The organism is Neisseria sp. HMSC056A03, from assembly GCF_001815685.1.
GTDB classification, from domain to species: domain Bacteria; phylum Pseudomonadota; class Gammaproteobacteria; order Burkholderiales; family Neisseriaceae; genus Neisseria; species Neisseria subflava.
On the sequence record NZ_KV821620.1, the window covers coordinates 1 to 57,671 of the forward strand.

At 47.8% G+C, this 57,671-nt stretch carries 49 protein-coding genes and 2 pseudogenes (1 of these 51 running past the window's edge); 29 read left to right on the forward strand and 22 right to left on the reverse strand.

Going from position 1 to position 57,671, the window contains the following annotated elements:
• Window positions 1-180 precede the first annotated feature (180 nt).
• Genes HMPREF3052_RS04120 through HMPREF3052_RS04130 form a run of 3 tightly spaced genes read right to left on the reverse strand, consistent with a single transcriptional unit; the run spans window position 181 to window position 3,106 of the window.
• The gene (locus tag HMPREF3052_RS04120; protein ID WP_070591292.1) at window positions 181-1,632 is read right to left on the reverse strand and encodes a LutB/LldF family L-lactate oxidation iron-sulfur protein; all 1,452 of its coding nucleotides are present in this window, start codon (window positions 1,630-1,632) and stop codon (window positions 181-183) included.
• Window positions 1,629-2,330 carry a LutC/YkgG family protein gene (locus HMPREF3052_RS04125; protein WP_003679224.1) on the reverse strand — a complete coding sequence of 234 codons (702 nt, stop codon included), beginning with the start codon at window positions 2,328-2,330 and terminating at the stop codon, window positions 1,629-1,631. The genes HMPREF3052_RS04120 and HMPREF3052_RS04125 overlap by 4 nt, the downstream gene beginning before the upstream one ends.
• Window positions 2,327-3,106 (reverse strand): (Fe-S)-binding protein, encoded by a 780-nt coding sequence (locus HMPREF3052_RS04130; RefSeq protein WP_070748712.1) that lies wholly within the window; start codon window positions 3,104-3,106, stop codon window positions 2,327-2,329. Before HMPREF3052_RS04130 ends, HMPREF3052_RS04125 begins: the two co-directional genes overlap by 4 nt.
• Window positions 3,107-3,774: 668 nt before the next feature.
• On the opposite strand from HMPREF3052_RS04130, the pseudogene HMPREF3052_RS04135 reads away from it, so the two are divergent.
• From HMPREF3052_RS04135 to clpP, 10 genes and pseudogenes are all read left to right on the forward strand, one after another.
• Window positions 3,775-5,683, forward strand: a pseudogene (locus HMPREF3052_RS04135) (alpha-amylase family protein).
• 153 nt (window positions 5,684-5,836) lie between these two features.
• Entirely contained in the window at window positions 5,837-6,661 is an 825-nt protein-coding gene (locus HMPREF3052_RS04140) for an amino acid ABC transporter substrate-binding protein (protein ID WP_070748714.1), read from the forward strand.
• The gene (locus HMPREF3052_RS04145; protein WP_083311721.1) at window positions 6,651-7,367 is read left to right on the forward strand and encodes an amino acid ABC transporter permease; all 717 of its coding nucleotides are present in this window, start codon (window positions 6,651-6,653) and stop codon (window positions 7,365-7,367) included. The genes HMPREF3052_RS04140 and HMPREF3052_RS04145 overlap by 11 nt, the downstream gene beginning before the upstream one ends.
• A gap of 9 nt (window positions 7,368-7,376) precedes the next feature.
• The gene (locus HMPREF3052_RS04150) at window positions 7,377-8,144 is read left to right on the forward strand and encodes an amino acid ABC transporter ATP-binding protein (RefSeq protein WP_070748715.1); all 768 of its coding nucleotides are present in this window, start codon (window positions 7,377-7,379) and stop codon (window positions 8,142-8,144) included.
• A 171-nt stretch (window positions 8,145-8,315) separates the two neighbouring features.
• Complete coding sequence (locus tag HMPREF3052_RS04155; protein WP_070748717.1) at window positions 8,316-10,235, forward strand: ATP-binding cassette domain-containing protein; 1,920 nt, start codon at window positions 8,316-8,318, stop codon at window positions 10,233-10,235.
• A gap of 47 nt (window positions 10,236-10,282) precedes the next feature.
• Window positions 10,283-10,636 (forward strand): nucleolar protein, encoded by a 354-nt coding sequence (locus tag HMPREF3052_RS04160; protein ID WP_070748719.1) that lies wholly within the window; start codon window positions 10,283-10,285, stop codon window positions 10,634-10,636.
• 36 nt (window positions 10,637-10,672) lie between these two features.
• A complete protein-coding gene (locus HMPREF3052_RS04165) occupies window positions 10,673-11,224 on the forward strand; it encodes a hypothetical protein (RefSeq protein ID WP_070748721.1) in 552 nt (183 codons plus the stop codon).
• A 188-nt stretch (window positions 11,225-11,412) separates the two neighbouring features.
• Window positions 11,413-13,857, forward strand: a complete 2,445-nt coding sequence (locus tag HMPREF3052_RS04170) for a DNA translocase FtsK (RefSeq protein WP_070748723.1) — start codon at window positions 11,413-11,415, stop codon at window positions 13,855-13,857.
• 192 nt (window positions 13,858-14,049) lie between these two features.
• Window positions 14,050-15,360: a trigger factor gene (tig, locus tag HMPREF3052_RS04175; protein ID WP_070748725.1), complete on the forward strand. Its 1,311-nt coding sequence runs from the start codon at window positions 14,050-14,052 to the stop codon at window positions 15,358-15,360.
• Between the two features lie 90 nt (window positions 15,361-15,450).
• The gene (gene clpP / locus HMPREF3052_RS04180) at window positions 15,451-16,071 is read left to right on the forward strand and encodes an ATP-dependent Clp endopeptidase proteolytic subunit ClpP (protein WP_070748727.1); all 621 of its coding nucleotides are present in this window, start codon (window positions 15,451-15,453) and stop codon (window positions 16,069-16,071) included.
• A 66-nt stretch (window positions 16,072-16,137) separates the two neighbouring features.
• Here clpP and HMPREF3052_RS04185 read toward each other — a convergent pair whose 3' ends face one another.
• Window positions 16,138-18,126 (reverse strand): site-specific recombinase, encoded by a 1,989-nt coding sequence (locus tag HMPREF3052_RS04185; protein WP_070748729.1) that lies wholly within the window; start codon window positions 18,124-18,126, stop codon window positions 16,138-16,140.
• Window positions 18,127-18,355: 229 nt separating this feature from the next.
• On the reverse strand, window positions 18,356-20,929 hold the full coding sequence (clpB, locus tag HMPREF3052_RS04190; protein ID WP_070748731.1) for an ATP-dependent chaperone ClpB: 2,574 nt from the start codon (window positions 20,927-20,929) through the stop codon (window positions 18,356-18,358).
• A 258-nt stretch (window positions 20,930-21,187) separates the two neighbouring features.
• On the opposite strand from clpB, the gene trpS reads away from it, so the two are divergent.
• The 3 genes from trpS to tpx all read left to right on the forward strand — a co-directional run bounded on the left by trpS (window position 21,188) and on the right by tpx (window position 23,356).
• A complete protein-coding gene (gene trpS / locus HMPREF3052_RS04195) occupies window positions 21,188-22,198 on the forward strand; it encodes a tryptophan--tRNA ligase (protein WP_070748733.1) in 1,011 nt (336 codons plus the stop codon).
• Window positions 22,199-22,278: 80 nt separating this feature from the next.
• Window positions 22,279-22,818, forward strand: a complete 540-nt coding sequence (locus HMPREF3052_RS04200; protein ID WP_003683439.1) for a hypothetical protein — start codon at window positions 22,279-22,281, stop codon at window positions 22,816-22,818.
• A 43-nt stretch (window positions 22,819-22,861) separates the two neighbouring features.
• On the forward strand, window positions 22,862-23,356 hold the full coding sequence (tpx, locus tag HMPREF3052_RS04205) for a thiol peroxidase (protein WP_070748735.1): 495 nt from the start codon (window positions 22,862-22,864) through the stop codon (window positions 23,354-23,356).
• 103 nt (window positions 23,357-23,459) lie between these two features.
• On the opposite strand, the gene ftsH is transcribed toward tpx, so the two are convergent.
• Together ftsH and HMPREF3052_RS04215 are read right to left on the reverse strand one after the other, a co-directional pair.
• Window positions 23,460-25,421 (reverse strand): ATP-dependent zinc metalloprotease FtsH, encoded by a 1,962-nt coding sequence (gene ftsH, locus HMPREF3052_RS04210; RefSeq protein ID WP_070748737.1) that lies wholly within the window; start codon window positions 25,419-25,421, stop codon window positions 23,460-23,462.
• Window positions 25,422-25,491: 70 nt separating this feature from the next.
• On the reverse strand, window positions 25,492-26,112 hold the full coding sequence (locus HMPREF3052_RS04215; RefSeq protein WP_004520613.1) for an RlmE family RNA methyltransferase: 621 nt from the start codon (window positions 26,110-26,112) through the stop codon (window positions 25,492-25,494).
• A 111-nt stretch (window positions 26,113-26,223) separates the two neighbouring features.
• On the opposite strand from HMPREF3052_RS04215, the gene yhbY reads away from it, so the two are divergent.
• The 8 genes from yhbY to HMPREF3052_RS04255 all read left to right on the forward strand — a co-directional run bounded on the left by yhbY (window position 26,224) and on the right by HMPREF3052_RS04255 (window position 37,835).
• Window positions 26,224-26,511, forward strand: coding sequence for a ribosome assembly RNA-binding protein YhbY (gene yhbY, locus HMPREF3052_RS04220; protein WP_070631077.1), 288 nt, complete (start codon window positions 26,224-26,226; stop codon window positions 26,509-26,511).
• A 224-nt stretch (window positions 26,512-26,735) separates the two neighbouring features.
• Entirely contained in the window at window positions 26,736-28,163 is a 1,428-nt protein-coding gene (locus HMPREF3052_RS04225; RefSeq protein WP_070748739.1) for a tetratricopeptide repeat protein, read from the forward strand.
• Between the two features lie 590 nt (window positions 28,164-28,753).
• Entirely contained in the window at window positions 28,754-31,417 is a 2,664-nt protein-coding gene (gene aceE / locus HMPREF3052_RS04230; RefSeq protein ID WP_070748740.1) for a pyruvate dehydrogenase (acetyl-transferring), homodimeric type, read from the forward strand.
• A gap of 144 nt (window positions 31,418-31,561) precedes the next feature.
• Window positions 31,562-33,172, forward strand: a complete 1,611-nt coding sequence (gene aceF, locus HMPREF3052_RS04235; RefSeq protein ID WP_070748742.1) for a dihydrolipoyllysine-residue acetyltransferase — start codon at window positions 31,562-31,564, stop codon at window positions 33,170-33,172.
• Between the two features lie 78 nt (window positions 33,173-33,250).
• Entirely contained in the window at window positions 33,251-35,032 is a 1,782-nt protein-coding gene (gene lpdA / locus HMPREF3052_RS04240; protein ID WP_070748743.1) for a dihydrolipoyl dehydrogenase, read from the forward strand.
• Window positions 35,033-35,121: 89 nt separating this feature from the next.
• Window positions 35,122-35,460 carry a P-II family nitrogen regulator gene (locus HMPREF3052_RS04245; RefSeq protein WP_070748745.1) on the forward strand — a complete coding sequence of 113 codons (339 nt, stop codon included), beginning with the start codon at window positions 35,122-35,124 and terminating at the stop codon, window positions 35,458-35,460.
• 468 nt (window positions 35,461-35,928) lie between these two features.
• Complete coding sequence (locus HMPREF3052_RS04250; protein WP_210399504.1) at window positions 35,929-36,642, forward strand: aldo/keto reductase; 714 nt, start codon at window positions 35,929-35,931, stop codon at window positions 36,640-36,642.
• 74 nt (window positions 36,643-36,716) lie between these two features.
• Window positions 36,717-37,835 (forward strand): low temperature requirement protein A, encoded by a 1,119-nt coding sequence (locus HMPREF3052_RS04255; RefSeq protein WP_070748748.1) that lies wholly within the window; start codon window positions 36,717-36,719, stop codon window positions 37,833-37,835.
• On the opposite strand, the gene HMPREF3052_RS12030 is transcribed toward HMPREF3052_RS04255, so the two are convergent.
• Both HMPREF3052_RS12030 and HMPREF3052_RS12035 read right to left on the reverse strand, forming a co-directional pair.
• Window positions 37,806-38,129 (reverse strand): BCCT family transporter, encoded by a 324-nt coding sequence (locus HMPREF3052_RS12030; RefSeq protein ID WP_049352299.1) that lies wholly within the window; start codon window positions 38,127-38,129, stop codon window positions 37,806-37,808. The two genes, HMPREF3052_RS04255 and HMPREF3052_RS12030, sit on opposite strands and share 30 nt — an antisense overlap.
• A gap of 58 nt (window positions 38,130-38,187) precedes the next feature.
• A pseudogene (locus HMPREF3052_RS12035) lies at window positions 38,188-38,307 on the reverse strand (hypothetical protein); the annotation flags it as partial.
• A 199-nt stretch (window positions 38,308-38,506) separates the two neighbouring features.
• Between HMPREF3052_RS12035 and mpl the strand changes: the two are divergent.
• On the forward strand, window positions 38,507-39,883 hold the full coding sequence (mpl, locus tag HMPREF3052_RS04270; protein WP_070748750.1) for a UDP-N-acetylmuramate:L-alanyl-gamma-D-glutamyl-meso-diaminopimelate ligase: 1,377 nt from the start codon (window positions 38,507-38,509) through the stop codon (window positions 39,881-39,883).
• A gap of 262 nt (window positions 39,884-40,145) precedes the next feature.
• Here the strand turns inward: mpl and HMPREF3052_RS04275 are convergent, their stop codons facing one another.
• From HMPREF3052_RS04275 to HMPREF3052_RS04285, 3 genes are read right to left on the reverse strand one after another with little or no spacing between them, the layout of a single operon-like run.
• A complete protein-coding gene (locus tag HMPREF3052_RS04275; protein ID WP_049352304.1) occupies window positions 40,146-40,586 on the reverse strand; it encodes a ubiquinone anaerobic biosynthesis accessory factor UbiT in 441 nt (146 codons plus the stop codon).
• The gene (locus HMPREF3052_RS04280; protein ID WP_070748752.1) at window positions 40,573-41,490 is read right to left on the reverse strand and encodes a U32 family peptidase; all 918 of its coding nucleotides are present in this window, start codon (window positions 41,488-41,490) and stop codon (window positions 40,573-40,575) included. The genes HMPREF3052_RS04275 and HMPREF3052_RS04280 overlap by 14 nt, the downstream gene beginning before the upstream one ends.
• A 13-nt stretch (window positions 41,491-41,503) precedes the next feature.
• The gene (locus tag HMPREF3052_RS04285; protein ID WP_070631052.1) at window positions 41,504-42,511 is read right to left on the reverse strand and encodes a ubiquinone anaerobic biosynthesis protein UbiU; all 1,008 of its coding nucleotides are present in this window, start codon (window positions 42,509-42,511) and stop codon (window positions 41,504-41,506) included.
• Between the two features lie 455 nt (window positions 42,512-42,966).
• Between HMPREF3052_RS04285 and HMPREF3052_RS04290 the strand changes: the two genes are divergently transcribed.
• Both HMPREF3052_RS04290 and HMPREF3052_RS12120 read left to right on the forward strand, forming a co-directional pair.
• Window positions 42,967-43,620, forward strand: a complete 654-nt coding sequence (locus HMPREF3052_RS04290; RefSeq protein WP_070748754.1) for a DUF1287 domain-containing protein — start codon at window positions 42,967-42,969, stop codon at window positions 43,618-43,620.
• A 522-nt stretch (window positions 43,621-44,142) separates the two neighbouring features.
• Window positions 44,143-44,451 (forward strand): phosphatase PAP2 family protein, encoded by a 309-nt coding sequence (locus HMPREF3052_RS12120; protein WP_346341559.1) that lies wholly within the window; start codon window positions 44,143-44,145, stop codon window positions 44,449-44,451.
• Between the two features lie 120 nt (window positions 44,452-44,571).
• On the opposite strand, the gene HMPREF3052_RS11295 is transcribed toward HMPREF3052_RS12120, so the two are convergent.
• From HMPREF3052_RS11295 to lon, 5 genes are all read right to left on the reverse strand, one after another.
• Complete coding sequence (locus HMPREF3052_RS11295; protein WP_003683546.1) at window positions 44,572-44,700, reverse strand: FeoB-associated Cys-rich membrane protein; 129 nt, start codon at window positions 44,698-44,700, stop codon at window positions 44,572-44,574.
• The gene (locus HMPREF3052_RS04300; RefSeq protein WP_070748756.1) at window positions 44,697-46,565 is read right to left on the reverse strand and encodes a ferrous iron transporter B; all 1,869 of its coding nucleotides are present in this window, start codon (window positions 46,563-46,565) and stop codon (window positions 44,697-44,699) included. Before HMPREF3052_RS04300 ends, HMPREF3052_RS11295 begins: the two co-directional genes overlap by 4 nt.
• Window positions 46,566-46,592: 27 nt before the next feature.
• Window positions 46,593-46,862 carry a FeoA family protein gene (locus tag HMPREF3052_RS04305; RefSeq protein WP_003683509.1) on the reverse strand — a complete coding sequence of 90 codons (270 nt, stop codon included), beginning with the start codon at window positions 46,860-46,862 and terminating at the stop codon, window positions 46,593-46,595.
• A gap of 346 nt (window positions 46,863-47,208) precedes the next feature.
• On the reverse strand, window positions 47,209-47,478 hold the full coding sequence (locus tag HMPREF3052_RS04310; RefSeq protein WP_003683413.1) for an HU family DNA-binding protein: 270 nt from the start codon (window positions 47,476-47,478) through the stop codon (window positions 47,209-47,211).
• A gap of 185 nt (window positions 47,479-47,663) precedes the next feature.
• The gene (gene lon, locus HMPREF3052_RS04315) at window positions 47,664-50,123 is read right to left on the reverse strand and encodes an endopeptidase La (protein WP_070748758.1); all 2,460 of its coding nucleotides are present in this window, start codon (window positions 50,121-50,123) and stop codon (window positions 47,664-47,666) included.
• A 216-nt stretch (window positions 50,124-50,339) separates the two neighbouring features.
• On the opposite strand from lon, the gene HMPREF3052_RS04320 reads away from it, so the two are divergent.
• The 3 genes from HMPREF3052_RS04320 to lipA all read left to right on the forward strand — a co-directional run bounded on the left by HMPREF3052_RS04320 (window position 50,340) and on the right by lipA (window position 52,330).
• Window positions 50,340-50,615 (forward strand): HP0495 family protein, encoded by a 276-nt coding sequence (locus tag HMPREF3052_RS04320; RefSeq protein WP_003679150.1) that lies wholly within the window; start codon window positions 50,340-50,342, stop codon window positions 50,613-50,615.
• Window positions 50,615-51,217: a lipoyl(octanoyl) transferase LipB gene (gene lipB, locus HMPREF3052_RS04325; RefSeq protein ID WP_049352317.1), complete on the forward strand. Its 603-nt coding sequence runs from the start codon at window positions 50,615-50,617 to the stop codon at window positions 51,215-51,217. The genes HMPREF3052_RS04320 and lipB overlap by 1 nt, the downstream gene beginning before the upstream one ends.
• 129 nt (window positions 51,218-51,346) lie before the next feature.
• The gene (gene lipA / locus HMPREF3052_RS04330; RefSeq protein ID WP_003683323.1) at window positions 51,347-52,330 is read left to right on the forward strand and encodes a lipoyl synthase; all 984 of its coding nucleotides are present in this window, start codon (window positions 51,347-51,349) and stop codon (window positions 52,328-52,330) included.
• A gap of 203 nt (window positions 52,331-52,533) precedes the next feature.
• Here the strand turns inward: lipA and hemB are convergent, their stop codons facing one another.
• The 5 genes from hemB to HMPREF3052_RS04355 form a co-directional block, all read right to left on the reverse strand.
• Window positions 52,534-53,535 carry a porphobilinogen synthase gene (hemB, locus tag HMPREF3052_RS04335; RefSeq protein ID WP_049329593.1) on the reverse strand — a complete coding sequence of 334 codons (1,002 nt, stop codon included), beginning with the start codon at window positions 53,533-53,535 and terminating at the stop codon, window positions 52,534-52,536.
• A 32-nt stretch (window positions 53,536-53,567) separates the two neighbouring features.
• Window positions 53,568-54,278, reverse strand: coding sequence for a DUF6973 domain-containing protein (locus tag HMPREF3052_RS04340; protein ID WP_049352320.1), 711 nt, complete (start codon window positions 54,276-54,278; stop codon window positions 53,568-53,570).
• 160 nt (window positions 54,279-54,438) lie between these two features.
• Window positions 54,439-55,311 (reverse strand): DMT family transporter, encoded by an 873-nt coding sequence (locus HMPREF3052_RS04345; RefSeq protein WP_049352322.1) that lies wholly within the window; start codon window positions 55,309-55,311, stop codon window positions 54,439-54,441.
• Between the two features lie 3 nt (window positions 55,312-55,314).
• Window positions 55,315-55,902: a DnaJ domain-containing protein gene (locus HMPREF3052_RS04350; RefSeq protein WP_049352325.1), complete on the reverse strand. Its 588-nt coding sequence runs from the start codon at window positions 55,900-55,902 to the stop codon at window positions 55,315-55,317.
• A 15-nt stretch (window positions 55,903-55,917) separates the two neighbouring features.
• A complete protein-coding gene (locus HMPREF3052_RS04355; protein WP_003683433.1) occupies window positions 55,918-56,403 on the reverse strand; it encodes an aminoacyl-tRNA deacylase in 486 nt (161 codons plus the stop codon).
• Between the two features lie 99 nt (window positions 56,404-56,502).
• Between HMPREF3052_RS04355 and HMPREF3052_RS04360 the strand changes: the two genes are divergently transcribed.
• Both HMPREF3052_RS04360 and ttcA read left to right on the forward strand, forming a co-directional pair.
• Window positions 56,503-56,856, forward strand: a complete 354-nt coding sequence (locus HMPREF3052_RS04360; protein WP_003683286.1) for a RidA family protein — start codon at window positions 56,503-56,505, stop codon at window positions 56,854-56,856.
• A 128-nt stretch (window positions 56,857-56,984) separates the two neighbouring features.
• Window positions 56,985-57,671: the 5' portion of a tRNA 2-thiocytidine(32) synthetase TtcA gene (gene ttcA / locus HMPREF3052_RS04365; RefSeq protein WP_049352328.1), read on the forward strand. The gene runs 273 nt beyond the window's last position; the window shows 687 of its 960 coding nt (coding positions 1-687); the start codon lies at window positions 56,985-56,987; its stop codon lies beyond the right edge, outside the window.

A 57,671-nucleotide genomic window follows, 5' to 3' on the forward strand; every position in this document is an offset into this window, starting at 1 on the left:
GTGGTGTAAACAACGCAACGTTTTCCTACAAATAAAGGCCGTCTGAAAATCTTTCAGACGGCCTTTTTATTCAAAAGAATCAAGATAAAATAATCATATAAATAATGATGCCACACCAGCAGCATTCAATAAAAAATAAAACCTGAGGCCTTTTATTCCTCAGGTTTTATTTATCAAGCCTTATGCTTTTTCTTTCTGGAGTTTCTCTGCCATCAGTTGATGCAGCGTTTTCTTAGCCGGTTTCATCGGAACACGGTTATCCGTCCAGCCCAGCTGCTTGCTAGGCGTCAATGCACGAAATTTAGTGGCTGTCCAACCGAATGCACGGTAAGCTTTACTGCCGCTGAAAATACCGTCAAACGTACGCCACGCCATTTGTTCGCCGAAAGTATGCGATGCGCCTTGACCACGGATAGGATGTGGAACGATTTCGGTTGGTGAACGTTGAGCTTCAACACGCAGACGTTGCATTTGCTCGGTAATCGGAATGCGTACCGGACAAACCTCAACACAGGCACCACACATGGTACACGCAGTCGGCAGATCGCGTGTCGCATCCAAGCCCAACAAGTGCGGAGAGATAATCTCGCCAATCGGGCCGGGATAAGTCGTACCGTAAGCCGCACCACCGATACGTGTATAAACCGGACAGTGGTTCATACATGCACCGCAACGGATACATTGCAAGGTACGGCGCATTTGATCTTCTGCATACGCTTGGCTACGGCCGTTATCAAGCAGTACCAAGTGCATTTCTTGAGGACCGTCCAACTCTTCGCTACGGCGAGGACCGGTAATCATATTGAAATAAGTGGTAATGTTCTGACCGATGGCGGAGCGTGGCAGCAGACTGTACAAAGGTGGAACATCCGACAGCTTCGCAACCACTTTTTCAATACCGGTAATGGCAATATGCACAGGCGGTACAGTGGTACTCAAGCGGCCGTTGCCTTCGTTTTCGACCAGACACAAAGTGCCCGTTTCAGCAACGGCAAAGTTCACACCGCTCAAACCGACATCGGCAGTACTATAAATATCGCGCAATGCTTTACGAGCAAATCCGGTCAACTGGTCTACATCGTCTGTTAATGGAGTACCGAGGTTTTGATGGAAAAGCTCACTCACCTGCTCTTTGGTCTTGTGAATGGCAGGCATCACGATATGAGTTGGTTTCTCGCCGGCCATTTGAACGATAAACTCACCCAAGTCACTCTCAACCGCTTTGATGCCTTGATCTTGCAGATAATGGTTCAGCTCAATCTCTTCACTGACCATAGATTTGCCTTTTACCATCAGCTTGCCGTTTTTATCGGTAATGATGTTGTGAATGATTTGGCAGGCTTCGGCAGGGGTTTCCGCCCAGTGAACTTTAACGCCTAACTTGGTCAGGTTTTCTTCCAGCTGTTCCAACAATGCAGGCAATTTGGACAACGAACGTTGACGGACATGCTCACACAAGTCACGCAGGCTTTGCAGCTCTTCTTCATCTGTCAAAACGGCTTTGCGCTTGGTCATCAGCATATCCATCGCTGTACGCAAGCTTTTACGCAGAGGCTTGTCTTGCAAAGAAATCGCAGCGTTTTGCTTGAACGTTTCCGGCTTCATATGGAATTTAATGGTTTGGGAACTCATGCTTTTTCCTCCAAATCGGCAGGGGAAATATGATCAGGCAGAACGGCCAAAACCACCAAATCGCGCGGGCCGTGTGCACCATAGGCCAAAGTCAATTGAATATCGGCAGTCTTAGACGGGCCGGAAATCAAAATAACGTTGGTAGGCATGCCTTTTTCTACCAGTTTTTCGCCTTCAACAGCATTATGAAATTCGTTGTACATTTTGCTGGTGTCAAACAGGCAGAAATGCACAGGCGGAACCAAACTCAGGCTGCGCGGCTCGACAGGGCTGGACTCCAGCATAATCGTACCGGTACGGGCAATACCGCATTTAGAGCCGCTAAAACCAGCCTCGATATCGGTAAAGAATTCGTTTTTCCAGTCGTCGATTTTTCGCTCAAAACCACGCGGTTCAATATTGGTATCGGCCAAAGCTGCACGGGCCAGCTGACCATGTTCTGTTTCCAATGGGAGCAGAATGTTTTTCAAGCCTTTACCTTCGGCTGCTTGACGGAATACTTGCGGCCAGTTGGATTTGGTAACCCAATAGATTTCAGTTTTGACGGCACGCATGGCAGCCGCCCAATGTTTTAAGCGCTCGACATCGTTTGCCCAAGAAACACCCATTTCACGGTAATAATCGAAAACCGGCGGTTCTTCCATCGGCAAGGCGTCGGCTTTTTTCAGTTTCGCTAAAATATTTTCGCGCGCGCTCATGCTTTACCTCCGGTACGTTCCAACAGGAAAGATGCAATATGTTTCGGACGTGGCATATTGGGTTCGTCTTTGGCAATTTTGCCGCCGATATTCATCATGCAACCGCAATCCGCGCTGATGATTTCAGTGGCGCCTGTTTCTTTTAAGGCTGCGACTTTGTCGGTTACCATCGCGCCGGAAATATCGGCTTGTTTCACAGAGAATGTACCGCCAAAACCGCAGCACTCGCTTTCATGGTCGTGAACGATACGTTCAACATTTTCCATGCCGTCAATCAGCTGCCAGCCTGACAAATGGACATTCATCTCACGACGCGCGGCGCAGGAAGTATGGACGGCCACTTTAATCGGCTCGCCTTTATCTTCAGGTTTGTAACCAATCGCCAGCAGGAAGTGGGTAAATTCAATGATACGGTTGGCACAATCAATCGCTTTTTGCTCGTACTCAGTACCTTTGAACAGAGTCGGCCAGTGGTGTTTCATCATGCCGCCGCAAGAACCGGAAGGCACGACAATCGGCCAATTTTCAGGGAATAAATCCAGTTGCGCTTTGGCAACATCAAAGGCTTCTTTAGGATGACCTGACGAATAGGCCGGTTGACCGCAGCAGCTTTGTTCCATCGGATAATGGATACGGATACCCTGCTGTTCAATTAAGGTAATGGCATCCATGCCTGCTTCCGGCATGAAAAGGTCAAGAACGCAAGTACCGAAGAAATAAGCATCGGTTGGCTTGCTGTCGAATACGGTGATTTGTGGTGGTTTGATTGCGCTCATTTTTTTGGAACGGGATAACCCATTTTCTTGTGTAAAAATAAGATGGATACTTTAAGTAATTGCTTGTAATGGGTCAAGTCTAATTTTAAAAAATAATATTAAAAAAGCATGACAAACCAGGCAGACACCTCTCCCTTATTGATTTGATAATCTACATAATAACCACTATCAATAAGAAATTTTATGGATTCATTTTTAAATAAATGAAATTCAACCATTCACTCTCTCTTCAAAACACAATAACTGCCTCTTTATAGAATCTTGATTTACATCAGAAGTCATGAACTTAATCTCTATGACACGTTTTTAAACAAAATAAGCAACCCGTTATGCTGCACATATGTTTCAGACGGCCATACTTAGCATAAAAAGATGTCTAATATAATAAAAATAAAAGTTTTTTTCACAAGACTCAGGCCGTCTGAAAGATAAGTTCGTCAAAAGGCCGCTTTCCATATGCTCAATCCTACTTTTAATCAAAATCAAACACTTGAAAAATCATCGTTCCCAACCTTGAAAACCCTATGCACACTCAAGCACTTCCAGTATTATTGTGACAGTTTCTTGACGCATAATTACAGTCTTAGCCGCCCACAATCGGCATGGATTTGCAAAAGAAGTGAAACCAAGCTTCAAAACAATTTCACCTTAACTTCGGAGTAGGCATTATGTTGACCCAGACTCAACAGGTTGATTTGACCTTGCATCACCTTAAAGAACGCACCCTATCGATTTATACCCCCGAACAGCGTGCAAGTATCGAGACATCTGAAGACTGGAAACAGTTTGACAGACGACTTGAGGAACGCTTCCCCAAACTGATGCATGAGCTGGACAATGTTTACAACAACAACGAAGCCGTCCTCCCCATGCTGGAGCAACTGATTGCCCAAGCATGGCAAAGCTATTCACAACGCAACTCATCCTTAAAAGATATTGATTGCGCGCGAAAACGATCCTGACTGGATTTTGTCCAACAAACAGGTTGGCGGCGTATGCTATGTCGATTTGTTCGCTGGCGATCTGCAAGGCTTAAAAGCCAAAATCCCTTATTTCCAAGAATTGGGGCTGACCTATCTGCACCTGATGCCCCTGTTTAAATTCCCTGAAGGCAAAAGCGACGGTGGCTATGCAGTCAGCAGCTATCGCGATGTCAATCCGGCTTTGGGTACGATAGACGACTTGCGCGATGTCATTGCCGCGCTGCACGAAGCTGGTATTTCCGCTGTTGTCGATTTCATCTTTAACCATACTTCCAACGAACACGAATGGGCAAAAGGCTGCGCCGCCGGTGATCCGCTCTACGACAACTTCTACTACATCTTCCCTGACCGCTGGATGCCCGACCAATACGACCGCAGCCTGCGTGAAATCTTCCCCGACCAACATCCGGGCGGCTTCTCCCAACTGGAAGACGGACGCTGGGTATGGACGACGTTCAACTCCTTCCAATGGGACTTGAATTACAGCAACCCATGGGTATTCCGTGCCATGGCAGGCGAAATGATGTTCCTTGCCAACTTGGGCGTTGATATTCTGCGCATGGACGCCGTTGCCTTTATTTGGAAACAAATGGGCACAAGCTGCGAAAACTTGCCTCAAGCACACGCTCTGATTCGCGCGTTTAACTCTGTAATGCGTATCGCAGCGCCAGCCGTGTTCTTCAAATCCGAAGCCATCGTCCATCCTGACCAAGTTGTGCAATACATCAGCCAAGACGAATGCCAAATCGGCTACAACCCCTTGCAAATGGCATTGTTGTGGAACACCCTCGCCACACGCGAAGTCAACCTGCTCCATCAAGCACTGACCTACCGCCACAACCTGCCCGACCACACAGCATGGGTCAACTACGTCCGCAGCCATGACGACATCGGCTGGACATTTGCCGATGAGGATGCATGGCAGTTCGGTATTCACGGCTACGACCACCGACAATTCCTCAACCGCTTCTTCGTCAACCATTTCGACGGCAGCTTCGCGCGCGGTGTACCGTTCCAATACAATCCAAGCACGGGCGACTGCCGTGTCAGCGGTACAGCCGCAGCATTGGTCGGCTTGGCTCAAAACGATCCGCATGCCGTTGACCGCATTAAACTCTTGTACAGCATTGCTTTGAGTACCGGCGGCCTGCCGCTGATTTACCTAGGCGACGAAGTGGGTACGCTCAATGACGACGACTGGTCGCAAGACAGCAATAAGAGCGACGACAGTCGCTGGGCACACCGTCCTCGGTATAATGAGGAGTTGTACAAGCAACGTCATGACAGCTCGACCACTACCGGTCAAATCTTCCAAGGTTTGCGCCATATGATCTCCATCCGCCAAAGCAATCCGCGCTTTAATGGCGGCAGACTGATCACCTTCAACACCAACAACAAACACATCATCGGCTATATGCGCAACAACGCGCTTTTGGCATTCGGCAACTTCAGCGAACATGCGCAAACCATCAGTGCGCACACCCTGCAGGCCATGCCGTTTAAAGCGCAGGATTTGATCAGCGGTCAAACCGTTTCTCTGAATCAGGACTTGGTACTGCAACCCTATCAAGTCATGTGGCTTGAAATTGCATAAGCTGAATTTTTTATGCATCATTCAAGGCCGTCTGAACAAATCAGCGTTCAGACGGCCTTTTAAGGCATAAGATGTATTTTGTATTTTGGGCAGTTTCGCTTAGAATGCACGCTTTAATACCAAATGACACACTTAAGTCAGGAGTAAAAATCCATGTTGAAAAAATTCGTACTCGGCACCATCGCTGCAGTAGTTTTGGCTGCTTGCGGCGGAGAAGGCAGCAACTCAGCTTCTTCTGCTCCGGCGCAATCCGGTGCGGCCTCCGGTTCACTGATTGAGCGTATCAACAACAAAGGTACCATCACTGTCGGTACGGAAGGTACTTACGCACCCTTCACCTACCACGACAAAGACGGCAAATTGACCGGCTACGATGTCGAAGTAACCCGCGCAGTTGCCGACAAACTGGGCATCAAAGTTGAATTTAAAGAAACACAATGGGACTCCATGATGGCAGGTTTGAAAGCCGGCCGTTTTGACGTGGTTGCCAACCAAGTCGGCCTGACCAGCCCTGAGCGTCAAGCGACTTTTGACAAATCCGAGCCTTACAGCTGGAGCGGTGCCGTATTGGTTGCCCGTAAAGACAGCAACATCAAATCCATCGACGACATCAAAGGCGTAAAAACCGCACAATCCCTGACCAGCAACTATGGCGAAAAAGCCAAAGCTGCGGGCGCAGAACTCGTACCGGTGGACGGTTTGGCACAATCGCTGACCCTGATTGAACAAAAACGCGCGGATGCGACTCTAAACGATGAATTGGCAGTTTTAGACTATATGAAGAAAAACCCGAATGCGGGCGTGAAAATCGTTTGGTCTGCGCCTGCCGATGAAAAAGTCGGTTCCGGCTTGATTGTCAATAAAGGCAATGACGAAGTCTTGGCGAAATTCAGCACGGCAATCAACGAACTGAAAGCCGACGGCACGCTGAAAAAACTGGGCGAACAATTCTTCGGAAAAGACATCAGTGTTAAATAATTTCCTTGCCTCTCTGCCGTTTATGACGGAAACACGCGCTGATATGCTCATCAGCGCGTTTTGGCCTATGGTCAAAGCCGGCTTCGCAGTATCTTTGCCTTTGGCGATCGCTTCTTTCGTTATCGGCATGATTATTGCCGTGGCCGTTGCTTTGGTGCGAATCATGCCCTCCGACAGCATTTTCCAAAAATGCTTGCTGAAGCTGGTTGAATTTTATATTTCCGTCATTCGCGGTACGCCGCTATTGGTGCAGTTGGTCATCGTATTCTACGGTTTGCCTTCCGTCGGCATCTATATCGATCCGATTCCTGCCGCCATCATCGGCTTTTCGCTCAATGTCGGCGCATACGCTTCCGAAACCATACGCGCGGCAATTTTGTCCGTACCTAAAGGACAATGGGAAGCAGGTTTCTCCATCGGTATGACCTATATGCAGACTTTCCGCCGCATTGTCGCACCGCAGGCATTCCGCGTTGCCGTGCCGCCTTTGAGCAATGAATTTATCGGTTTGTTCAAAAACACCTCGCTTGCCGCCGTGGTAACGGTAACCGAGCTTTTCCGTGTCGCCCAAGAGACAGCAAACCGTACTTATGACTTTTTGCCGGTTTATATCGAAGCTGCATTGGTTTATTGGTGTTTCTGCAAAGTACTGTTTCTGATTCAGGCGCGTTTGGAAAAACGTTTCGACCGCTATGTCGCCAAATAAGGAGTTGTCATGATTAAAATCCGCAATATCCATAAGACCTTTGGCGAAAATACCATTTTGCGCGGCATAGATTTGGATGTCGGCAAAGGACAAGTGGTTGTTATCTTAGGCCCTTCCGGCTCAGGCAAAACCACGTTTTTACGCTGTTTAAACGCTTTGGAAATGCCTGAACAAGGTCAGATCGAGTTTGACAATGCGCAGCCGTTAAGCATCGATTTTTCCAAAAAACCAAGCAAACACGATATTTTGGCACTGCGCCGCAAGTCCGGCATGGTGTTCCAACAATACAACCTCTTTCCGCACAAAACTGCGTTGGAAAACGTCATGGAAGGACCGATTGCCGTACAAGGCAAGCCTGTCGCCAAAGCGCGAGAAGAGGCTGTCAAATTGCTTGAAAAAGTCGGTTTGAGCGATAAAATTGACCTCTACCCCTACCAGCTTTCCGGCGGTCAACAGCAGCGTGTTGGTATTGCCCGCGCATTGGCGATTCAGCCTGAACTGATGCTGTTTGACGAACCGACTTCCGCGCTTGACCCTGAATTGGTACAAGATGTTTTGGATACCATGAAGGAATTGGCGCAAGAAGGCTGGACGATGGTTGTCGTTACGCATGAAATTAAATTTGCTTTGGAAGTGGCAACCACCGTCGTCGTGATGGACGGCGGCGTTATTGTCGAACAAGGCGGCCCGCAAGATTTGTTCAATCATCCCAAACATGAGCGGACACAAAAATTCCTGCGTCAAATCCGTGCAGACAATACCGATCTTCAAATTTAATTGAAACAACAGACAATTTGAAAGCATTTCCGACTGTCATTTCATAAAGGCCGTCTGAATAAGTGAAATAGAAATCGTTGATTTCGTTTTCATACTTGTTCGGACGGCCTTTTATATATCTTTTCAGGTAAAATAACGCCTTTCGTTTTACTCATCTCCTTGCCTGCCATCATGATAGAAATTAAAAAACTCACCCTGCAACGCGGTTTGAAAGTCCTGCTCGATAAAGCCGATGCCGTAATCAACCCCGGCCAACGCGTTGGTTTAATCGGTAAAAACGGTACGGGAAAATCCAGCCTGTTTGCGCTGATAAAAGGTGAAATCACACAAGATGGCGGCGAAATCCTTATTCCCAAAACATGGCGTCTGGCTTCCGTCTCTCAAGAAACGCCTGATTTAGATATTTCCGCTTTAGACTACGTTTTACAAGGCGATGCCGAATTGCAGGCTTTTCAGATGGCCTTGGCCCAAGCAGAAGCGCAAAACGACGGCATGAAGCAAGCCGAATATCACGCCAAACTTGAAGAAATCGATGCCTACACTGCTCCGGCACGCGCCGCCAAACTGCTTAACGGCTTGGGTTTTGCACAAGAAGAACATACCCACCCCGTCAAATCTTTTTCCGGCGGCTGGCGTATGCGCCTCAACCTTGCCCAAGCGCTGATTTGTCGTGCCGATTTGCTGCTTCTGGACGAACCGACCAACCATTTGGATTTGGAAACCGTACTGTGGCTGGAAAACCATCTCGCGTCCCTGCCCTGTACGCAAATCATCATCTCCCATGACCGCGACTTCTTGAATGCCACCACAACGCACACCATCGAGCTGTCGCAACAAAAACTGACCCAATACGGCGGCAATTACGATTTCTATCAAACCGAACGCGCCCAACGTCTGGCGCAACAACAAGCCGCCTACGTCAAACAGCAGGCACAAATCAAACATCTGCAATCCTTTATCGACCGTTTCAAAGCCAAAGCCACAAAAGCCGTGCAAGCCCAAAGCCGCATGAAGGCATTAGCCAAACTCGAGCGTATCGCCCCTGCGCATTTGGATAGCGAGTTTTCCTTTAAGTTTGCCAATCCGACCCACCTGCCCAATCCATTATTGAAACTCGACCATGCCGACTTGGGTTATGGCGACAATACCGTTTTGCACGATATTACCTTGTCTCTGGAAAGCGGCGCACGTTACGGCCTGTTGGGCGTTAACGGCAGCGGTAAATCCACATTTATCAAAGCATTGGCAGGAAAAATCGATTTACTTTCCGGCAGCATCGTTCGCTCCGAAAAGCTCAATATCGGCTATTTTGCTCAGCACCAACTGGACACATTGCGCGCCGACCAAAGTCCGGTTTGGCATATCCAACAGCTTTCGCCCGAAGTCCGCGAACAGGAAATCCGCAACTTTTTAGGCGGTTTCAACTTTGTTGGCGATATGGCGGTTCAAAAGACCGAGCCTTTTTCGGGCGGTGAAAAAGCTCGGCTTGCCCTTGCCATGATTATCTGGCAAAAACCTAATCTGCTCCTGCTTGACGAACCGACCAACCACCTAGACTTGGATATGCGCCACGCCCTGACACTTGCCCTGCAAAGTTTCCAAGGCGCATTGATTGTCGTTTCGCACGACCGCAGCCTGCTTGAAGCGACTACCGATAGTTTCCTCCTTATCGACAAAGGCCGTCTGAACAACTTCGACGGCGATTTAAACGACTACCGTCAATGGCGGTTGGCACAAGAAAACGCCGCAGTGGTCCCCGCTGCTTCTGCACAAAGCCAAAGCCGTAAGGACACCAAGCGCATAGAAGCACAAATCCGTCAGGAAAAAGCCAAACGCAGCAAACCGATTCAGCAGAAAATCGACAAAGCCGAAAAAGAAATCGTGCGATTGACTGATATTCAGACGGCCTGTGAAGCATTTTTGGCACAAGAATCTGCTTATTCAGAAGAAAATAAACCCAAATTGCAAGAGACACTCGCACAATTAACAGAAACTAAAGTAAAATTAACGCAACTGGAAGAAAACTGGCTGCAATGGCAGGAAGAGCTTGAGCAAATCCAAGTGGATGTCGAAGCCGAGTTTTCCCAATAAAAATAGAGCCATCAGGCCGTCTGAAATAAAACACAATACGGAAAAACATGACTTCAACCATCAAACAAGCCGGATACTTCCTCGTATCCTCTTTCGTCTTGGGCATTTCTCTTCGCGCAGCCGCCGCAGTTTATTCCTGCGGCAACGGCAGCTATACTTCCGAACCCAAATCCTCCTGCGCACAGGCCGAATTGCCTAAAATCAGCGGCCATCAAGGCAGCGGTTACCATCTCAACATCCGCAGTCTCAATGCCTCTGATGAACGCGCAAGTGCAAAGCCTAAGAAAAAGGCACGCACGGGAAAATCCGATAAACAAGAGAAAAAATCCGACAAACCGAGCAAAAACAAAAACAGTGCAAAAGCTAAAAAACAGCAGCCCATGCCGTCTGAACAAGAATAAAATGCTCAACTGCAACGAATCAGCCCTACCTGAATCATGAAAAAATATCTGCTTACCCTATCCCTGCTGCCGCTTGCCGTTTTCAACAGCCAAGCACACGCCGCAAAAATCTACACCTGTGAAGTCAACGGCTCAATTGTCTATACCTCGCGTCCAAGCGGCAACTGCCAAGCCGTCAATGATTTGCCGATTGTCGGCAAATACAGCAGCAGCCGATACGACGCCCCGGTGAGCGATGCGCCTACACTCAACGCGCCGACATCACAAACGGCTCCTGCAAAAAGCAAAAACACAGCGGCAAAATCCAACCATAAGGCAACGCCCAAACCTGCCCCTGTCCGCACCGCTTCTGAAACGACTCCTCCTCCGGTTCCCAAATCCTCAGGCGTCAACAGCCGCCGCTCTATTTTGGAAACCGAGTTATCCAATGAACGCGCGGCTTTGGCCGATGCCAAAAAGCAACTGAGCCAAGCGCGGACAGCCAAAGGCGGCAGCGTCAATCAACAGGCCATCAGTACACTGCAAGGTGCGGTTTTGGATAGGGAGAAAAACATTCAAGCCCTCCAGCGCGAACTGGGCAGAATGTAAGTCCAAATCAATCAAAACATCAGGCCGTCTGAACAGGTAGACACGAAATCCAAAATTTTCGTCGCGCCAAACAGACGGCCTGAATCCTGTAATGATTACGCCCGTTTCAATTTCTTGTGCCTAGTAAATACGGTATAATTTGCCCTTTACGCACATTACTTCCGGTCTTTTCAGACGGCCTTTATCTCATGACTGCAAAATCTTCTAAAACCCAAACAAAAAAACGCGTCTCTACCAAACCGGCAGCCAAACCGACCACACGCAAATCCACCAAAGCACAAACTCAGGCCGACAATAAAGTCTCCCAACGCCTCAAGGCCGCCAAAGAGCTGCAAAAAAACGAAGAAAAAAAAGCGCGCCCCGAGCATGTCGTCAACTTGATTAATGATGCTTTATGGCTGTTTGGCTTGGTTATCACCATTTATCTGGCCATTTCTCTGGCCAGCTTCAGCATGGACGACCCTGCATGGTCGCGCAGCGTTCCCAAAAGCAATGATGTCGCCAACCTCGGCGGCCTCTTTGGCTCCTATCTTTCCGATGTCGGCTATTATCTGTTCGGCTTGTCGTTTTGGTGGTGGATAGCCGCCTCTTGCGTTTTCCTCTACAAAAATTTCCGCCCCATGAAAAAGCAGGAAAACCACAAGCCCTACAATCACGGCGTAGCCGCTTTGGCATTGTTTCTCCTGCTGGTGTGCAGCCCGATTATCGAACATTTCCTGTTTGACAATGCATTGAGCGAATCCCTTCCCGTCGGTGCAGGCGGCTTAGTCGGCTTGTTGGCCGGTTCAGGCTTGGCTTGGCTGTTGGGTAAGTCGGGCAGCCTGTTGATTATGCTGGTGATGTTGCTTTTATCCATTTCCCTGCTGGCTCAGGTGTCATGGTTGGAAGTCATGGCCAAATCCGGCAGCCATATGGGCGGCCTGTTTGGCAGCCTGATGAAAAAACTGTCTCAATTCCAAAATAAAAAAGAAGATGTCCGCACTGAAGCTTTGGAAACCCAAAATACGCGCCGCATGGTTAAAGAGGCCAAAACCATTACCGCCACTCCGGTTGCTCCGTTAGCAGGCAGCAGCAGCAACCGTAAAACCGTTGCCGTATCCGTTGCGCCGCCCCCTAAAATCCAAACTTCCCTGTTTGACGATACTGAACCTAAAAACAACGGCGAATATCATAAGCCCAACATGAACCTGTTGCGTATGCCGTCTGAAGAACCGGTCGCCGTCAATCCGGATGAATTGCAACAGACCGCAGAATTGATCGAAGCCAAGCTGGCTGAATTCGGCATCGGCGTACAGGTTGTTTCCGCCACTTCCGGCCCCGTGATTACCCGCTACGAAATCGAACCGGCACAAGGTGTCAAAGGCAGCCAAATTGTCGCCCTGTCCAAAGATTTGGCGCGCTCGATGTCTCTGCAAGCGGTACGCATCGTAGAAACCATTGCCGGTAAAAACACCATGGGCATTGAATTGCCCAATGAGAAACGCCAAGACGTCATGTTGAGCGAAATCCTCTCTTCACCCGTATTTACCGACGCCAAGTCCAAACTGACCGTTGCCTTGGGTAAAGATATTGCGGGTACGCCCATTGTCGGCGACTTGGCAAAAATGCCGCATCTTTTGGTCGCTGGTATGACCGGCTCGGGTAAATCCGTCGGCGTGAACGGCATGATTATGTCCATGCTCTTCAAAGCCACGCCCGACGAGGTCCGCTTCATTATGATTGACCCGAAAATGCTGGAATTGAGTATTTACGACGGCATTCCGCACCTGCTCTGCCCGGTGGTGACCGATATGCGCGAGGCGGGACAAGCATTGAACTGGTGTGTTGCCGAAATGGAAAAACGCTATCGTCTGCTTTCTCACGCCGGCGTGCGCAATTTGGACGGTTTCAACCAAAAAGTTGAACAAGCCAAAGCGGCTGGCAAGCCATTGCTTAATCCATTCAGCTTAAATCCTGACGATCCTGAGCCTATTGAAAAACTGCCGTTGATTGTGGTCGTTATTGATGAGTTGGCTGACTTGATGATGACCGAACGCAAATCCGTTGAGCAGCAAATCGCACGCCTTGCCCAAAAAGCACGTGCAGCAGGCATTCACATGATTGTCGCCACCCAACGCCCGAGTGTCGATGTGGTTACCGGCCTGATTAAAGCCAACATTCCGACACGGATGGCCTTTACCGTACAAAGCAAAATCGACAGCCGCACCATTCTTGACCAAGTGGGTGCGGACGAATTGCTCAAATACGGCGACTCATTATTCCTGCAACCGGGCAGCGCAGAACCGACACGCCTGCAGGGTGCATTTGTTTCTGATGATGAAGTACATCAAGTCGTCAATTTCGTCAAAGAACAGGCTCCGACCAATTATGTTGAAGGCCTGCTCAGTGGCGAAGCGGCCATCGAAACCACCAATATTGTCAATCCGAACGCAAACAGCGATGAGCTATTCGATCAAGCCGTTGCCTTCGTATTGGAGAGCCGCAAGACTTCCATTTCTGCCCTGCAACGCCAATTGCGCATCGGCTACAACCGTGCTGCCAATTTGGTAGATGCCCTTGAAAATGCCGGTGTTCTCTCTCCGGCAGACATCAACGGCAGCCGACGGATTCTGGCACAAAAAGACCAGCTGTAAAAAACAACAATATCAAAACACAGAGGTCGTCTGAAAAGAATTTCCCACTTTTCAGACGGCCTTTTTATGTTATTCGTGAAACATTGTGTTATACTAAGCAGCTAAATTTTGACCTTATGCACGCTTCCGAAATTCTTCGGAATACTGGGCATAAGGATAACCGTTTAAACACAACAAATTTAAGGGCTTACGATGAGCGTAACTGTTGAAACTTTAGAAAATCTGGAACGCAAAGTAGTATTGTCTCTGCCTTGGTCCAAAATCAACGCAGAAACTGAGAAAAAACTGAAACAAACCCAACGCCGTGCAAAAGTTGACGGCTTCCGTCCGGGTAAAGCACCGTTCAAAATGATTGCCCAAATGTACGGCGCAAGCGCACAAAACGACGTTATCAACGAATTGGTACAACGCGAGTTCTACGAAGTTGCCGTTGCCCAAGAATTGAAAGTTGCCGGTTACCCACGCTTTGAAGCCGTTGAAGAACAAGACGATCAAGAGTCTTTCAAAGTTGCCGCTATTTTTGAAGTTTTCCCTGAAGTAACTATTGGCGACCTGTCTGCCCAAGAAGTAGAAAAAGTTACTGCGACTGTTGGCGATGCCGAAGTTGACCAAACTGTAGAAATCCTGCGCAAACAACGCACCCGCTTCAACCATGTTGACCGCGAAGCCCAAAACGGCGACCGCGTTATTATCGACTTTGAAGGCAAAATCGACGGCGAACCTTTCGCTGGCGGCGCGTCTAAAAACTACGCTTTCGTATTGGGTGCAGGTCAAATGCTGCCTGAATTCGAAGCCGGTGTTGTCGGTATGAAAGCCGGTGAAAGCAAAGATGTTACCGTAAACTTCCCTGAAGACTACCACGGTAAAGATGTTGCCGGTAAATCTGCCGTATTCACCATCACCCTGAACAACGTTTCTGAAGCTACTTTGCCTGAAGTTGACGCAGACTTCGCTAAAGCTTTGGGTATTGAAGACGGCGACGTTGCCAAAATGCGTGAAGAAGTGAAGAAAAACGTTGGCCGTGAAGTTGAGCGCCGCATCGGTGAACAAACCAAAGAATCTGTAATGAACGCCCTGCTCAAAGCAGCCGATTTGCAAGTTCCTGTTGCTTTGGTCAACGAAGAAGCCGCCCGCTTGGCAAACGAAATGAAACAAAACTTCGTTAACCAAGGTATGGCTGATGCTGCCAACTTGGATCTGCCTTTGGACATGTTCAAAGAACAAGCAGAACGCCGCGTTTCTTTGGGCCTGATTTTGGCTAAATTGGTTGAAGAAAACAAACTTGAGCCAACTGAAGACCAAATCAAAGCCGTTGTTGCCAACTTCGCTGAAAGCTACGAAGACCCTCAAGAAGTTATCGACTGGTACTACGCAGAGCCTTCCCGCCTGCAAGGTCCGACTTCTTTGGCAGTAGAAAGCAATGTTGTTGATTTCGTTCTGAGCAAAGCTAAAGTAACTGAAAAAGCGCTGTCTTTTGACGAAGTAATGGGCGCACAAGCTTAATTGCTCTAAGGCCGTCTGAAACAGACAATCAAAAGCACTGAAGCGCTTTAAATGGCTTTGGTGCTTTTCCATCATTAACAGGAGACAAAAATGTCCTTCGATTTCAATAATTACCTTGTCCCTACCGTTATCGAACAAAGCGGTCGCGGCGAGCGCGCATTCGACATCTACTCACGCCTTTTAAAAGAGCGCATCGTTTTCTTGATCGGCCCGGTGACGGACGAATCTGCCAACTTGGTTGTTGCGCAATTACTGTTTTTGGAAAGTGAAAACCCTGATAAAGATATCTTCTTCTATATCAACTCTCCGGGCGGTTCGGTTACTGCCGGTATGTCGATTTACGACACCATGAACTTCATCAAGCCTCATGTTTCTACTTTATGCTTGGGCCAAGCGGCAAGTATGGGCGCATTCCTGTTATCCGCAGGCGAAAAAGGCAAACGCTTTGCCCTGCCAAACAGCCGTATCATGATTCACCAGCCGCTCATCAGCGGCGGCTTGGCCGGTCAGGCTTCCGATATTGAAATTCACGCTAAAGAGCTGCTGAAAATCAAAGAGAAACTGAACCGCTTACTCGCCAAACATTGTGATCGCAATTTGGCCGACTTGGAACGCGATACCGACCGCGACAATTATATGTCTGCCGATGAAGCTAAAGAATATGGCTTGATTGACCAAGTTTTGGAAAACCGTGAATCTCTGCAAGCCTAATCTTTATCGGTTTTAAATTAAAAGGCCGTCTGAAAAAATATATATTCAGACGGCCTTTCTTCAATCTTACTTCGTATTTTCTTTGTTATTCACCTGAACCGGATACAGCAAAATCAAAGGATTGGCTTTCACTTGACTCCAGAAGCTTTTCAGCAGATTGCGCATACTGCCCAAACGCGTACCACGAGAACGAAGCGCAACAGCCAAAGCCAAAGAAAAGCTGACCACCAGATTCACCATGCCGATTGCCAATACACTTGCCAAGCCAAGCATAAAAGTGAATATATCTGCATGACCGCTAATCGCGGCATAACCCAAATTTGCTGAAGAAAACGCCACATGCCGAATATCCAGCGGCAAACCGAAAAGATGGCCAAAATAGCCGGTCATCCCCAAGAGCATACCGAAAATAAAATTGCCCATAAGCGAGCCGTAATGCTTATGAATATAAGCGGCCAAACGGCGACGCGGCTGCGGACGCATGATTTTTCGTAAAAACGGATTAAACGGCAGGCGCTGACGCAGGTTCAGATAATCGGAACGGTTATCAAAGAAGCCGGCAATAATCCCCGAACAAAACAACCATACACCGGCAATAGCGGCATACCATAAGGTTGGCTGAGTAAAAATCTCAATAGATTTAAGCTGGTAGGCTGTAACCGCCTCATTCAACAAGGGCTGCCCATGCGTGTAGGCATAACCCCAAGCGATCCCAGCCGCCAACAATACGGCAATCGATACATTACCAAACACGGCCACACTTTGCGAACGACACACGTCAATCAGCAGTTTTGCCAATTTATTGTCCACCGCTTTACTGCCTTCATTTGAGTCCACCTGCTCGGCAAAGCTTGCCGCTGTCATGGCAGGCTGCTTAGTCGCAACAGTGCAATGCAGCATATGAATCAGCATAAAGCCTAAACCGTAGTTAAGTCCGGCAAGGAATGAAGTAGTAAACTCGCCGAATCCTAAAGACGCAATATGGATTTTATTCAATGCCATCAAAGCAATAATCACGCCGCCTCCTGCTGCGGAATAAAACATTTTGAAATATTCGCTACGGTTGCGCGTAATGTAATGCTCACCATGATGACTTTTGTTTTCCGTAATACTGCGCGCCAGCATTCGGATACTGCTTTTACGCAAGTGGCTGGTACTGTATTGCTCTACCGCCGCGTAAATCATCGCATTCATCAGATTGATGGTTAAGCGGGTGCGGCTGCCGGTTTCAATTTGAATATTGGTCAGCAGTTTCAGACGGCCTAGGGTTTGCTGCAGACGCTCCAGCAAGTGGGCCACTTTCACTGACGAACCAGACCCCGCCCCTGTACCACGACGACGCAGATACTCAATTTGCTTGTTGCACTGGTCAAACATGACCTCCAAGTGCGCCGTATCGTAAGTTTCTTCACTGTGGCGATAGTGTTCTACCAATTTTGCAATTTCACGTTGCAAAGCAACAAATGCCGAATCCGCCTCCAACAAACGGGGAGCAATCCGTATTAAATCCGGCTCAATCGCTTCGGAAGCAATCCAAATAGACAGCATTTCTACCGCTCGCAAACGGGCATCTGCCAACTGTCGGCTGGCCGTCTGAAGCAAAGCAGGATCCGCTTTACCCAGCAACAATTCATACATGCTCAACCATTGGCGCAAACTCAGGGTCTGCAACCATTTATCATCGTTTTTCAAATGAAAAAGATATAAAAATACTTCGCGCAGATTGGAAAAATCTTTATAAGACGGGCTGAAACGTTCGTAAATCCGTATGCCCATCTCTCGAGTAAAGCTATGGCGCGAGAAAATACCCAGCTTAATCAGCGCAGGATAGATGTGAACTTTAGACAACCAGGCATAGAAGCGCAGGCTGAATTGACGGCATAAAGCATCGTCTTGTTTTAAAGTAGATAAAATCAAATCGAAACGTTCGGAAGCCTGTTTTTTGCCTCCTCGGCGCAAAAATTTGATTAATGCATTGAGAATAAGAACAAAGTCGGTATCATTTAAGCGTTCCGACAAAATAATGTGAAGATTTTGATTAGTCAGTTTTTGCATTGTAGTATTATTACATAAAATGAGATCTTTAGCAAGAACCTTGGCAAACAGGTCGGATTATATCGCATTCTTTATCAACCCATGGCACAAGATTTTCGATTAATATTCTCTAAAATTCAATGAATAATCAAATCACATAATAAATATATGATATGAATCAATAATTAAGAAAGGCCGTCTGAATTCTTTCAGACGGCCTTTTACAACAGCATACTACATTGTTTTAACCTTATGCAAACAAGAGCTTACCACCCTCTTCTTTAACATGGATTGTGCTATCAGGTGCATATTTGCCTTCGAGTAAAGCTTTTGCCAGCGGGTTTTCGATTTCCGCCTGAATGGCGCGTTTGAGCGGGCGGGCGCCGTACACGGGATCGAAACCGGCTTTGGCAATCAAATCCAAGGCGGCATCGTCCACTTTTAGGTGCAGGTGCTGCGCTTCCAAACGTTTTTCCAAGCCTTTGAGCTGGATTTTCGCGATGTTGCGGATATTCTCCTGATTCAGTCCGTGGAACACGACCACTTCGTCGATACGGTTGATCATTTCGGGACGGAAGTAGGCTTTCACTTCTTCCATCACCGCTTCTTTCACGGCTTCGTAGTCCTGCGTACCCATTTGTTGGATGTGCTGGCTGCCGATGTTGGAAGTCATGACGATGACGGTGTTTTTGAAGTCTACGGTGCGACCTTGTCCGTCGGTCAGGCGACCGTCATCCAACACTTGCAACAGGATGTTGAACACGTCGGGATGGGCTTTTTCCACTTCGTCCAGCAAAATCACGCTGTACGGTTTGCGGCGGACTTGTTCGGTCAAGTAGCCACCCTCTTCGTAGCCGACATAGCCCGGAGGCGCGCCGATCAGGCGGGCAACGGCGTGTTTTTCCATGTATTCGGACATGTCGATGCGGATGAGGTGGTCTTCGCTGTCGAACAGGAAGCCTGCCAGGGCTTTGCACAACTCGGTTTTACCCACGCCGGTCGGACCTAGGAACAGGAAGCTGCCGTAGGGTTTGTTCGGATCGGCAAGGCCGGAGCGGCTGCGGCGGATGGCGTCGGACACGGCGCGTACGGCTTCGTCTTGACCAACCACGCGGCGGTGCAATACTTCTTCCATTTTCAACAATTTATCGCGTTCGCCTTCCATCATTTTGGATACAGGAATGCCGGTCATGCGCGATACGATTTCGGCCACTTCGTCTGCGCCGACTTCAGTACGGAAAAGTTTGTTTTGTTTTTTGCCATCAGGATTGCTTTCTGCCGCTTGCAACTGTGCGCTCAATTTAGGCAACTCACCGTATTCAAGCTCAGATGCACGGGCAAAATCGCCTTGGCGTTTGGCCTGTTCGATTTTGACTTTGATGTCATCCATCTGTTTCTTGATGTCGGCAGTGCTGGATGATGCTGCTTTTTCAGCTTTCCAGATTTCGTCCAAATCGGCATATTCTTTTTGCAGGCCGTCGATTTCTTCGTCTATCAATTCCAGACGTTTTTTGCTGGCATCATCGGTTTCTTTGGCAACGTGCATTTTTTCCATTTTGAGCTGGATAATGCGACGGTCAAGTTTATCCATTTGCTCAGGTTTGCTGTCCAGCTCCATTTTGATGCGGCTGGCTGCTTCGTCGATCAAATCAATCGCTTTATCAGGCAGGAAACGGTCGGTAATATAACGGTCGCTCAACTCTGCTGCGGCAACGATAGCAGGGTCAGTAATATCGATACCGTGGTGGATTTCATAACGCTCTTGCAAACCGCGCAAAATAGCAATGGTATCTTCTACACTTGGCTCGCCAACCAATACTTTTTGGAAGCGGCGTTCGAGTGCCGCGTCTTTTTCGATGTATTGACGATATTCGTCCAAAGTAGTCGCACCGATACAGTGCAATTCGCCGCGTGCCAAAGCTGGTTTCAACATATTGCCCGCATCCATTGCGCCGTCGGTTTTGCCCGCACCAACCAAGGTATGGATTTCGTCAATGAAAATCAAAGTGTTGCCATCGTCTTTAGCCAAGTCGTTCAACACGCCTTTCAAGCGTTCTTCAAATTCGCCGCGGTATTTCGCGCCGGCAATCAAAGCCGCCAAGTCCAGAACCAAAAGGCGTTTGTTACGCAGGGATTCAGGTACTTCGCCGTTAACAATACGTTGCGCCAAGCCTTCAACAATAGCGGTTTTACCCACACCTGGCTCACCAATCAGCACAGGGTTGTTTTTGGTTCGGCGTTGCAATACCTGAATGGCGCGGCGGATTTCGTCGTCGCGGCCGATAACGGGGTCAAGTTTGCCGTCGCGGGCGCGCTGGGTCAGGTCGAGCGTGTATTTTTTCAGAGCATCGCGTTGGTCTTCGGCATTAGCATCGTTCACGTTTTGTCCTCCTCGTACCGCGTCAATCGCGGCATTGATGTTTTGTTCGGTCGCACCGGCTTCTTTCAGGATTTTGCCGGTCGCATCATTCTGCTGAACCAAAGCCAGCAGGAAAAGTTCGCTGGCGATATAGGCATCGCCACGTTTGGTTGCAGCCTTGTCCATCAAGTTCAATACAGCTTGCAGCTCACGGCTAGGCATAATATCGCCGCCTTGTCCGGATACTTTTGGCAAGCTGCTCAAATGTTGCTGCAAACGTTGTTTTACTTGAGGCACATTCACACCTGCATGAGCCAGCAACGCAGCAGCACCACTGTTTTGATCATCAAGCAACGCTTTTAAAATAAAGCCGGCTTCAAGGTAGCTGCTGTCCGCAGCCAAAGCCAAACTTTGACCTTCTTGCAGAGCTTGCTGAAATTTGGCAGTCAATTTATCAAATCTCATTTTACGTTCCTCTTCAAATATATTCTGTTAGAGCCTATATAAGCGCAAATGTGGATAACTCAATAGCTATTTCCTCAATTAATCAAAAATTTTTACTATATTATTGTTTTATAAAGTTTTATTTTTATAATTTTATGTGTATAACTTTTATTATCCAGTTACCCTTTGCTCAAAAGGCCGTCTGAAAAATCAAGAATAATCAGGTATAATCGGCACCATATTTATTTTCAGACGGCCTTTGTGCCGAAGGATACTTTCATGAGCAAAAAACGAGTTTTAACAGGCGTTACCACAACAGGTATTCCACACTTGGGCAACTATGTCGGTGCCATCCGCCCGGCTATCCGCGCAGCGCAAGATTCCAATACCGAATCATTCCTCTTTTTGGCCGACTATCACGGTATCATCAAATGTCATGAGCCGGAAATGATTCATCAATCTACTCAAGCTGTTGCCGCCACATGGCTCGCCTGCGGACTCAATCCGGAACAGACTACTTTCTACCGTCAAAGCGACATTCCCGAAGTGATGGAGCTAAACTGGATTCTGACCTGTATCACCGCAAAAGGCCTGATGAACCGCGCCCACGCTTATAAAGCCGCAGTACAGACAAATACCGAAAACGGTCAGGAAGATCCGGATCACGGCGTGGAAATGGGCCTGTACAGCTACCCTATCCTCATGACTGCCGACATCCTTATGTTCAATGCCCATGAAGTACCAGTCGGTCGCGACCAAATCCAACACGTTGAAATGGCACGCGATATTGCCGGCCGCTTCAATCACCGCTTCCAAGAACTCTTCACCCTGCCAGAAGTGAAAATCGACGAAAACGTCGAACTCTTGGTCGGCTTGGACGGACGCAAAATGTCCAAATCCTACGGCAACACCATTCCGCTTTGGGAAAACGACAAGAAAACCCAAAAATCGGTTAACAAAATTATCACCAATATGAAAGAGCCCGGCGAACCGAAACAGCCTGATGAAAGCCCTCTGTTTGAAATCTACAAAGCCTTCTCCACGCCGTCTGAAACTGCCGAGTTCACGCAAATGCTGGCCGAAGGCCTTGCTTGGGGTGAGGCCAAGAAACTCTTGGGCGCAAAAATCAATGCCGAACTCGCAGAGCCGCGCGAGCGCTACAATGAATTGACCGCCAAACCCTCTCAAATTGAAGACATTTTGCAGTCCGGCGCACAAAAAGCGCGTAAAGAAGCACGTGAATTGTTGGATAAAGTACGCGATGCAGTAGGTATTCGTCCGTTGAAATAATAGCAAGGCCGTCTGAAAATTTCAGACGGCCATAATATCGTTTATCATTTGAAATATAATCGTTTTCTAGGGTTTCTCATATGAAAAAAACCTTTCCCCTTATCTTGCTCAGCCTTTCATTGGCTGCCTGCGGCGGTAAATCTGAAGATACTGCAGCCAATGATGCTGCTTCAGGCAAAGCGCCAAAGCCTACCTTCAAAGTTAAATATATCGATGAACAAGCCATAGCCGGTTTGGATTTGGGTACAGCTCAAGAAGGCGAAACCAAAGAAGGTAAAAAACAACGCACCTATCCGATTAACGGCATAGAGGGTGGCGTCATCAATCTGATTGGCAAGCACCCTACCGACTTAGAAGTCATCAGCGGCCAATGCATGGAAAAAAATGAAAAAGGCGTTTCAGCCGGCTGGTCAGCCAACGGAGTCTGCCACACTACCTTTGCAAAAATGGTGGATAATATTGCCCAAGACGGCAGCAAACTGACCGACTATCTGATTTCACACGCTGCTTTGCAACCTTATACCGAAGGTAAAAGCGGTTATGCCGCCGTACAAAACGGCCGCTATATTTTAGAAATTGACAGCGAAGGCATGTTCTATTTCCGCCGCCGTCATTACTAAACTCCTGACCATCCTATTTTCCCCCTGACACAAGGACTGAATCATGGCCCAAGTTACTTTCCAAGGCTCACCTATTTCTACAAACGGCAATTTGCCCGCTATCGGCCAAGTTGCACCTGATTTCACATTGGTAGCAGCAGACCTATCTGAGAAATCATTGGCTGACTTTGCAGGCAAACGCAAAGTGCTGAATATTTTCCCTAGTATTGACACCGGCGTATGCGCCCAGTCCGTCCGCACTTTCAACAAACATGCCTCGTCTTTGGATAATACCGTCGTTTTGTGCATTTCTGCCGATTTACCGTTTGCACAAGCCCGTTTCTGCGGCGCAGAAGGTTTGGAAAATGTAGTGACACTTTCTACATTCCGCAGCAGCTTTTCTAATGATTACGGTGTTACACTGACAGAAAGCCCATTACGCGGCCTGACTGCCCGTGCAGTGGTGGTTTTGAACGAGCAAAACCAAGTTCTCCACACTGAGTTGGTCTCTGAAATTGCGAACGAGCCTGACTACGAAGCTGCTTTGGCTGTTTTGTAATTAACCAAATAAAATCAGGCCGTCTGAAGCTTTTCAGACGGTCTTTAGATTATCCTCAAAATAAAAACGGTAGCTTATAAGCTACCGTTTTCTGTTTCAAGCCTTATACAGATTTATCTGTTTTGTCTGCTTCTACTGACTCAGTATTCTGAACCTCATTTTGCTCAACAGGTTCAACAGCTTCAGCAACAGGCACTTCAGGCTCTTCTACTTTGTCATCACGGACATTGTGGCTGTAATCTTTAGGCGGGCTAGGTTGTTTACCGGCCATAATTTCCAAAACTTGGTCTCGATCGATGGTTTCCCAATCCATCAGTGCTTTGCACATGGTTTCCATCTTATCGCGATTTTCATCCAAGATTTTGTAAGCGACTTGGTATTGCTCATCCAAAATACGGCGGATTTCCGCATCGATATCTTGTTGGGTTTTCTCGGAAATATTTTGAGATCGGGTTACGCTGCGACCCAAGAATACTTCGCCTTCGTTCTCAGCATAAACCATCACACCCATTTTGTCGCTCATACCATAACGCGTTACCATCTCGCGTGCCATTTGAGTTGCACGCTCAAAGTCGTTAGATGCGCCGGTAGAAATACGGCCGACAAAAATATCTTCAGCAATACGGCCACCAAACAAGATTGAGAGCTGGCTCAGCATTTGGTCTTTGTACATGCTGATACGGTCACGCTCAGGCAGCTGCCAAGTCAAACCCAATGCACGGCCACGAGGCATAATGGTTACTTTGTGAACAGGATCGGTAAACGGCAGGCTTTCCGCTACGATGGCATGGCCGGCCTCATGATAGGCTGTCGCACGTTTTTCATCTTCGTGCATCACTATGCTGCGACGCTCCGGACCCATGTAGATTTTGTCTTTTGCATCTTCAAAGTCGCTTTGATCGACTTTCACTTTATTGCGACGACCAGCAAACAAAGCTGCTTCATTGACCAAGTTTGCCAAATCCGCACCTGAAAAACCAGGTGTACCGCGTGCTAAAGAAGTCAAATCTACGGATGCATCCAAAGGTACTTTTTTAGCGTGTACTTTCAAGATTTGCTCACGGCCACGGATATCAGGCAATGGAACAACGACTTGGCGGTCAAAACGGCCCGGACGCTGCAACGCAGGGTCAAGTACATCAGGACGGTTGGTTGCTGCGATCACAATAACGGTTTGGTTGCTTTCAAAACCATCCATTTCAACCAACAATTGGTTCAATGTTTGCTCACGCTCATCATTGCCACCGCCCAAACCGGCACCACGCTGACGGCCGACAGCATCAATTTCATCAATAAAGATGATACATGGCGCATTTTTTTTAGCCTGCTCGAACATATCGCGGACACGGCTCGCACCGACACCGACAAACATTTCTACGAAGTCAGAACCTGAAATACTGAAGAATGGCACACCGGCCTCACCAGCAATCGCTTTGGCCAGCAATGTTTTACCCGTACCAGGGCTACCGGCCAACAAAATACCGCGAGGTACTCGACCGCCCAGACTTTGATAACGATTAGGCGATTTCAGGTAATCTACGATTTCTTGTACTTCTTCTTTTGCCTCATCACAACCTGCAACATCGGCAAAAGTAACTTTATTGGAATCTTTGTCCAACAAACGTGCACGGCTCTTACCAAAAGAGAATGCGCTGCCTTTACCGCCACCGCCGCTTTGCATGCGCATGAAGTAGAACCATGCACCGATCAACAACAAAACAGGCAGCAGGCTGTAAAACAGACTGGCCAGCATACTTGGTTTTTCTTCCGGAGTCACTTTGACGCGTACTTTGTTGTCCAACAGTGTTTTAACCAAGTTGTCATCCAAAGGCGCATTGGTATAGAAGGCAGTTTTATCGGTGCGCTCACCTTTAATCAGATAGCCGCTGACAACAGATCCTTCAATATTGACATTGGATACTTCGCCACTATTAACTTGCTGAATAAATTGAGAATATTCGATTTGCTGTTTATCTTCCTGCTTATCGCTGAGTGCATTGAATGCTGCTAAAAGCATAGCACCACCCACTACCCAGACTAATATGTTTTTAATGGTATTCCCCACTGAACAGGCTCCATGGTTACAAAATAAATAAAATCAAGGGAAAGAATTTTAAAGCACCCACCCTACATTGTCAGCGTTTATTTTTACCTAATAGGTAAATCTCACTGGAACGATTGCGGGAAGCATCCGGCTTTCGGGTTTGTACACTGGCAAAAATTTCACGCATAGCCGCCGTATACTCTTGATAACCCGCGCCTTGAAACACCTTCACCAAAAAACTGCCTCCGGTTTTCAAATGCTGGGAGGCAAAATCCAAAGCCAGTTCACACAAATAAAAACTGCGTGCCTGGTCGGTTACGGCATTGCCTGACATATTGGGTGCCATATCACAGATTACAAGGTCTAACGGACGATTATCCAATAAGGCTTCAAACTGCTCCAAAACAGCATCTTCCCTAAAGTCACCCTGAATAAACGACACACCTTCAATAGCATCCATTGGCAAAATATCCAAAGCGAACACTGCCCCTGTTTTACCGACCAGCTTGGCCGCAACTTGTGACCAACTTCCCGGCGCACTGCCCAAATCCGCTAAAACTGTACCTGGCTTGATTAATTTGTCTTTCTGATTGATTTCCAATAATTTATAAGCCGCTCTGGCACGATATCCGTCCTTTTGTGCCATATGGACATAATGATCGTTGACGTGCTCATGCAGCCATGCTTTTGAAGATTTTGAGCGTACAGCCATCTTGATTTGAAATGCTTAAGTTAAAATCAGCATTGTACGTTATTTCCCCCGTAAATGTTCTAAATCGCGTACAATATAGCCATTATTCTTTTTAATTGGATACTTATTAATATGAGCGACAACAAATTAAGCACCAAAGAAATTTTGGCCTTGAAAGCCCAAGCACACCACCTCCACCCTGTCGTTATGGTTGGCCAACAAGGCTTGACCGACTCGGTCATCAAAGAAACCGATGCCGCATTGACAGCACACGAATTGATTAAAGTCCGTGTTTTTGGCGATGATCGTGCTGAACGTATTGAAATTTGTGATGCCCTGTGTGAAACACTGGGTGCCCAACTGGTGCAACATATTGGTAAATTACTTGTTTTGTGGCGTAAAAAACCGGACGATGAATAATTTAAACTGAATAAACAGCAGAAGTATTTTCTCAACCCACTTTATCACACCCTTCTGTTGTATTTATGCAGCATAAAACAAATTATTCCATTATTCTAAGTATAAAAATACAAATCCGGTTGTCTGTTTTTGTAAATAACCTCAAAATTACAAAATCATAACGGCCGCACCTTGTCGGCCGATAATTTTATTCTTAATCCTTCACAAAATATAAAAGCAAACCGATGAATGCTCAACAATATGAAGAATCTTTTCTGCTAGCAGAAAAATTAATCACTCAAAACCCACCTGACTTTGCACGAGCCATTCCATTGCTCTGCGAAGCAGCAGAAGCCGGGCATATTGAGGCTGCATTTCAGCTGGCAGGATGCCTGATCGAACACCATGAAAATGAGCAAGATTTAGTAATTGCAGTTGAATATTTAAAACAAGCTGCAAGAGCTGGTCATCCATATGCCCGCTATAATCTTCTCCAGTTACAAGAAAATAATGGAATAGAAGTAGAAAAGCTCATTGCAACCTATCAAGAGCTTGCCGAAGAAGGATTGGCTCCTGCCCAACTGCGCCTGATGCGTTTATACGCAGACAATGGCAATGACCAAGAAGCAGTCAAATGGGCATTAAAAGCTGCCGAACAACAAAATCCTCAGGCACAATACTTCTTAGCCCAACATTACCAATACTCCAGCTCTCCTGATTTGGAATATTCCCATAAACTTTATCAGCAATCCGCTGCACAGGGATTTATTGCGGCACACTGGCAACTCGGCCTTCAATACAAATTGGGGCAAGGTGTTACACAAAATCCTGAAAAAGCCATCGAACATTTGCGTATTGCCGCCGATTACGACATTGTTCCGGCGCAAACTTCTCTTGGAGAACTCTTAGCCGCATCAAATCCTGCTGAAGCATTGAAATGGTTCGAAAAAGCTGCCGAACAAGGTGACAGTAATGCGCATGTAGCACTTGCCGAAATATATCTATTGGGTAAAAACACCGAACGAGACCCTCAAAAGGCCTATCAGCACGCTAAATTTGCTGCGGATCAAAATGATCCGGAAGGATTGCGCCTTTTAGGTGATATCTATCGCTACGGATTGGGACAAGCAGTTGATGCAGACACCGCACGTCAATATTATCAACGCTCGGCTGATTTAGGTAATCTTGTCGCTTACCAAAAACTTCTGTCTGACAGCGCATTGAATAACCAGCGAAACTATGAGCTGACGAAAGAAATCGCCCTCCAACGTCAGGAGGCTGAACGTCTATACAAGCTGGCATTTGCAGCGCACTATGGCTTAAAACGCCAACAGAATTACGCTGAAGCACTGGATCTATACCATCAGTCCGCAGAACGTGGACACAGCAAATCCCAAACCAATCTTGGCATGATGTATTACAGCGGACAAGGCGTACCTGTCGACTACGCCCAAGCAGCAAAATGGTTTGAAGCGGCGGCCAAACAAAGAGACACGATGGCTCAATATAATCTTGCCTGTCTGTATTATCACGGCATGGGTGTAGAAAAAGACATCAACAATGCTTGTTTCTGGTTGCAAGAAGCCATCCAACATGGACATGAACAACAAGACGTTCTTAAAGAACTTTTGGCTCAATGGAAGCAATTCGCTCAAAAGACCTCTGCCGCTTAAAGACCGTCTAAAATTCTAACTTCCTACATAAATGACATGTCAGCGCTAAAATAGCCTGTACATGTCATTTTTTTCATTTACCCTTCCTCTACAATCTCCATCTTCAAATCCCATTTCTCCTTAATCTCTTTAGAGTCTTCAGACGGCCTATTCTCTTTGTAAAAAACCAGATAATCTAAATTTAATTTTCTATTTACAACAAAATTTGAAGAATATTTTTCGTATTCGAATCTATTTACTCAAATATCTGATACCTTTTACTGAATCCACTCAATATCTCGATTTAAAAACAAGCTCCATAACTCTTTAAAAAAATCCTAATTTCAACCTCTACATCCTATCAATATCTACAGCATGATTTGCCAGTTTGCCCAATTACTGATAGCATTTGCAGGTTAGCTTATTCGCAAAAAGTTCAATTCTTTCTGATTTTTCATCAATGCTTATAACGTATTGAAAACATTCCAGTAATTAAAACTTTTTCGAATTTGACTCTAGGAATTTTCGTTTTTAACTCACATTTGTTCACAAACGAAAATATCGGAGTAATACTCCGTCATTGAAAAACACTCAACACAAGGATAGATATTATGTCCACCCAATTACACGATGTTGACCCAATTGAAACCAAAGAATGGTTAGACGCGTTAAGCTCTGTTTTAGAATATGAAGGCAGCGAGCGCGCCCAGTATCTGCTGGAAAGTTTGGTCAAATACAGCCGTGACAAAGGCATCCGTATGCCTCACGGCACCACTACTCCATACTTGAACACTGTTTCCGTTGAAGACGAAAAAGGCATCCCCGGCGACCAAAACATCGAACACCGCATCCGTGCATTCGTTCGTTGGAACGCTGCCGCTATCGTTTTGCGCGCGGGTAAAAAAGATTTGGAATTGGGTGGACACATTGCATCTTTCCAATCAGCCGCCACTATGTACGAAGTCGGCTTCAACCACTTCTGGAAAGCTAAAGGCGAAGGCGAAGAAGGCGATTTGGTATTCTTCCAAGGCCACGTAGCCCCTGGTATCTATGCACGCGCTTTCGTTGAAGGCCGTCTGACTGAAGACCAGCTGAACAACTTCCGTCAAGAAGTTGACGGCAAAGGTCTGCCTTCTTACCCTCACCCTCACCTGTTGCCTGACTTCTGGCAATTCCCAACCGTATCTATGGGTCTTGGCCCATTGATGGCAATTTACCAAGCACGCTTCCTGAAATACTTGGAATCTCGCGGTCTGGCTAAAACCAAAGGCCGTAAAGTATGGGTATTCTGTGGCGACGGCGAAATGGACGAACCTGAAAGCCAAGGTGCTATTGCTCTGGCTTCACGCGAAGGCTTGGACAACTTGGTATTCGTTATCAACTGTAACCTGCAACGTTTGGACGGCCCAGTACGCGGTAACGGCAAAATCATTCAAGAGCTGGAAGGCAACTTTGCCGGCGCCGGCTGGAATGTTGTGAAAGTCATCTGGGGTCGTCGTTGGGACCGCCTCTTGGCAAAAGACAAAGACGGCATTCTGCGCAAACGTATGGAAGAGTGCTTGGACGGTGACTATCAAACTTACAAATCCAAAGACGGTGCATACGTTCGCGAACACTTCTTCAATACACCTGAACTGAAAGCATTGGTCGCCGATATGACTGATGACGAAATTTGGGCATTGAACCGCGGTGGTCATGACCCTCAAAAAGTCTACAACGCTTACGACCGCGCTGCGAACCACGCCAACGGCAAACCTACTGTAATCTTGGCAAAAACCATTAAAGGCTACGGTATGGGTGCATCCGGCGAAGGTCAAAACGTTGCCCACCAAGCCAAAAAAATGGACAAAGCGTCTCTGAAACAATTCCGTGACCGCTTTGATATTCCTGTAACTGACGAGCAAATTGACAGTGGCGACCTGCCTTACCTGACTTTTGCTCCTGACAGCGAAGAATACAAATACCTGCACGCACGCCGTGAATCTTTGGGTGGCTACCTGCCTCAACGCAACCCTACCCAAGACGTTCTGGAAGTGCCTGAACTGTCAGCATTTGATGCCCAACTGAAATCCAGCGGTGACCGTGAATTCTCAACCACTATGGCTTTCGTACGCATCCTGTCTACTCTGCTGAAAGATAAAAAAATCGGCAAACGCGTTGTACCTATCGTTCCTGACGAAAGCCGTACTTTCGGTATGGAAGGTATGTTCCGCCAATATGGTATTTGGAACCCTAAAGGTCAACAATACACCCCTCAAGATAAAGACCAACTGATGTTCTACAAAGAATCTGTTGACGGTCAAATCTTGCAAGAAGGTATTAACGAGCCAGGCGCAATGGCTGACTGGATCGCGGCTGCAACCAGCTACGCCAACAACAACTTTGCGATGATTCCTTTCTACATCTACTACTCTATGTTCGGTTTCCAACGCGTTGGCGACTTGGCATGGGCAGCAGGCGATATGCATGCACGTGGCTTCCTGCTGGGTGGTACAGCCGGCCGTACAACACTGAACGGTGAAGGTTTGCAACATGAAGACGGTCACAGCCACATTCAAGCAGACTTGATCCCAAACTGTGTAACTTACGATCCGACATTCCAATATGAAGTAGCCGTTATCGTACACGATGGCTTGCGCCGCATGTATGTTAACCACGAAGACGTGTTCTACTACATCACCCTGATGAATGAAAACTACACTCATCCGGACATGCCTGAAGGCGTAGAACAAGACATCCTGAAAGGTATGTACTTGCTGAAAGCCGGTGGCAAAGGCGACAAGAAAGTTCAATTGATGGGTTCTGGCACCATCCTGCAAGAAGTCATTGCCGGTGCCGAATTGTTGAAAACCGACTTCGGCGTGGAAGCAGACATCTGGTCTTGCCCATCTTTCAATCTGTTGCATCGCGACGCTATCGAAGTAGAACGTTTCAACCGCCTGAATCCTTTGGAAACTGCAAAAGTACCGTTTGTTACTTCTCAACTGCAAGGTCATGACGGCCCAGTAATTGCCGCTACCGACTATATCCGCAGCTATGCTGACCGCATCCGTGCCTACATCCCTAACGACTACCACGTCTTGGGTACTGACGGCTTCGGTCGTTCCGACAGCCGTACCAACCTGCGCCGCTTCTTCGAAGTTGACCGCTACAACATTGCCGTTGCTGCATTGAGCGCATTGGCCGAACAAGGCAAAGTCAGCAAAGAAACCGTTCAACAAGCCATTGAAAAATATGGTATCAAAGCCGATTTAGCTCCTAGCTGGAAACGCTAATTGATGTTTCAGACGGTCTGTTTGTTTCATTCAGACATCAGGCCGTCTGAAAACCGAATGCTTGAATGGTTTGAACAAACTGTACCGATGCCGTGTGAAACAGTTTTCAGACGGCATCAAACTGAAAATATTAAAGGAACTCAAATGAGTATCGTAGAAATCAAAGTCCCTGATATCGGCGGCCATGAAAATGTCGACATCATCGCCGTAGAAGTTAAAGTGGGTGACACTATTGCCGTTGACGACACCCTGATTACTTTGGAAACCGACAAAGCCACTATGGACGTACCTGCTGATGCAGCCGGTGTTGTTAAAGAAGTTAAAGTTAAAGTTGGCGATAAAATCTCTGAAGGTGGCGTTATTCTGACCGTTGAAACCGGTGCTGCCGCTGCAGATGCCGCTCCTGCAGCAGAAGCTCCTGCTGCTCCAGCTGCTGCGCCTGCAGCCGCTCCTGCCGGTGGCGCTACCGTACAAGTTGTTGTACCTGATATCGGCGGTCACTCTGACGTTGACGTTATTGCCGTTGAAATTAAAGTCGGCGACACTGTTGCCGTTGACGACACCCTGATTACTCTGGAAACCGACAAAGCCACCATGGACGTACCATGTACCGAAGCCGGTGTGGTTAAAGCCGTATTCCTGAAAGTTGGCGACAAAGTATCCGAAGGCTCCGCCATTATTGAAGTAGAAACTGCCGGCTCTGCCGCAGCAGCCCCTGCTCCTGCCACTCAAGCCGCTGCGCCTGCACCAGCTGCCGCTCCTGCTCCTACTGCACCAGCAGCTGCGCCTGCACCTGCTGCACCTGCTGCTCCTGCTGCTGCCAAAATCGATGAAGCTGCATTTGCAAAAGCGCATGCAGGTCCTTCCGCACGCAAACTGGCGCGCGAATTGGGCGTAGATTTGGGCCAAGTCAAAGGTACCGGTCTGAAAGGCCGTATCATGGGCGAAGACGTTAAAGCCTTTGTTAAATCCGTTATGCAAAGCGGTGCAGGCAAACCTGCCGCTGCTTCTTTGGGCGGTGGTCTGGACTTGTTGCCATGGCCTAAAGTTGACTTCTCTAAATTCGGCAGCGTTGAAGTTAAAGAATTGTCTCGCATTAAGAAAATCTCCGGTCAAAACCTGTCTCGTAACTGGGTTGTGATTCCTCACGTTACCGTACACGAAGAAGCGGACATGACCGAATTGGAAGAATTCCGCAAACAACTGAACAAAGAATGGGAACGCGAAGGCGTAAAACTGTCCCCATTGGCGTTCATCATTAAAGCCTCTGTTGCTGCGCTGAAAGCCTTCCCTGAATTCAACGCCTCTCTGGATGGCGACAACTTGGTGCTGAAAAACTACTTCAACATCGGTTTCGCAGCAGACACGCCAAACGGCTTGGTTGTTCCTGTAATCAAAGACGTGGATCAAAAAGGCTTGAAACAAATCAGCCAAGAACTGACCGAATTGTCTAAAAAAGCCCGCGAAGGCAAGCTCAAGCCACAAGAAATGCAAGGCGCATGCTTTACCATTTCCAGCTTGGGTGGCATCGGCGGTACAGGCTTCACGCCAATCGTGAATGCTCCTGAAGTTGCTATCTTGGGCGTGTGCAAATCCCAAATCAAACCGGTTTGGAACGGCAAAGAATTTGCTCCTCGCCTGATGTGCCCGTTGAGCCTGTCCTTTGACCACCGTGTCATCGACGGTGCCGCCGGTATGCGCTTCACCGTATTCCTGGCTAACCTGTTGAAAGACTTCCGCCGCATTACTCTGTAATCCGAGCATTTTCAGACGGCCTAAATAAAAAGGCCGTCTGAAAAAAAGAAGCCCGAACATCATTCAGAAAGATTAGACATGAGCTTAATTGAATTGAAAGTGCCCGACATTGGCGGTCACGAAAATGTAGATATTATTGCGGTTGAAGTAAATGTGGGTGATACCATTGCTGTGGACGATACCCTGATTACTTTGGAAACTGATAAAGCGACTATGGACGTACCTGCCGAAGTTGCAGGCGTAGTCAAAGAAGTTAAAGTTAAAGTGGGCGACAAAATCTCTGAAGGCGGTTTGATTGTTGTCGTTGAGGCCGAAGGTGCAGCTGCTCCTAAAGCCGAAGCACCTGCCGCTCCTGCACAAGAAGCTCCTAAAGCAGCCGCTCCTGCTCCTCAAGCTGCTCAATTCGGCGGTTCTGCCGATGCCGAATACGACGTAGTCGTATTGGGTGGCGGCCCCGGCGGTTATTCTGCTGCATTTGCTGCTGCTGACGAAGGCTTGAAAGTTGCCATCGTCGAGCGTTACAAAACTTTGGGCGGCGTTTGCCTGAACGTCGGCTGTATCCCTTCCAAAGCCTTGTTGCACAATGCTGCCGTTATCGATGAAGTACGCCACTTGGCTGCCAACGGTATCAAATACCCTGAGCCTGAACTCGATATCGACATGCTGCGCGCCTACAAAGACGGCGTGGTTTCCCGTCTGACCGGCGGTTTGGCAGGTATGGCTAAAGGCCGCAAAGTAGATATTATCCAAGGTGACGGCCAATTCTTAGATCCGCACCACTTGGAAGTTTCTCTGACGACCAGCGAAGTGTACGAACAAGCGGCTCCTACCGGTGAGAAAAAAATCGTTGCCTTTAAAAACTGTATCATTGCAGCAGGCAGCCGCGTAACCAAATTGCCTTTCATCCCTGAAGATCCTCGAATTTTCGACTCCAGCGGCGCATTGGCCCTGAAAGAAGTACCGGGCAAACTGTTGATCATCGGTGGCGGTATTATCGGTCTCGAAATGGGTACGGTTTACAGCACTCTGGGTTCTCGCCTGGATGTGGTTGAAATGATGGACGGCCTGATGCAAGGCGCAGACCGCGACTTGGTTAAAGTATGGCAAAAACAAAACGAATACCGTTTTGACAACATCATGATCAACACCAAAACTGTTGCTGTCGAGCCTAAAGAAGATGGTGTTTACGTTACCTTCGAAGGTGCAAATGCGCCTAAAGAACCACAACGTTACGATGCCGTACTGGTTGCCGCCGGTCGTGCGCCTAATGGCAAACTCATCAGTGCCGAAAAAGCCGGTGTTGCCGTTACCGATCGCGGCTTCATCGAAGTGGACAAACAAATGCGCACCAACGTGCCGCACATCTACGCTATCGGCGATATCGTCGGTCAACCTATGCTCGCGCACAAAGCCGTTCACGAAGGCCACGTTGCCGCTGAAAACTGTGCCGGCCACAAAGCCTACTTCGACGCGCGCGTCATTCCGGGTGTTGCCTACACTTCTCCTGAAGTAGCATGGGTTGGTGAAACCGAGTTGTCTGCCAAAGCCTCCGGCCGCAAAATCACCAAAGCCAACTTCCCATGGGCTGCTTCCGGCCGTGCGATTGCCAACGGTTGCGACAATGGTTTCACCAAGCTGATTTTTGATGCTGAAACCGGCCGCATCATCGGCGGCGGTATCGTTGGTCCTAACGGCGGCGATATGATCGGCGAAATCTGCTTGGCCATCGAAATGGGCTGTGATGCAGCCGATATCGGTAAAACCATCCACCCACACCCAACCCTGGGCGAATCCATCGGTATGGCTGCTGAAGTGGCATTGGGCGTATGTACCGACCTGCCTGCTCAGAAAAAGAAATAAGTTCACTCAAATAAAATTTGAACGAACTTGATGGAACAAAGGCCGTCTGAATGTTTCAGACGGCCTTTTCGCAAATAAGGAGACTCAATATGAAAAAAATCGAAGCTATTATCAAACCTTTCAAACTCGACGATGTACGCGAAATCCTGACTGAAATCGGCATTACCGGCATGACTGTCAGCGAAGTCAAAGGCTTCGGCCGCCAAAAAGGCCATACGGAAATTTATCGCGGCGCGGAATACGCAGTCGATTTTCTACCTAAAGTGAAAATCGAATTGGTATTGACTGACGACAAAGTCGATCAGGCTGTTGACGCCATTTTAGAAACCGCACATTCCGGCAAAATCGGCGACGGTAAAATCTTCATCTATCCGGTTGAAGAGGCTATCCGTATCCGTACCGGAGAACGCTCAGAAGCAGCACTTTAATAGAAATCGCAAAATACAGAAGACAAATGCCGTCTGAAAATAAGTCGTAGCGTAGTTTGCTCAGGACTTATTTTTCAGACGGCATTATTTCAATAATAACAGATACAGCTTTTCTGAAACCTCAAACCATCACTATCTGTCTGAATAAACATAGAAACCATAGATAATAAAAATGCCGCTTATCACTCAAGCGGCATTTTATGTATCAGTATTCTATGATTGACTTAGGTTCAATCTATCAAAAATCTCACGCTATCAAGCATTAAGAAATTCGAGCAGATTTTTACCGCCTACTTTCAGAGCATCTACGAATGTGTTGACTTTCTCTTGTTGCTCTTGAGTATGGCTTACCGTATACAGCCAGCCTTACGGCGTGATTGTGTAGTTGATGCCCAAGCCGCCCACTGAAGTCGGTGCAAAAGCAAAATTTACTACCGTGCTGTTGTCGCCTACGGTTGGATCGGCATTGTGGGGCAAACTCATTCCGCCAGCAGCGTGGAGAATGTGCTGGACAGCCGCCCCGAATCCATCCGCAAGCAAGTGGACGAATCCTTACGCAATCTGCAAACCGACTACATCGACCTGTATTACCAGCATCGCATTGACCCGAATGTACCCGCCGAGGCGGTAGCGGAAGTAATGGGCGAATTGATTAAGGCAGGCAAAATCCATCATTGGGGCGTGTCCAACACGCCGATTGAGTATATGGCCGCCGCCCACGCCGTTACGCCCATTACCGCCACGGAGAACCAATATTCCATGGTGTTCCGCGCCCCCGAAAAAGCATTGTTTGCTTTTTGCGAAGCCAACCATATCGGCTTTGTGGCATACAGCCCGCTGGGGAACGACTTTTTAAGCGGCCGTTTTAACGCGCAGACCCAATACGCCAAAGGCGATTTCCGCCGCACGATGAAGCGTTTTTCGGCGGATGTGATGACGAAAAACCAGCCTGTGTTGGACTTGCTGCACGAGCTCGCCGCCGCCAAATCCGCCACCGCCGCGCACATCGTGTTGGCGTGGGAACTGGCGCAAAAGCCCTTTATCGTACCGATTCCGGGCACCACCAAAAAACACCGCTTGGCGGAAAACCTCGGCGCACTGCGAATCCGCCTGACTGCGGACGAATTGCACGCCATTAACCAAAAACTGGGCAAAATGGACATTGACGAGAGCTATTTTTAAGCCGCCCAGTCAATGGTACTTGTCGGTAAAAACTATTATTCTTCAATAAGTTATTCATCACAACCGGAGGGCTTATGCCTGTTGGAGAGAAAAAAGTCGGGCTGCCCGAGCTGTTTTATAATTTGGTGTTTGTATATGCTTTGTCCCGCACCACCGAGCTGGTACACCACGCCGACGAAGCCGATTATGTCACGTTTCTGATTTCGCTGGTGATTCTGTTTACCGTTTGGTTATACCAGAGCATTTACATCAACCGCTTCGGCGACAACTCTTGGCGGGATCGGCTGTTTTTGTTTGCCGATATGTTTTTGCTGCTGTTTTTGTCCAATGCGGTGGGCAGCGACTGGCTGGCGAATTTTGTGCCGTTTAATCTTGCGCTGGGGCTACTGGTCGGCAATGTCTGCCTGCAATATCTGTTGCAGCTTGCTCGTCACGCTTCCCCCGAACAACGCCGCAGAATCAAGCTGGTGGCGGGATTGCGCGGATTGACGGCGGCGATGGTGCTCGGTTCGCTATTGTTTCCCGCCCATATCGGACAGTGGGTTGCGCTGGGCGGTTTCGGTTTGGGTTGGATTTTGCCCACCTTTGTCAGCCACAAGCAACCTGCGGTGAATTTTCCGCATCTACTCGAACGCCTAAACGGGCTGGTGATTATTTTTTTCGGCGAAGCCGTGATCGACATCGCCCCTTATTTCCACGTGGCGAAGTTTGAAATCGGCGCACTGCCCGTGATTGTGATTCTGTTTGCGATGTTTACGGTTTATGTGATGCAGTTTTCCTATTTTATCGACGAACACAAAGCGCAAAACTCGGGCGCATTGCCCTCGTACAGCCATTATGCCGTACTGATCGGCATCGCTTTGGTAACGGTGGCACTGGCTTGGCTGCACCAAAACAGCACCGCTACCGCTGAGTCCGTCCGAATGCTGTGGCTCAGTTTGGGCGTGTTTTATCTCGGGGTTGCCGCCAACACGCCGTACAACAAGCCCGAACACCGCCGACCGCAACGGCTTTGGATTTTTCAGACGACCTTATTCGTTATCGGCGCAGGGCTGGCCGCCGTTTTACCGCCGCAGCCCCTTGTTATCTTAACCACAACGGCATTGATGACCGCTGCGATTGCCATGGCAACAGTGTATTTTGAACGTCGCACCCGACAACTTTCACAAACAAACCAGAACCACGAAACCTAAGAACAGGATAACGGTCAACGGTTTGGTTGCGAAAGACAGAGGCAGCATATTGAGCAGGTAATAGAATGTACCTTCGTAGTCGCCTTTATTGACAATTTCTGCCAAGCGTCCAGTACCTTCAACAGTATCAAGCAGGCTGAAGCCGGAGAATACGGAGAACCAAATCACGAGGAAGCCGACCGGTACCATAATGGATGCCAGCACGAATTCGCGCAAAGTACGGCCTTTGGAAATTTTCGCTAAGAACACGCCCACAAATGGTGCCCAAGTAATCCACCATACCCAGTAAGCCATTAGACCAATCGCGGTTGTGGAACAAGTACAGCTCGAAAGAATGGTGAACGGTTTGAGTAAGGATATTACCGATAGAGACAACCAAGTTGCTGAGGAAGTAGTGAGTCGGGTCAACCAAGAAAACAAACACCAGCATGAGCAAAGACAGAACTACAGTCATATCGCCCAGCCATTTCATACCTTTTTCAATCGGCAACACAGCGCCCAAAGTATAAATATTTCAGTAGCAACTATAACCTAAAAATTCCCTATTAAGATTCAATCCTCCCTATCTCTCCCCTATTCTTATTGCCGCTTTACTTTTCAGACGACCCTTTTATCCAAACTCCGTTATAATGACGGCTTTAAAATTAATTCATTCCCAAGACGGTCTTATCATGAAACACATCCACATTATCGGTATCGGCGGCACATTTATGGGCGGCGTAGCGGCTATTGCCAAAGAAGCAGGTTTTAAAGTCAGCGGTTGCGACGCGAAGATGTATCCGCCGATGAGCACCCAGCTTGAAGCCTTAGGTATAGGCGTACACGAAGGTTTTGATGCCGCTCAATTAGACGAATTTAAAGCCGATATTTACGTTATCGGCAATGTTGCCAAACGCGGCATGGATGTGGTTGAAGCGATTTTAAACCGCGGCCTGCCTTATATTTCCGGCCCACAATGGCTTGCTGAAAACGTATTACACCAACACTGGGTACTCGGCGTAGCCGGAACACACGGCAAAACGACTACCGCCTCTATGCTGGCATGGGTCTTGGAATATGCCGGACTCGCGCCAGGCTTCCTCATCGGCGGCGTACCGGAAAACTTCAGCGTTTCCGCCCGCCTGCCGCAAACGCCGCGCCAAGATCCTAATTCAAAATCCCCATTCTTCGTTATCGAAGCCGACGAATACGACACTGCCTTTTTTGACAAACGCTCCAAATTCGTACATTACCGTCCGCGTACCGCCATTTTAAACAATCTGGAATTCGACCATGCCGACATCTTCGCCGATTTGGGCGCGATACAGACCCAGTTCCACCATCTCGTGCGCACCGTGCCGTCTGAAGGCTTAATCGTCTGCAACGGACAGCAGCAAAGTCTGCAAGACACTTTAGACAAAGGCTGCTGGACGCCGGTGGAAAAATTCGGCACCGAACACGGCTGGCAGGTCGGCGAAGTCAATACCGACGGCTCGTTCGACGTGTTGCTTGACGGCAAAAAAGCCGGACACGTCGCATGGGATTTGATGGGCGGACACAACCGCATGAACGCGCTCGCCGTCATCGCCGCCGCACGTCATGCCGGAGTCGATATTCAGACGGCCTGCGAAGCCTTGAGCGCGTTTAAAAACGTCAAACGCCGCATGGAAATCAAAGGCACGGTAAACGGCATCACCGTTTACGACGACTTCGCCCACCATCCGACCGCCATCGAAACCACCATCGAAGGCCTGCGTCAGCGCGTCGGAAACGCCCGCATCCTCGCCGTCCTCGAGCCGCGTTCCAACACCATGAAACTCGGCACCATGAAAGCCGCCTTACCCGAAAGCCTCAAAGGCGCCGACCAAGTGTTCTGCTACGCCGGCGGCGTGGACTGGGACGTTGCCGAGGCACTCGCGCCTTTGGGCGGCAAGCTGCACGTCGGCAAAGACTTCGATACCTTTGTTGCCGAAATTGTGAAAAATGCCGAAGCAGGCGACCATATTTTGATCATGAGCAACGGCGGATTCGGCGGAATACACGGAAAGCTGTTGGAAGCGTTGAAATAAGAGTTTGTTGAAAGTTTTAAATGATTGAGGCCGTCTGAAAACCGGAATTTGGTTTTCAGACGGCCTTTTTGTTGTGGATTGAGACTTTTGCAAAATACCTTTTTACCCGGTGGCCAAAATCCAAACACAAATTCCCAAATCCCTAAATACCTTGGTAGAAATTTAGGGATTTGGGAATTTTGTAAAAGGTATTGGATATTTTATTTTTAAATCATAAACTTAATGGATGAATGCTTTGCTTTATTCTTGCACGAACCGGCATTCAGTCGGACATCTGCCGCTTCAAAAACCAATCTCCGAACGGCCAGTCCACGCTGTCGAGCAGGTTTTTGGTAATCAGCCCAAGCTCGGTATCGCCTTCGATTTGCAGTTTGCGGTTGAAAAACAAAGTATCCGGGTCTTCCTCGCGCATCATCATGCGCATAAAGTCGATGCCGTTGGCGGCAAGGCGCAAATCGGGCGTACCCAAAAAATCCGCATCGATGAATTTTTCGGCATTGGCGGTGAAACGCACCTTGATGCCTGCGTCCAATACGTCAATTTCGAAGGTTCGACCGTCAAACAGGCTCATATCGGCGGGCAGCAATCCGCGTTTGAGCATGGTGTTGAGGGTAAAAACCAAAGCGAAGCGCGGTGGCCTGCCCGGTAATTTTCCGCCGATTTTTCCCGCCCATGCGGGCAATACGATTTCAGGCAACGCCATAATATTCCTCCTTCACGGCTTCGATACCCGGCTGGCCGTGCCAATAGCCGTCCACCAGCGTGCCGGTGGTCAATCTTTCCAATTCGGGCAGCGCATCCGCCAGTGCGGTTTTGCCGTCCAATACATCGCGGTGGATACGGATGATTTCCGCCATGCCGTGCATTTGCGGCGACAGGCGCAGCATGTTCACACCGATTTGCCGCAAATCCTCATGGTGCGGCAGCAGGTTTTGGCAGCCGTAAGACATGGTTTGGATGCCGTTGATGGTTAAAAACGGCTTGCCCTCACGGGTATTCATGTCCATACCTTGCTCGTAATCCAAGCAGCGGAATTCACAGCCGTCTTTGTTCAGGTTGTAATGCCGCGCGGTAAAGCAGCGTGAAGAGTACGCCAAAGGCATTTTGCCCCAAGCAAACAATTCCGTTTCGATGTCGTCTGAAGCCTTGATGATTTCGGCAACTTTGTTACGGCTCAACTCGGATGGCGCAATCCAGCGGTATGCGCCAAGTTTTTGGAACAGTGCCAGCGTGCTTTCGTTGTAAATGTTCAAGCTGGCTCCGGCGACAAACGGAATACCGTGTTCGCGCGCCAATTTGACCGCACCCATGTCGTTGGCTTCGACTTTGAATTTGTCCTGCCCCGTGATTTTACGCAGGCGCTTCAAATCGGATTCACTTTCCAGCAGCACCTGCGACGACAAGATAATCTCTTTGCCGCTTTCCGCCAAATCTTCCGCCAAGCTGACCCAGTCGGCAAAACGCATTTTCTGGCGGCGCGAACACACCACTTCTCCCAGATAAATGGTGTCCACTGGCGCATCCAGCATGGCGGCGTAAAATTCCAGCAGGGCTTCCTTCTGCCAGAAAAACAAAACCGGCCCCAACGATAATTTCATCGGATTCATTTTTCCTCCTCCCTTATTTCCACGGACGGCTGTATGCGCCCAAGGTCGTCTGATGCCCTTCCGAAACCTTGCTCAGCGCGTTGTTCCACACCGGATTGACTTTGAAATGAGCCGGATCGGCAGCGGCCGCGTCCAAAGCCTGCCGCAGCGATTTGGTAACCTGCGCCGTGTACATCGGACTGCGCTGGCGGCCTTCGATTTTAATGGCGGATACACCGATTTTGATGAGTTCGGGCAACATTTCCAAAACATTCAGGCTGGTCGGCTCTTCCAGCGCGTAATAGGTTTCGTCATTGACTTCAAAACGGCCTTTGCACAGTGTCGGATAGCCTGCCGGTTCGTTCGGTTTGTACTGGTCGATTAACACCTGGTTCAACCGCACGTTCATGCGGTCGGGCAGCTGCTCCCAACGCACCGCCTTCGCCGGTGAACACACGCCCTGCATATTCGGTGATTCGCCCGTCGCATAGCTCGACAAAATGCAGCGCCCTTCTACCATCACACACAAACTGCCGAAACCGAACACTTCGATTTCCACATCCGTATTGTCAATCACATGCTTGACCTGATCGACCGTTAAAACGCGCGGCAACACGGCACGGCGGACGCCGAACAGTTCCTTCATCATATTGATGGCTTCGTAATTGGTCGCCGAACCCTGCACCGACATGTGCAGCCTCAAATTAGGATGACGCTCGGCGGCATAAGCCATAATTGCAGGGTCGGCAACGATTATCGCGTCCGCCCCCAGTTGCACCGCCGTATCGACAGCCCGATGCCACCGCTCGATTTGCCCCGCCTGGGCAAAAGTATTGATTGCCATCAACACATTGCGGCCGCGCGCATGGGCGTAAGCTACCCCTTCCTGCGCCGATTTCATATCGAAATTCAGTCCCGGAAAATTGCGCGCATTCGTCGCATCTTTCAGCCCCATATAAACTGTGTCAGCGCCATTGTCCACCGCCGTCTTCAAAGCAGGCAGATTACCGGCAGGACAAACCAACTCAGGGATTTTCGGCATTTTGCGTTCCTCGACTCTTGTAGTTTGTTATTCGAAAATCAATATCTAATATGATTTCGGGTATTTTAGAGATTTGGACACAAGACATTATGATTTAAATCAACTGTGAAATCAGGTTTGGATAGCGTATGTTTTAGTTAACATAATTTAACCATATAAAATATCAAGTTAATCAGCGGGTTATCTTTTCTAGCTTGATAATATGAGAATAGTTATTATCTATTAAATTTATAGATTTTTACAATAAAAGGTCGTCTGAAACCTGTTTCAGACGACCTTTTATCATGTACCAATTTAAAATCTATATTTACGAAAAACGTTTTAGTAATACCCAAATAACACTCATCTATTATTTACCCATACATACTTGCTAAAGACCATTTTTCCATTATGCATTGCCAACCCACCCAAAAATTTGATAATAATGCAAACAACATCTAAGCCGTGTATATATCATGAAACACAAAACAGCCTTTAAGCCCATAGTTATCAGTATTGTGCTTTCTATCCTTCTGATTACAACAGCTGTATTTTTTGCCCGTCATCACAACTCTATCCCAAGTATTAATACCGATTTCCTACAACAAGAGATTACCGAACCCGAAGGACCATCACCGCAAATCGTACAATCTGCGCGCAACCAAATTGGCAAAACCCTTCGTTACGATCCGGCTTACACGAAGCTCACTTATCCGATGGGCGATGTACCGATGGAAAAAGGCGTTTGCACAGACGTGGTCATCCGTGCATTGCGTGAGCAAAATATAGATTTGCAAGAGCTTGTTCATCAAGACATGAGCCGTAACTTTTCTGTCTATCCGAAACGCTGGGGTTTGAAACAACCCGATACCAATATCGACCACCGCCGCGTCCCTAACCTAATGACTTATTTCACGCGTCAAGGCTGGGCCGTTCAAGACACAAACTATCAAGCCGGAGATATCGTAACTTGGGAGTTAAAAGGCAACCGTCCCCATATCGGCATTGTCTCCGATCGAAAAATCGGCGACAGGCCACTGATTATCCATAATATCGGCTCAGGAACCCGTGAAGACGACGTCCTCTACCGCTACACCATCACCGGACATTTCAGGCTTCCCGTTCAATAAATCATGAGACTACTGAAAGATTCACTTCAATATCATACCTAATCTGTAATTTTGCGCTTTTTTTACAATCCACCTTTCGAGGCCGTCTGAAACCATAGATGAGATAACCATCCGACAAAATATTAGAGACAGTGCGACATATTCCATATCACTGATATATATGATAGTGTGATGAACTTTTACGATTTTAATTATATTGGAATCATGGATGGAGAAAATCGGTAAGTGGATAAGCTATCGAAACTAAAGATTAAATATACAATTTTTATATCAATATTTTTTATCGTTTTTTAAAAGGGAGCTGAGTTTTATACATATACAGTCGATAATGTGCCTTCATATTTTATAGACTGGGAAAGGAATATTCCTTTCTTGCCCATCTTTATGTTGCCTTATATGACGTCACCGTTTTTCTTCTTGGTCACTATATTTTTGGAAAAGAACGAAAGCAGTCTGAAATTACTGATAAAAAGAGCAACCTTTTTAATCGGAGTTTCTACTGCTCTATTTGTAATATTTCCTATGAAATTTTATTTTTCCAAGCCTGAAGTCGATAACCAAATTTTAAAATCCTTCTTTTATATTTTGGGAAAATTGGACAGTAGTTTTAATCAATGCTCGTCATTACATGTGAGTTTCGCTTTTCTTTCGGCTGAGGTTTATTGTAGAGAATTCAAATCCAAATTCTTAAAATCATTTTTTGGTATATGGGGGTTTTTACTCGCCATTTCGGTCTTATTTGTCTATCAACACCATTTAATCGATTTCGTAGGGGGAACATTGATATTTTTAATCACTTGCATCATTTTCCCAAGAAAAAAGACAGTTTAAGCGTTTTGTCACAGAATCTTAGAAAACCCTACAACAACGATTGAACCATAGTTCAAACATACAAAAAGGCCGTCTGAAACCATTTCAGACGGCCTTTTACTTTTACCTAACCCTCTTTATTTAACCGCAACCGCCACATTTGCCGCAGCCGCTGCTGCAGTCGCGTTTTTTCGGTTTGAACACGAATTTTCGCAAGAGGAAGAATACGCAGGCGAGCATAATCAAGCCGACGATAATATATTGAGTCATGACGATAGTATCCTTGAAGAAAGTTGGTAAACCACGAATGCGGCAAAATAAGCCATCAGGAACAAATAGCCTGTAATCATAAGCATATTTTTCGTGGATTTGGTTTCGCGTCTAATCACGGTCAAAGTCGCGGCACACATCGGCGCATACACATACCAAGCCAAGAAGGCAAAGGCGGTCGGCAAGCCCCAGTTGTTGTGTATGATGGGAATCAGTGCGTTTTGTACTGCATCTTCAGACGACGCGCTGACGGCATAAACGGTACCCAAAGCGGCAACGACCACTTCGCGCGCGGCAATACCCGGAATCATGGCGATACACATTTCCCAAGTAAAACCCAAAGGTGCAAACAACGGCTGAATAGCATGACCAAGCGTACCTGCCAAGCTGTAATCGATGGCTGCACCGGTTGCGCTTTCAGGCGGTTGCGGCCAGCTTACCAAGCCCCACAGAACCACGGCCAATGCAAAAATAATGGTACCGGCGCGTTTCAGGAAGGCTTTTACCCTATCCCACAGGCTGGTCATGATGTGTTTGAAGTTAGGCGTACGGAAAGTCGGCAATTCCATCAAAAGTGGGAATTGTTGCACATTGCCTTTCATTCGCGCCAAGCGTTTCATGATATATGCCGCCAATGCAGCCGACAGGATGCCTGCGATATAAAGAATAAACAATGTCAGGCCTTGCAGGTTGAAAATACCGCCCACTGTACGGTCAGGAATGACGGCGGCGATAATCAGCGCGTAAACGGGCAGCCGCGCGGAGCAGGTCAGCAGCGGGGCAACGGCGATAGTAACGAGGCGTTCGCGCGGGTCATTAATCGTACGCGCCGACATCACGGCAGGAACGGCACAGGCAAAGCTGGACAAAAGGGGAATAAACGAACGGCCGGACAAACCGCTTTTCGCCATGATGTTATCCAACAGGAAGGCTGCACGCGGCAGATAGCCCGAGTCTTCCAAAAGCAGGATAAAGGCAAACAAAATCGTAATCTGAGGCAGGAACACCAACACGCTGCCCAAACCGGCAATGACGCCGTTGACGAGCAAGTCGTTGAGGATGCCCGGCTCCATGTTGGCGCCTATCCATTCGCCCAGCGCGGCAAAGCCGCCTTCGATGGCATCCATAATCGGCGCCGCCCAAGTGTAAACCGCTTGGAACACCATAAAAAGGATCACCAGCAGCATAATCATGCCCCAAACGGGGTGCAGCACGATGTCGTCGAGTTTTTTGTGCCATGCGGGCAGCGTCATCTGGGTGCGTACCACTTGTGCCAAAATCGATTCGACTTCTTGATAAAGTTTGTCGCTATCCAGCGCATCGAGCGTGCGTTCGGCAGAGGCGGGGTTTGCGGGGAAAGAGCGTTTGCGCGGCAGCTTCGCCACGGCTTCGCGTACAGCCTGTACGCCCGACGCGCTCACTGCAACTGTTTCCAAAACAGGTGCATCCAACAACTCGCTCAGTTTGGCCGCGTCGATATTCAAGCCCCTTTTGCGGGCCACGTCGCTCAAATTCAGCGACACCACCATAGGCAGTCCCAGCGTTTTCAGTTCCAAAATCATGCGCAGGGTCATACGCAGGTTGGTCGCGTCGGCAACGGCAATAATGGCATCGGGCGGAATGCCCATCTTGCCTACCATTACATCTTTCGCCACCGCTTCGTCGGGGCTGGTCGTGCGTAGGCTGTATGTGCCCGGCAGGTCGATAATGCGGACGGCCTCGTCGTCGAGGAAGGCGCCCTCGCGCTTATCAACAGTTACGCCCGGATAATTGGCAACCTTGGCATGTGAGCCGGTCAAACCGTTGAACAAAACGGTTTTGCCGCAGTTTGGCGCACCAATCAAGGCAAAATAGCTTAGTTCCATCATTTTTCCTTATTCTTTCAGACGGCCTTAAACGGCCTCAACGATACGACACATAATCTTCCCGGCCTCTTCCAAACGCAGGGAGAATTGGGATTGGTTACCCAAACGTACCGCAAACGGGCCTCTCCCAAAACCACCCACTGCAATCACTTGCAACGGCATTCCGCTGGAAAAACCCAAATCCGAAAGACGACGGGTTACCAAGGTATCCAAATCACCAAAAACAGGGTTGGGAGCAATGGAATCAATATGTACGACTGCGCCTTTTTTAAGGCGCGACAAAGGAATGGTAGACATAAGCCTCTCTTTTCATTTGTTTTAAAATCAGATTATTGAAAAAATGTGAGAAGTATGACGAGTGCGTGGCACATTTGAAAGATTGGTTATGAATGGCTATTTGCCCCTTCTTTCGATAAGTGCGGTTTGTTTTGAATACTGTGTTTCCGTTAATGATAAGGTATATCAATATAAAAATCAAATGTAACAAGATAAACTAAAAAGGCTGAAATCCTTTTATCATTAGGATTTCAGCCTTTTTATGCACTCAACAAACTAAAGGCCGTCTGAAAGGTTTCAGACGGCCTTCAAAATAAAAAACCGAATCAAATCGGTTTTTTATTCCCATTCAGGGAAAGACTCTAAATTACAGAGCGTCTTTCAATGCTTTACCGGCACGGAATTTAGGAGTTTTAGCAGCAGCAATAGTCAAAGGCTCGCCAGTTTTAGGGTTGCGGCCTTGACGTTCGGCGCGTTCGCCGACGTAGAAAGTACCGAAACCGACCAGAGTAACAGTGTCGCCGTTTTTCAACGCGTTGGTTACGGCATTAGTAGTAGCATCCAAAGCTTTTTGCGCAGCAGATTTGGAAATGCCGGCTTCTTGAGCAATTGCTTCGATCAATTCAGACTTGTTCACAATTAGTCCCTTCCTATCGTAAAAAATGATGAAATGCCCGAATACTCGGGGCTTAAGCACTTTTAAAGCACATACGCACTTTATAGCAATTCTCAAATTATCATGTCAAGTAAAAGATGTGGAATTGCCCTATTTTTGTGGCATTCAGGGCAAAACCACATTTTTTGCAACATCAGACGGCCAACTTAATGCTTGGTTGCTTTTGTTCTTGACTTCGCCTTAGAAGTTTGCAGGGTCTCGGCAACCGCCAATTCAGCCGCCCATTGATCAGGCTGAGTTTCCAAGCCTAAAGCCAACACTTCATCAATCCATTTGACCGGATGAATGGTCAGACCGGTTTTGACATTTTCAGGGATTTCTTCCAAATCTTTGACGTTGTCTTTTGGAATCAATACATGCTTGATCCCGCCGCGCAAAGCAGCCAGCAGTTTTTCTTTCAAACCGCCGATTGGCAAGACTGCGCCACGCAAAGTGATTTCGCCGGTCATCGCCACGTCTGCACGCACCGGAATTTTGGTGAAGGCAGAAACCATCGCCAAAGTCATGGCAATACCTGCGCTTGGACCATCTTTTGGCGTCGCACCTTCAGGCACATGGACGTGAATGTCTTTTTTCTCGTAAAAATCAGGAGCCAAACCCACTGACTCAGCACGGGAACGGACAACCGACCATGCGGCCGATACCGATTCTTTCATGACATCGCCCAGTTGGCCGGTACATTGAATCGTACCTTTGCCCGGCAAAGCAACTGCCTCAACAGTCAACAACTCGCCACCAACTTCGGTCCAAGCCAAACCGGTTACCTGACCGATACGGTTTTCGCTTTCGGCCACACCATAGTCGAAACGGCGTACGCCCAGATAGTCATGCAGATTTTTCTCAGTAACTTTAATCGCTTTAGGCTTGGCCTTGCTTACTGTTTTGGATTTGGACGCTTTTTTCTTGTCCTCATTCAAGGTAACCTGCATTACCACTTTGCGGCAGATTTTGGCAATTTCGCGATCCAACGAGCGGACACCGGCCTCGCGGGTGTAGTAACGGATAATATCGCGCACTGCACTTTCATCAACCACCAATTCGCCCTCTTTTACACCATTGCGCTTCATTTGTTTCGGCACAAGGTATTGCATGGCGATATTGATTTTTTCGTCTTCCGTATAACCGGACAGACGGATGATTTCCATACGGTCAAGCAGCGGAGTCGGGATATTCAAGCTGTTTGAAGTGGCAATAAACATCACATCACTCAAATCATAATCGACTTCGGCATAGTGGTCTGCAAACTTGTTGTTTTGCTCAGGATCCAGCACCTCAAGCAATGCACTGGCCGGATCGCCGCGGAAATCGCTGCCCATCTTGTCGATTTCATCCAGCAGAAACAATGGATTTTTCACACCCGCTTTCGCCATGTTTTGCAGGATTTTGCCCGGCATAGAACCAATATAGGTACGACGGTGACCACGGATTTCGCTTTCATCACGCACGCCGCCCAACGCCATACGCACATATTGACGGCCTGTGGCTTTGGCAATCGACTCACCCAAGGAAGTTTTACCTACCCCCGGAGGACCCACCAGACACAAAATCGGGCCTTTGAGCTTGTCCATACGTTTTTGAACGGCCAAATATTCCAAAATGCGCTCTTTGACTTTTTCCAAACCATAGTGGTCGGCATTCAAAATCAAATCAGCCTTGGCAATATCTTTGCTGACACGGGATTTTTTCTTCCACGGCAACTCAAGCAAAGTATCGATATAGTTGCGCACGACGGTAGATTCCGCAGACATCGGTGGCATCATTTTCAGTTTTTTCAATTCAGACAGACATTTTTCTTCTGCCTCTTTGCTCATGCCTGCTTCTTTGATTTTGTTCTCCAGCGCATCCAGCTCACCGCGCTCGTCTTCTTCGCCCAACTCTTTCTGAATCGCTTTCACTTGCTCATTTAAGTAATACTCGCGTTGGGATTTTTCCATTTGACGTTTCACACGGCCACGAATACGTTTCTCGACCTGCATGATGTCGAGTTCGGCTTCCAACTGCGCCAGCAGAAATTCCAAACGGTCAACAATGCCGGCAGTCTCCAATACATATTGACGCTGCTCCAATTTCAGCTGCAAATGTGCGGCAACGGTATCGGCAAGACGGCTGTTGTCATCAATGCTGCTGATGGTACTGATGACTTCGGCAGGGATTTTTTTGTTCAACTTCGCATATTGCTCAAATTGAGTCAGCAGAGTACGGCGCAAGGCCTCAATTTCAGGATTGTCCTTGTCGCTATTCTCATCAATCGCCTCAACATGGGACAAAAACAATCCGCCTGTTTCATCAACCGTCAACGCGCGCGCACGACGGATACCTTCTACCAATACTTTAACGGTACCGTCAGGCAGCTTCAAAACCTGCAAAACTTGGGCGACTGTACCGGTCTGGTGCAAGTCTTCAGCTTTAGGGTCTTCTGTATTAGGGTCAAGCTGGGCCAACAGGAAAACCGGATCATCATTGGCCATTGCCGCCTCAAGGGCCGCAATCGATTTAGGACGACCGACGAACAGCGGCAATACCATATGCGGATACACCACGACATCGCGTAAAGGCAAGGTAGCCAGCGCACTGTATTCCTCGAAATATTTGTCTTTTGTCGGCATAGTTAGAAATCTCAATCATTGTTAAATCAGAATGTAGCTCAAAATTGGGCTGAAGCGCTGCATTTCAAGACTTGAAAACAGCTTATCCGCACCTATTTTCGAAAACATCATTTTTAATAGCCCAATATGGACGTTTACGATAAAATATATCGGATTTCGGGCCGTCTGAAAACTTTTCAGACGGCCCGAGCAAACCAAACAAGGTAGTAAAAAACCATGACAGACTCAACTGAAAAAAAATCACTGATTGAATTCCCCTGCACTTTCCCTTTGAAAGTTATGGGCGCAGTTCATCCCGAATTTGAATCCGCCATCTTGGAAACCGTGCGCAAACACGCTCCCGATACCGAGCCGCACCACATTACTACGCGCCCAAGCAGCAAAGGCAACTATACCGGCGCAACCGTCAAAGTAAATGTTGACAACCAAGAGCAGCTCGACAATATCTACCGCGACCTGACTTCACACGAATTGGTAAAAGTGGTGCTGTAATGAAAATCGTGCACAAAGGCTTGGTCGATTACCTGCCGACTTTCGAAGCCATGAAGGCATTTAATGCCTCGCGTGACGAAAATACCGAAGACGAATTATGGGTGGTCGAACATCCGCCCGTATTTACCCAAGGCTTGGCCGGAAAACCCGAACACCTCCTCATCCGCGACGATATTCCCGTTGTCCAAATCGACAGAGGCGGTCAAATTACCTATCACGGCCCCGGCCAACTGGTCGTCTATACGATGATCAATTTCAAACGCCGTAAAACCAGTGTCCGCCACATCGTTTCCGCACTTGAAAACAGCATCATCGCCACCTTGGCAGAATATGGCATCGAAGCAGCCGCCGATCCCAAACGCCCCGGCGTTTATGTCGGAGAGCGTAAAATCGCTTCCCTTGGCCTGCGTATCAAAGACGGATCCGTTTACCACGGTTTGGCGCTTAATGTGAACATGGATTTAAGTCCGTTCACCCATATCAACCCCTGCGGTTATGCCGGTATGGAAATGACCCAAATTGCCGACTATGTCTCTCCGGCACCTAGTTTGGCAGAAGTTTCAGACAAACTGACCAAGCATTTACAAAAAGAGCTGGCATAAGGCCGTCTGAAAATATTCGCCCCCAACGCCATCTTTTAACTGCCCCTCTGAACCCACAAGCCCTTAGGCCATAAAGGCCGCAATCAGCTTTTCAGACGGCCTTTATAACGACAGAAAGAACACATCACCATGAGTGAAGAAGTAAAAAACGATCCCAAACGCGGCATCAAACTGAAAGGCGCAGACAAAACTGCACGCATTCCGATTAAAGTTGTTCCATTGGAACAAAAATTGAAAAAGCCCGAATGGATCCGCGCCAAATTACCGGGCAAGAAATTCTTTGAAATCAAAAATATTCTTCGCGAACAAAAAATGCATACCGTGTGCGAAGAAGCATCTTGTCCCAATATCAGCGAATGCTTTACCAAAGGTACGGCCACATTCATGATCATGGGCGATATTTGTACCCGCCGCTGCCCGTTCTGCGATGTTGGTCACGGCCGCCCCAATATGTTGGATCCTGACGAGCCTAAACACTTGGCCGAATCCGTCAAATCCATGAACCTGCGCTATGTCGTGATTACTTCCGTTGACCGTGACGACCTGCGTGATGGCGGCGCCCAACACTTCGCCGACTGCATTAAAGCCATCCGCGAAACCAGCCCAAATACCAAAATTGAAATCCTTGTTCCCGATTTCCGCGGCCGTCTGGACATCGCACTGGAAATTTTGGCAGAAACACCACCCGACGTGATGAACCACAACTTGGAAACCCATCCAAGCCTGTATAAAAAAGCCCGTCCGGGTGCCAACTACCAACATTCCCTCGAGCTTCTGCGCCGCTACAAAGAAATGATGCCTCATATCCCGACCAAATCCGGCATCATGGTCGGCTTGGGCGAAACAGACGAGGACGTACGCGAAATCATGCGCGATATGCGTGCCAACAATATCGAGATGATTACCATCGGCCAATATCTGCAACCTTCAGACGGCCACTTGCCCGTCTTGCGCTATGTAACGCCTGACCAATTCAAAGTTTTTGAAAAAGAAGCATACGAATTGGGCTTTACCAATGCCGCCATCGGCGCAATGGTTCGCTCCAGCTACCACGCAGACGAGCAAGCAGCCGAAGCTTTGCGTGAAACCCACGGGGGTTGCAGCCATCACTAAGGTTTAAATTATATAAGGCCGTCTGAAAAAACAGTTCCCTGATTTTTCAGACGGCCTTTATTTGGTCAAAATGACTATACAAGATTTTTTAGATTTAAAAAAATAAACCTTAGTCGGGCTCTATTGAGTCAATTTTAAGTAATACAAAAAAGCGGCAAAACAGGATAAACACTGTTTGCCGCTTTTTAATTTATTTCTTTATTTTACTTCTTCAACAATTTTGCCGCTTCAATCGCATAGTAAGTCAAAATACCATCGGCGCCGGCGCGTTTGAATGCCAACAGGCTTTCCAAAATGGTTTTTTCGCCATCCAGCCAACCGTTTTGAATGGCTGCCTGAAGCATGGCATATTCGCCGGAAACTTGGTAGGCATAAGTCGGTACGCCGAACTCGTCTTTAACTCGGCGGACGACATCCAGATACGGTAGACCCGGTTTTACCATTACCATATCTGCGCCCTCTTGAATGTCCAATGCTACTTCGTGCAAGGCTTCGTTAGTGTTTGCAGGATCCATTTGGTAGGTTTTCTTGTCTGCCTTACCCAAATTGCCGGAGCTGCCGACAGCATCGCGAAACGGGCCGTAAAACGCTGAAGCATATTTTGCCGAATATGCCATGATGTGCGTATGGATGTGTCCAGCATCTTCCAAAGCTTCGCGAATGGCAAGAATACGTCCGTCCATCATATCTGATGGGGCAATGACTTGTGCGCCCGCATCTGCATGACACAAAGCCTGTTTTACCAAAACTTCAATGGTTTCATCGTTGAGGACATAGCCATTTTCATCGGTTAAACCGTCTTGGCCGTGAATGGTATAAGGGTCCAAGGCAACGTCAGTCATGATACCCAGTTCTGGGAATTTCTCACGCAAGGTTCGTACTATTGTCGGTACCAAGCCTTCAGGATTATAAGCTTCCTCCGCAAATTCGGTTTTGTTTTGCGTTACCACGGGAAACAAAGCCAGCATAGGAATGCCGAGCTTCAGTGCTTCTTCAGCGGTAAACAACAATTTGTCCAAACTTTGGCGTTTGACGCCAGGCATGGATGGTACTGCCTCTTCCTGATTCTGACCTTCCAATACAAAAACCGGATAGATCAAATCATCTGCCGTCAAAGTATGCTCGCGCATCAGGCGACGTGAAAAATCATCTTTACGCATACGGCGCATACGGGTGTTTGAGACATAACGCGGAGGGAAATTCATAATAATTGCCTTTAAATGATGAAGTCTTAAAATCAGTCTTCGACTTGACGCATGGCCTTAACCGAACGCTTGATTTCGTTGAGTGTATCGGTTTTATAACCGCTACGTTCCTGTTCGGTCATGCCGTTTTGATCCAATTTGGCGATGTTTTTCAATGCCTCGGCATACTGGCCGTCTGAAAGTTTTTCCTGTTTGATGTGCCAACGGTTGTTCACTTCGGAAGCCGTCCACAAGCCTACTTTGTTGTAGTAGAACAAAATGCTTGCCGCTAGCGTTTTCATATCGCGGTCGGGCTTGGCACTGCCGATACTGCGGCCGATACGGTTGTTGCGTTGATCGACCGCTTGGTCGGCAAGGTAGCGGCTGAAGTAGTCGTCTTTACCTTCACGCAACTCCATATCCGTCAGACGCGCATTACCTGCTTTTTCTGCAATAATACTGTCGAATTTGGAAGCAATCGCCGCCTGCCACAATGCTTGGCGTACGGCATTGACTTGTGTCCCCCTGCTGTCGCCGTTTGCTTTATCGTCCAAACCTGAACGCTCGGCAAAACGTGCGGCATTGCTGGTCATATTGATTAAGCCTTCGTCTTCCATACCGATAACTTGAGCGGCTACGGGATGGTTAAGCGCGAATTGAGCCATTTTGCTGCGGCGGCTTTGATCTTCCTGATAAGATTGACAGCCGGACAATACCAGCATGCCGAGAACGGCGCATTGAATGTGTTTTTGAATATGTTTCATGATGTAACTATCGATATTATTGTGTGAGTTCAACTTCTTTGTTTAACATAGAAACGCCCGTAAGCGCAAAATAATTCCCATACGGCCAAATCGGCGCATGAATGGCTATTTTATAATAAAAATAAGGCCGTCTGAAAATTTTCAGACGGCATAAGTATTTTTAGCCTAGCAAGCTGCGGATCTGCGGCCAGTAAAACAGGCAGGCTATCGAGCAAATAGCAATGCTGATACCGGCTGCATTAATGCTGCTGATTTTTTCCTTAAATATTGCCGCACCAATCAGCGTACCCAAAACAATCACGCCAATATTCATACCGGCAAATACCAAGGTCGGATTATCCTTCATGATTTGGTGTGCCGAGATGTAGGTAACAATATTCAAAAAGTTCAGGCAGCCCAAAATCATACCGCCCACTATGCCCTCTTTAGTCCATTTGCTTCCTTTGGCAAACAGGTAGCCAAACATCAAGATACCTGCCAAACAAAACGCCACCAGCAAATTACCAGCAAACGCGGTACCGCTTTTGGCCACTTGTTTGAACAAAATATCAATGACGCCGTAGCCGCACCAAACGCCCAAAAGCAGCATTACTTGCGTGCTGAAGCCGCCGGATTTCTTGCCGCCATCGCTTTTCCAAAGTAAGAAAAACAGTGCCGTAAATGCCAATACCAAACCAATCAGACGGCCTTCGGTCAACTGCTCATGGAAAAGCGTGAATGAAGCGACAATCGGCAGAAACAACGATAGGCGTTGTGCCGCGTCCGATTTGACAATACCTGCCGCATCTACGGATTTGCCCATAATGACAAACACGGTTGGCAGTAATATACCCAAGGCCGCAAAAAGCCACCAAGTCGGTAAAAATACCTGCGGATTGCTCAAATCAGGCTTTAACACCAGCATGGTCAAGGTTATAGCAACGATGTAGTTCACCGCTACCGCCTGCTCGATATTGATTTTTTGCTTGCGCGCCACTTTCAGCAATACGGAAACCAACACGCTGCAAACGATACTTGCCAATAAATATGCCATGCTTTAAAACCATCCTTGAGTGGAGACGGGCTTATCTTCATTCAGTTTAATCAGTCCGATGACTACACGGTAAATAAACCAAATGGCAGTTACCAACAGAATCAACCAACCAATTAAGATAAGTGTAGTAAAAGTGCCCAAAACCGTACCTACTAAAGACACCCAAAATGTCTTAATCAAATAATCGATATGGCTGGCGTAAATACTGCCTTGAGCCTCATCGCGTTTAACATACGCCATGATCACACCGACAACGGGGGTAAACAAAATCAATAAGCCCACAGCATATGTCACATAAGCGATAAAAACATAGTTTTTCACGTCAGAGCTGGGCGTGTTAACCACATTTGTCGCCATATCAGTGAAGTTGTTGGTATTGGTTTCCTGACGCTCGTACTGCATAGCCGCATCATAAGCCAACCGTTTTTCCGGATGAGACAATACTTCAAAAGCCTGTCCGATGGCTTTAAACCGCTCCGCATCTTTCTGAATATCCGGATTGGCCACCAATTTGCCGTAAGCCTCGCGGATAACGTTGATATCAGCATCCTGAGATACTCCCAAGATTTCGTATAAATTTAATTGTTCCATCTGTATTCCTATCCTTTATGAATCGACTGCAACATGAACATCTTTCGGATTAAGCGTCCGCAGGTTTTCAGGCTTCATGCCTACGATAAACCCACGTTTGCCGCCATTGATAAAAATCTCGTCCAAAGCCCAAATACTTTCTTCCACATAAACCGGCAAAGCGGTTTTCATACCGAACGGTGATGTACCGCCGACCAAATATCCAGTCCATTTCGCCGCCTGATCCGCTGTTGCCGGCTCGATGTGTTTCAAGCCTAGCTCGCGCGCCAGATTGCGGGTGGAAATATGTTTGTCGCCGTGCATTAAAACAACCAAACCTTTTTTATGCTCATCCTGCAAGACGATCGTTTTGATGACTTGATGCTCGGGCTTGCCCGCACATTCGGCAAAACGCGCCGTACCGCCATGTTCTTCATACGCGTAAACATAAGGGACAAAATCGATTTTCTTACTGCGTAAAAAGCGTACTGCCTGCGTAACCGGATATTCTGCTTTACTCATGGGTTGTTTCCCGCCATCCTTTTCAGACGGCCCCTCTTAAATGTGGAACGTAAACAGTCGCAATGTTACCATACCTTCTTTTTGAAATCAGGAGACAACATGGATATCCGCTATCTTGGTGCAAGCAAACGCTATTCGGAAGCCGTCGTAGCCAACGGCTTGGTTTTCCTCTCCGGCATGGTTCCCGAAAATCCTGAAGCCGATGCCAAAGCGCAAACTGAAAATGTTTTGGCGCAAATCGATTCATGGCTCGCACAATGCCAATCCGACAAAGCCCATATTTTAGAAGCCACCATCTATCTGCCCGATATGAACGACTACGCCGCTATGAACGAAGCCTGGGATGCATGGACAGCCCCCGAACGCGCTCCGGCCCGCGCCTGCGTGGAGGCGAAACTGGCTTCTCCCGACTGGAAGGTTGAAATCAAAATTACCGCCCTTCAAATCAAATAAAGAGCAAATATCAGGCCGTCTGAAAACGCCGCTTCAACCAAGCAAGCGCAGTTTTTCAGACGACCTTTATTCTTTTGCGGTACAATACCGCCCTTAAATTTTTCTATTATTTCAAAGCACAAACAGCCATGTCCAAAAAAACCAAGCAAGAATTAGAAAACAACAAACTCAGCAAACGCCTGCGCCACGCCGTCGGCGATGCCATTAACGATTTCAATATGATCGAGCCGGGCGACAAAATCATGGTCTGCCTCTCAGGCGGCAAAGACAGCTACGCCCTTTTAGACATTCTGTGCCAGCTTCAAGCCAGCGCGCCGATTGATTTTGAACTGGTCGCCGTCAATCTCGACCAAAAACAGCCGGGCTTCCCTGAAGAAGTATTGCCGACCTATCTCGAAAGCATCGGCGTTCCCTACAAAATCGTTGAAGAAGACACTTATTCCACCGTCAAACGTGTATTGGAAGAAGGTAAAACAACTTGCTCGCTGTGCAGCCGTTTACGCCGCGGCATCCTCTACCGCACGGCAAAAGAATTGGGCTGCACCAAAATCGCCTTGGGACACCATCGTGACGACATCCTCGCCACCTTGTTTTTAAACATGTTTTACGGCGGCAAACTCAAAGCCATGCCGCCCAAGCTGGTGAGCGACAACGGCGAACACATCGTCATCCGCCCGCTGGCGTATGTGAAAGAAAAAGATTTGATTAAATACGCCGAACTGAAGCAATTCCCAATCATCCCATGCAACCTTTGCGGATCGCAGCCCAACCTGCAACGCCAAGTCATCGGCGACATGATGCGCGATTGGGACAAA

Bases quoted from the DNA above. Each gene is read 5' to 3' on its own strand.
- HMPREF3052_RS04120 (WP_070591292.1), bottom strand. From the start codon at position 1,632: ATGAGTTCCCAAACCATTAAATTCCATATGAAGCCGGAAACGTTCAAG.
- HMPREF3052_RS04125 (WP_003679224.1), bottom strand. From the start codon at position 2,330: ATGAGCGCGCGCGAAAATATTTTAGCGAAACTGAAAAAAGCCGACGCC.
- HMPREF3052_RS04130 (WP_070748712.1), bottom strand. From the start codon at position 3,106: ATGAGCGCAATCAAACCACCACAAATCACCGTATTCGACAGCAAGCCA.
- HMPREF3052_RS04140 (WP_070748714.1), top strand. From the start codon at position 5,837: ATGTTGAAAAAATTCGTACTCGGCACCATCGCTGCAGTAGTTTTGGCT.
- HMPREF3052_RS04150 (WP_070748715.1), top strand. From the start codon at position 7,377: ATGATTAAAATCCGCAATATCCATAAGACCTTTGGCGAAAATACCATT.
- HMPREF3052_RS04155 (WP_070748717.1), top strand. From the start codon at position 8,316: ATGATAGAAATTAAAAAACTCACCCTGCAACGCGGTTTGAAAGTCCTG.
- HMPREF3052_RS04160 (WP_070748719.1), top strand. From the start codon at position 10,283: ATGACTTCAACCATCAAACAAGCCGGATACTTCCTCGTATCCTCTTTC.
- HMPREF3052_RS04165 (WP_070748721.1), top strand. From the start codon at position 10,673: ATGAAAAAATATCTGCTTACCCTATCCCTGCTGCCGCTTGCCGTTTTC.
- HMPREF3052_RS04170 (WP_070748723.1), top strand. From the start codon at position 11,413: ATGACTGCAAAATCTTCTAAAACCCAAACAAAAAAACGCGTCTCTACC.
- tig (WP_070748725.1), top strand. From the start codon at position 14,050: ATGAGCGTAACTGTTGAAACTTTAGAAAATCTGGAACGCAAAGTAGTA.
- clpP (WP_070748727.1), top strand. From the start codon at position 15,451: ATGTCCTTCGATTTCAATAATTACCTTGTCCCTACCGTTATCGAACAA.
- HMPREF3052_RS04185 (WP_070748729.1), bottom strand. From the start codon at position 18,126: ATGCAAAAACTGACTAATCAAAATCTTCACATTATTTTGTCGGAACGC.
- clpB (WP_070748731.1), bottom strand. From the start codon at position 20,929: ATGAGATTTGATAAATTGACTGCCAAATTTCAGCAAGCTCTGCAAGAA.
- trpS (WP_070748733.1), top strand. From the start codon at position 21,188: ATGAGCAAAAAACGAGTTTTAACAGGCGTTACCACAACAGGTATTCCA.
- HMPREF3052_RS04200 (WP_003683439.1), top strand. From the start codon at position 22,279: ATGAAAAAAACCTTTCCCCTTATCTTGCTCAGCCTTTCATTGGCTGCC.
- tpx (WP_070748735.1), top strand. From the start codon at position 22,862: ATGGCCCAAGTTACTTTCCAAGGCTCACCTATTTCTACAAACGGCAAT.
- HMPREF3052_RS04215 (WP_004520613.1), bottom strand. From the start codon at position 26,112: ATGGCTGTACGCTCAAAATCTTCAAAAGCATGGCTGCATGAGCACGTC.
- yhbY (WP_070631077.1), top strand. From the start codon at position 26,224: ATGAGCGACAACAAATTAAGCACCAAAGAAATTTTGGCCTTGAAAGCC.
- HMPREF3052_RS04225 (WP_070748739.1), top strand. From the start codon at position 26,736: ATGAATGCTCAACAATATGAAGAATCTTTTCTGCTAGCAGAAAAATTA.
- aceE (WP_070748740.1), top strand. From the start codon at position 28,754: ATGTCCACCCAATTACACGATGTTGACCCAATTGAAACCAAAGAATGG.
- aceF (WP_070748742.1), top strand. From the start codon at position 31,562: ATGAGTATCGTAGAAATCAAAGTCCCTGATATCGGCGGCCATGAAAAT.
- lpdA (WP_070748743.1), top strand. From the start codon at position 33,251: ATGAGCTTAATTGAATTGAAAGTGCCCGACATTGGCGGTCACGAAAAT.
- HMPREF3052_RS04245 (WP_070748745.1), top strand. From the start codon at position 35,122: ATGAAAAAAATCGAAGCTATTATCAAACCTTTCAAACTCGACGATGTA.
- HMPREF3052_RS04255 (WP_070748748.1), top strand. From the start codon at position 36,717: ATGCCTGTTGGAGAGAAAAAAGTCGGGCTGCCCGAGCTGTTTTATAAT.
- HMPREF3052_RS12030 (WP_049352299.1), bottom strand. From the start codon at position 38,129: ATGGCTTACTGGGTATGGTGGATTACTTGGGCACCATTTGTGGGCGTG.
- mpl (WP_070748750.1), top strand. From the start codon at position 38,507: ATGAAACACATCCACATTATCGGTATCGGCGGCACATTTATGGGCGGC.
- HMPREF3052_RS04275 (WP_049352304.1), bottom strand. From the start codon at position 40,586: ATGGCGTTGCCTGAAATCGTATTGCCCGCATGGGCGGGAAAAATCGGC.
- HMPREF3052_RS04280 (WP_070748752.1), bottom strand. From the start codon at position 41,490: ATGAATCCGATGAAATTATCGTTGGGGCCGGTTTTGTTTTTCTGGCAG.
- HMPREF3052_RS04285 (WP_070631052.1), bottom strand. From the start codon at position 42,511: ATGCCGAAAATCCCTGAGTTGGTTTGTCCTGCCGGTAATCTGCCTGCT.
- HMPREF3052_RS04290 (WP_070748754.1), top strand. From the start codon at position 42,967: ATGAAACACAAAACAGCCTTTAAGCCCATAGTTATCAGTATTGTGCTT.
- HMPREF3052_RS12120 (WP_346341559.1), top strand. From the start codon at position 44,143: ATGAAATTTTATTTTTCCAAGCCTGAAGTCGATAACCAAATTTTAAAA.
- HMPREF3052_RS11295 (WP_003683546.1), bottom strand. From the start codon at position 44,700: ATGACTCAATATATTATCGTCGGCTTGATTATGCTCGCCTGCGTATTC.
- HMPREF3052_RS04300 (WP_070748756.1), bottom strand. From the start codon at position 46,565: ATGGAACTAAGCTATTTTGCCTTGATTGGTGCGCCAAACTGCGGCAAA.
- HMPREF3052_RS04305 (WP_003683509.1), bottom strand. From the start codon at position 46,862: ATGTCTACCATTCCTTTGTCGCGCCTTAAAAAAGGCGCAGTCGTACAT.
- lon (WP_070748758.1), bottom strand. From the start codon at position 50,123: ATGCCGACAAAAGACAAATATTTCGAGGAATACAGTGCGCTGGCTACC.
- HMPREF3052_RS04320 (WP_003679150.1), top strand. From the start codon at position 50,340: ATGACAGACTCAACTGAAAAAAAATCACTGATTGAATTCCCCTGCACT.
- lipB (WP_049352317.1), top strand. From the start codon at position 50,615: ATGAAAATCGTGCACAAAGGCTTGGTCGATTACCTGCCGACTTTCGAA.
- lipA (WP_003683323.1), top strand. From the start codon at position 51,347: ATGAGTGAAGAAGTAAAAAACGATCCCAAACGCGGCATCAAACTGAAA.
- hemB (WP_049329593.1), bottom strand. From the start codon at position 53,535: ATGAATTTCCCTCCGCGTTATGTCTCAAACACCCGTATGCGCCGTATG.
- HMPREF3052_RS04340 (WP_049352320.1), bottom strand. From the start codon at position 54,278: ATGAAACATATTCAAAAACACATTCAATGCGCCGTTCTCGGCATGCTG.
- HMPREF3052_RS04345 (WP_049352322.1), bottom strand. From the start codon at position 55,311: ATGGCATATTTATTGGCAAGTATCGTTTGCAGCGTGTTGGTTTCCGTA.
- HMPREF3052_RS04350 (WP_049352325.1), bottom strand. From the start codon at position 55,902: ATGGAACAATTAAATTTATACGAAATCTTGGGAGTATCTCAGGATGCT.
- HMPREF3052_RS04355 (WP_003683433.1), bottom strand. From the start codon at position 56,403: ATGAGTAAAGCAGAATATCCGGTTACGCAGGCAGTACGCTTTTTACGC.
- HMPREF3052_RS04360 (WP_003683286.1), top strand. From the start codon at position 56,503: ATGGATATCCGCTATCTTGGTGCAAGCAAACGCTATTCGGAAGCCGTC.